This is a genomic window from Amycolatopsis sp. cmx-4-61, assembly GCF_046548775.1.
In the GTDB taxonomy this organism is placed as follows: domain Bacteria; phylum Actinomycetota; class Actinomycetes; order Mycobacteriales; family Pseudonocardiaceae; genus Amycolatopsis.
In genome coordinates this window covers 56,451-112,928 of sequence record NZ_JAEBEI010000023.1, presented here as the reverse complement: position 1 = coordinate 112,928, position 56,478 = coordinate 56,451, and the positions used below count along the sequence as shown (strand labels likewise).

At 71.5% G+C, this 56,478-nt stretch carries 54 protein-coding genes (2 of these 54 running past the window's edge); 28 read left to right on the top strand and 26 right to left on the bottom strand.

What is annotated here, in order from left to right:
• From pheT to infC, 7 genes are all read right to left on the bottom strand, one after another.
• Positions 1–1,837, bottom strand: the 5' portion of a protein-coding gene (gene pheT / locus ACLJOU_RS40510; protein ID WP_410574574.1) for a phenylalanine--tRNA ligase subunit beta. The gene continues 734 nt to the left of window position 1, outside the view; 1,837 of the gene's 2,571 nt are visible here — the first part of the coding sequence; it begins with the start codon at positions 1,835–1,837; the stop codon falls past the left edge of the window.
• Complete coding sequence (gene pheS, locus ACLJOU_RS40505) at positions 1,837–2,898, bottom strand: phenylalanine--tRNA ligase subunit alpha (protein ID WP_410574573.1); 1,062 nt, start codon at positions 2,896–2,898, stop codon at positions 1,837–1,839. Before pheS ends, pheT begins: the two co-directional genes overlap by 1 nt.
• Before the next feature lie 133 nt (positions 2,899–3,031).
• Positions 3,032–3,865 (bottom strand): DUF6159 family protein, encoded by an 834-nt coding sequence (locus tag ACLJOU_RS40500; RefSeq protein WP_410574572.1) that lies wholly within the window; start codon positions 3,863–3,865, stop codon positions 3,032–3,034.
• Positions 3,866–3,926: 61 nt separating this feature from the next.
• Positions 3,927–4,742 (bottom strand): TrmH family RNA methyltransferase, encoded by an 816-nt coding sequence (locus ACLJOU_RS40495; protein ID WP_410574595.1) that lies wholly within the window; start codon positions 4,740–4,742, stop codon positions 3,927–3,929.
• A complete protein-coding gene (rplT, locus tag ACLJOU_RS40490) occupies positions 4,739–5,116 on the bottom strand; it encodes a 50S ribosomal protein L20 (RefSeq protein ID WP_285993302.1) in 378 nt (125 codons plus the stop codon). Before rplT ends, ACLJOU_RS40495 begins: the two co-directional genes overlap by 4 nt.
• 67 nt (positions 5,117–5,183) lie before the next feature.
• Positions 5,184–5,378, bottom strand: coding sequence for a 50S ribosomal protein L35 (gene rpmI / locus ACLJOU_RS40485; RefSeq protein ID WP_013227847.1), 195 nt, complete (start codon positions 5,376–5,378; stop codon positions 5,184–5,186).
• Positions 5,379–5,447: 69 nt separating this feature from the next.
• A complete protein-coding gene (infC, locus tag ACLJOU_RS40480) occupies positions 5,448–6,065 on the bottom strand; it encodes a translation initiation factor IF-3 (RefSeq protein ID WP_410574571.1) in 618 nt (205 codons plus the stop codon).
• Between the two features lie 198 nt (positions 6,066–6,263).
• Between infC and ACLJOU_RS40475 the strand changes: the two genes are divergently transcribed.
• From ACLJOU_RS40475 to ACLJOU_RS40465, 3 genes are all read left to right on the top strand, one after another.
• A complete protein-coding gene (locus ACLJOU_RS40475) occupies positions 6,264–6,623 on the top strand; it encodes a DUF1844 domain-containing protein (RefSeq protein ID WP_410574570.1) in 360 nt (119 codons plus the stop codon).
• Between the two features lie 194 nt (positions 6,624–6,817).
• The gene (locus ACLJOU_RS40470) at positions 6,818–7,453 is read left to right on the top strand and encodes a GntR family transcriptional regulator (protein WP_410574569.1); all 636 of its coding nucleotides are present in this window, start codon (positions 6,818–6,820) and stop codon (positions 7,451–7,453) included.
• The gene (locus ACLJOU_RS40465) at positions 7,450–8,445 is read left to right on the top strand and encodes a 1-aminocyclopropane-1-carboxylate deaminase (protein ID WP_410574568.1); all 996 of its coding nucleotides are present in this window, start codon (positions 7,450–7,452) and stop codon (positions 8,443–8,445) included. Before ACLJOU_RS40470 ends, ACLJOU_RS40465 begins: the two co-directional genes overlap by 4 nt.
• Positions 8,446–8,478: 33 nt before the next feature.
• Here ACLJOU_RS40465 and ACLJOU_RS40460 read toward each other — a convergent pair whose 3' ends face one another.
• The 3 genes from ACLJOU_RS40460 to ACLJOU_RS40450 are packed head-to-tail and all read right to left on the bottom strand — an operon-like array spanning position 8,479 to position 10,552.
• Positions 8,479–8,862, bottom strand: coding sequence for a RidA family protein (locus tag ACLJOU_RS40460; protein ID WP_410574567.1), 384 nt, complete (start codon positions 8,860–8,862; stop codon positions 8,479–8,481).
• On the bottom strand, positions 8,862–9,620 hold the full coding sequence (locus ACLJOU_RS40455) for an IclR family transcriptional regulator (protein ID WP_410574566.1): 759 nt from the start codon (positions 9,618–9,620) through the stop codon (positions 8,862–8,864). The genes ACLJOU_RS40460 and ACLJOU_RS40455 overlap by 1 nt, the downstream gene beginning before the upstream one ends.
• Positions 9,617–10,552: a sugar kinase gene (locus ACLJOU_RS40450; protein WP_410574594.1), complete on the bottom strand. Its 936-nt coding sequence runs from the start codon at positions 10,550–10,552 to the stop codon at positions 9,617–9,619. Before ACLJOU_RS40450 ends, ACLJOU_RS40455 begins: the two co-directional genes overlap by 4 nt.
• A gap of 168 nt (positions 10,553–10,720) precedes the next feature.
• Here ACLJOU_RS40450 and ACLJOU_RS40445 point away from each other — a divergent pair, with 168 nt between their 5' ends.
• The 9 genes from ACLJOU_RS40445 to ACLJOU_RS40405 all read left to right on the top strand — a co-directional run bounded on the left by ACLJOU_RS40445 (position 10,721) and on the right by ACLJOU_RS40405 (position 21,080).
• Entirely contained in the window at positions 10,721–12,019 is a 1,299-nt protein-coding gene (locus ACLJOU_RS40445) for an amino acid deaminase (RefSeq protein ID WP_410574565.1), read from the top strand.
• A complete protein-coding gene (locus tag ACLJOU_RS40440; RefSeq protein WP_410574564.1) occupies positions 12,019–13,614 on the top strand; it encodes an N-acyl-D-amino-acid deacylase family protein in 1,596 nt (531 codons plus the stop codon). The genes ACLJOU_RS40445 and ACLJOU_RS40440 overlap by 1 nt, the downstream gene beginning before the upstream one ends.
• Complete coding sequence (locus tag ACLJOU_RS40435; RefSeq protein ID WP_410574563.1) at positions 13,611–14,999, top strand: GntP family permease; 1,389 nt, start codon at positions 13,611–13,613, stop codon at positions 14,997–14,999. The genes ACLJOU_RS40440 and ACLJOU_RS40435 overlap by 4 nt, the downstream gene beginning before the upstream one ends.
• A gap of 48 nt (positions 15,000–15,047) precedes the next feature.
• Entirely contained in the window at positions 15,048–16,178 is a 1,131-nt protein-coding gene (locus ACLJOU_RS40430) for a lactonase family protein (RefSeq protein WP_410574562.1), read from the top strand.
• An 8-nt stretch (positions 16,179–16,186) separates the two neighbouring features.
• Positions 16,187–17,470: an extracellular solute-binding protein gene (locus tag ACLJOU_RS40425; RefSeq protein WP_410574561.1), complete on the top strand. Its 1,284-nt coding sequence runs from the start codon at positions 16,187–16,189 to the stop codon at positions 17,468–17,470.
• Entirely contained in the window at positions 17,470–18,417 is a 948-nt protein-coding gene (locus tag ACLJOU_RS40420) for a carbohydrate ABC transporter permease (RefSeq protein WP_410574560.1), read from the top strand. The genes ACLJOU_RS40425 and ACLJOU_RS40420 overlap by 1 nt, the downstream gene beginning before the upstream one ends.
• On the top strand, positions 18,408–19,256 hold the full coding sequence (locus ACLJOU_RS40415) for a carbohydrate ABC transporter permease (RefSeq protein WP_410574559.1): 849 nt from the start codon (positions 18,408–18,410) through the stop codon (positions 19,254–19,256). Before ACLJOU_RS40420 ends, ACLJOU_RS40415 begins: the two co-directional genes overlap by 10 nt.
• Before the next feature lies 1 nt (position 19,257).
• Entirely contained in the window at positions 19,258–20,625 is a 1,368-nt protein-coding gene (locus ACLJOU_RS40410; protein WP_410574558.1) for a beta-N-acetylhexosaminidase, read from the top strand.
• Between the two features lie 158 nt (positions 20,626–20,783).
• On the top strand, positions 20,784–21,080 hold the full coding sequence (locus ACLJOU_RS40405; protein ID WP_410574557.1) for a hypothetical protein: 297 nt from the start codon (positions 20,784–20,786) through the stop codon (positions 21,078–21,080).
• A gap of 67 nt (positions 21,081–21,147) precedes the next feature.
• On the opposite strand, the gene ACLJOU_RS40400 is transcribed toward ACLJOU_RS40405, so the two are convergent.
• The 3 genes from ACLJOU_RS40400 to ACLJOU_RS40390 all read right to left on the bottom strand — a co-directional run bounded on the left by ACLJOU_RS40400 (position 21,148) and on the right by ACLJOU_RS40390 (position 25,226).
• Positions 21,148–22,896 (bottom strand): M64 family metallopeptidase, encoded by a 1,749-nt coding sequence (locus ACLJOU_RS40400; RefSeq protein WP_410574556.1) that lies wholly within the window; start codon positions 22,894–22,896, stop codon positions 21,148–21,150.
• 90 nt (positions 22,897–22,986) lie between these two features.
• On the bottom strand, positions 22,987–23,655 hold the full coding sequence (locus tag ACLJOU_RS40395; RefSeq protein WP_410574555.1) for a response regulator: 669 nt from the start codon (positions 23,653–23,655) through the stop codon (positions 22,987–22,989).
• Positions 23,652–25,226 (bottom strand): ATP-binding protein, encoded by a 1,575-nt coding sequence (locus ACLJOU_RS40390; RefSeq protein ID WP_410574593.1) that lies wholly within the window; start codon positions 25,224–25,226, stop codon positions 23,652–23,654. The genes ACLJOU_RS40395 and ACLJOU_RS40390 overlap by 4 nt, the downstream gene beginning before the upstream one ends.
• A gap of 154 nt (positions 25,227–25,380) precedes the next feature.
• On the opposite strand from ACLJOU_RS40390, the gene ACLJOU_RS40385 reads away from it, so the two are divergent.
• Positions 25,381–26,718: a cation:dicarboxylate symporter family transporter gene (locus tag ACLJOU_RS40385; RefSeq protein WP_410574554.1), complete on the top strand. Its 1,338-nt coding sequence runs from the start codon at positions 25,381–25,383 to the stop codon at positions 26,716–26,718.
• Between the two features lie 101 nt (positions 26,719–26,819).
• Here the strand turns inward: ACLJOU_RS40385 and ACLJOU_RS40380 are convergent, their stop codons facing one another.
• Positions 26,820–27,221, bottom strand: a complete 402-nt coding sequence (locus tag ACLJOU_RS40380) for a winged helix-turn-helix transcriptional regulator (RefSeq protein ID WP_410574553.1) — start codon at positions 27,219–27,221, stop codon at positions 26,820–26,822.
• 103 nt (positions 27,222–27,324) lie between these two features.
• On the opposite strand from ACLJOU_RS40380, the gene ACLJOU_RS40375 reads away from it, so the two are divergent.
• A complete protein-coding gene (locus ACLJOU_RS40375; protein WP_410574552.1) occupies positions 27,325–28,740 on the top strand; it encodes an MFS transporter in 1,416 nt (471 codons plus the stop codon).
• 100 nt (positions 28,741–28,840) lie between these two features.
• On the opposite strand, the gene ACLJOU_RS40370 is transcribed toward ACLJOU_RS40375, so the two are convergent.
• From ACLJOU_RS40370 to ACLJOU_RS40355, 4 genes are all read right to left on the bottom strand, one after another.
• Positions 28,841–29,284 (bottom strand): SRPBCC family protein, encoded by a 444-nt coding sequence (locus ACLJOU_RS40370; protein WP_410574551.1) that lies wholly within the window; start codon positions 29,282–29,284, stop codon positions 28,841–28,843.
• A gap of 1 nt (position 29,285) precedes the next feature.
• The gene (locus ACLJOU_RS40365) at positions 29,286–30,002 is read right to left on the bottom strand and encodes an anti-sigma factor family protein (RefSeq protein ID WP_410574550.1); all 717 of its coding nucleotides are present in this window, start codon (positions 30,000–30,002) and stop codon (positions 29,286–29,288) included.
• A complete protein-coding gene (locus ACLJOU_RS40360) occupies positions 29,999–30,550 on the bottom strand; it encodes a sigma-70 family RNA polymerase sigma factor (protein ID WP_026469270.1) in 552 nt (183 codons plus the stop codon). The genes ACLJOU_RS40365 and ACLJOU_RS40360 overlap by 4 nt, the downstream gene beginning before the upstream one ends.
• A 145-nt stretch (positions 30,551–30,695) precedes the next feature.
• Positions 30,696–31,199 (bottom strand): hypothetical protein, encoded by a 504-nt coding sequence (locus ACLJOU_RS40355; protein ID WP_410574549.1) that lies wholly within the window; start codon positions 31,197–31,199, stop codon positions 30,696–30,698.
• Positions 31,200–31,422: 223 nt separating this feature from the next.
• Here ACLJOU_RS40355 and ACLJOU_RS40350 point away from each other — a divergent pair, with 223 nt between their 5' ends.
• The gene (locus tag ACLJOU_RS40350) at positions 31,423–31,962 is read left to right on the top strand and encodes a fibronectin type III domain-containing protein (RefSeq protein WP_410574548.1); all 540 of its coding nucleotides are present in this window, start codon (positions 31,423–31,425) and stop codon (positions 31,960–31,962) included.
• 3 nt (positions 31,963–31,965) lie between these two features.
• On the opposite strand, the gene uvrA is transcribed toward ACLJOU_RS40350, so the two are convergent.
• Positions 31,966–34,827, bottom strand: a complete 2,862-nt coding sequence (gene uvrA, locus ACLJOU_RS40345; RefSeq protein ID WP_410574547.1) for an excinuclease ABC subunit UvrA — start codon at positions 34,825–34,827, stop codon at positions 31,966–31,968.
• A gap of 89 nt (positions 34,828–34,916) precedes the next feature.
• Positions 34,917–36,122, bottom strand: coding sequence for an acyltransferase family protein (locus ACLJOU_RS40340; RefSeq protein ID WP_410574546.1), 1,206 nt, complete (start codon positions 36,120–36,122; stop codon positions 34,917–34,919).
• Positions 36,123–36,233: 111 nt separating this feature from the next.
• Between ACLJOU_RS40340 and ACLJOU_RS40335 the strand changes: the two genes are divergently transcribed.
• The 3 genes from ACLJOU_RS40335 to ACLJOU_RS40325 all read left to right on the top strand — a co-directional run bounded on the left by ACLJOU_RS40335 (position 36,234) and on the right by ACLJOU_RS40325 (position 39,498).
• Complete coding sequence (locus ACLJOU_RS40335; protein ID WP_410574545.1) at positions 36,234–36,911, top strand: MBL fold metallo-hydrolase; 678 nt, start codon at positions 36,234–36,236, stop codon at positions 36,909–36,911.
• Between the two features lie 25 nt (positions 36,912–36,936).
• The gene (locus tag ACLJOU_RS40330; protein ID WP_410574544.1) at positions 36,937–38,910 is read left to right on the top strand and encodes a UvrD-helicase domain-containing protein; all 1,974 of its coding nucleotides are present in this window, start codon (positions 36,937–36,939) and stop codon (positions 38,908–38,910) included.
• A gap of 99 nt (positions 38,911–39,009) precedes the next feature.
• Positions 39,010–39,498: a hypothetical protein gene (locus tag ACLJOU_RS40325; RefSeq protein ID WP_410574543.1), complete on the top strand. Its 489-nt coding sequence runs from the start codon at positions 39,010–39,012 to the stop codon at positions 39,496–39,498.
• Between the two features lie 105 nt (positions 39,499–39,603).
• On the opposite strand, the gene ACLJOU_RS40320 is transcribed toward ACLJOU_RS40325, so the two are convergent.
• From ACLJOU_RS40320 to ACLJOU_RS40310, 3 genes are all read right to left on the bottom strand, one after another.
• A complete protein-coding gene (locus ACLJOU_RS40320; protein ID WP_410574542.1) occupies positions 39,604–40,386 on the bottom strand; it encodes a DUF1684 domain-containing protein in 783 nt (260 codons plus the stop codon).
• Positions 40,387–40,465: 79 nt separating this feature from the next.
• Positions 40,466–41,452 (bottom strand): hypothetical protein, encoded by a 987-nt coding sequence (locus ACLJOU_RS40315; protein WP_410574541.1) that lies wholly within the window; start codon positions 41,450–41,452, stop codon positions 40,466–40,468.
• 261 nt (positions 41,453–41,713) lie between these two features.
• Entirely contained in the window at positions 41,714–42,409 is a 696-nt protein-coding gene (locus ACLJOU_RS40310; RefSeq protein ID WP_410574540.1) for a Crp/Fnr family transcriptional regulator, read from the bottom strand.
• Positions 42,410–42,483: 74 nt separating this feature from the next.
• Here ACLJOU_RS40310 and rnhA point away from each other — a divergent pair, with 74 nt between their 5' ends.
• From rnhA to ACLJOU_RS40290, 4 genes are all read left to right on the top strand, one after another.
• A complete protein-coding gene (gene rnhA / locus ACLJOU_RS40305; protein WP_410574539.1) occupies positions 42,484–42,945 on the top strand; it encodes a ribonuclease HI in 462 nt (153 codons plus the stop codon).
• An 83-nt stretch (positions 42,946–43,028) separates the two neighbouring features.
• Entirely contained in the window at positions 43,029–43,409 is a 381-nt protein-coding gene (locus ACLJOU_RS40300; protein ID WP_410574538.1) for a YchJ family protein, read from the top strand.
• A 31-nt stretch (positions 43,410–43,440) separates the two neighbouring features.
• Positions 43,441–44,673: a hypothetical protein gene (locus ACLJOU_RS40295; protein WP_410574537.1), complete on the top strand. Its 1,233-nt coding sequence runs from the start codon at positions 43,441–43,443 to the stop codon at positions 44,671–44,673.
• 116 nt (positions 44,674–44,789) lie between these two features.
• Positions 44,790–47,861 carry a glycosyl hydrolase 2 galactose-binding domain-containing protein gene (locus ACLJOU_RS40290; protein ID WP_410574536.1) on the top strand — a complete coding sequence of 1,024 codons (3,072 nt, stop codon included), beginning with the start codon at positions 44,790–44,792 and terminating at the stop codon, positions 47,859–47,861.
• A 44-nt stretch (positions 47,862–47,905) separates the two neighbouring features.
• Here the strand turns inward: ACLJOU_RS40290 and ACLJOU_RS40285 are convergent, their stop codons facing one another.
• A complete protein-coding gene (locus ACLJOU_RS40285; protein WP_410574535.1) occupies positions 47,906–49,291 on the bottom strand; it encodes a carboxylesterase/lipase family protein in 1,386 nt (461 codons plus the stop codon).
• A gap of 72 nt (positions 49,292–49,363) precedes the next feature.
• Here ACLJOU_RS40285 and ACLJOU_RS40280 point away from each other — a divergent pair, with 72 nt between their 5' ends.
• The 3 genes from ACLJOU_RS40280 to ACLJOU_RS40270 are packed head-to-tail and all read left to right on the top strand — an operon-like array spanning position 49,364 to position 52,385.
• Positions 49,364–49,771 carry a nuclear transport factor 2 family protein gene (locus tag ACLJOU_RS40280; protein ID WP_410574534.1) on the top strand — a complete coding sequence of 136 codons (408 nt, stop codon included), beginning with the start codon at positions 49,364–49,366 and terminating at the stop codon, positions 49,769–49,771.
• Between the two features lie 33 nt (positions 49,772–49,804).
• Complete coding sequence (locus tag ACLJOU_RS40275; RefSeq protein ID WP_410574533.1) at positions 49,805–51,688, top strand: Na+/H+ antiporter; 1,884 nt, start codon at positions 49,805–49,807, stop codon at positions 51,686–51,688.
• Positions 51,689–51,698: 10 nt separating this feature from the next.
• The gene (locus ACLJOU_RS40270; RefSeq protein WP_410574532.1) at positions 51,699–52,385 is read left to right on the top strand and encodes a histidine phosphatase family protein; all 687 of its coding nucleotides are present in this window, start codon (positions 51,699–51,701) and stop codon (positions 52,383–52,385) included.
• On the opposite strand, the gene ACLJOU_RS40265 is transcribed toward ACLJOU_RS40270, so the two are convergent.
• Together ACLJOU_RS40265 and ACLJOU_RS40260 are read right to left on the bottom strand one after the other, a co-directional pair.
• Positions 52,348–53,112, bottom strand: a complete 765-nt coding sequence (locus ACLJOU_RS40265; protein WP_410574531.1) for an ABC transporter permease — start codon at positions 53,110–53,112, stop codon at positions 52,348–52,350. The two genes, ACLJOU_RS40270 and ACLJOU_RS40265, sit on opposite strands and share 38 nt — an antisense overlap.
• 17 nt (positions 53,113–53,129) lie before the next feature.
• Entirely contained in the window at positions 53,130–53,603 is a 474-nt protein-coding gene (locus ACLJOU_RS40260; RefSeq protein WP_410574530.1) for an MmpS family transport accessory protein, read from the bottom strand.
• Between the two features lie 158 nt (positions 53,604–53,761).
• Between ACLJOU_RS40260 and ACLJOU_RS40255 the strand changes: the two genes are divergently transcribed.
• The 3 genes from ACLJOU_RS40255 to ACLJOU_RS40245 all read left to right on the top strand — a co-directional run.
• Positions 53,762–54,595: a helix-turn-helix domain-containing protein gene (locus ACLJOU_RS40255; protein ID WP_410574529.1), complete on the top strand. Its 834-nt coding sequence runs from the start codon at positions 53,762–53,764 to the stop codon at positions 54,593–54,595.
• A 106-nt stretch (positions 54,596–54,701) separates the two neighbouring features.
• A complete protein-coding gene (locus ACLJOU_RS40250) occupies positions 54,702–55,679 on the top strand; it encodes a LacI family DNA-binding transcriptional regulator (protein ID WP_410574528.1) in 978 nt (325 codons plus the stop codon).
• A 424-nt stretch (positions 55,680–56,103) separates the two neighbouring features.
• Positions 56,104–56,478: the 5' portion of a DNA-binding protein gene (locus ACLJOU_RS40245; protein ID WP_410574527.1), read on the top strand. Its footprint extends 207 nt past the window's final position; the window shows 375 of its 582 coding nt (coding positions 1–375); its start codon is at positions 56,104–56,106; its stop codon lies beyond the right edge, outside the window.

The following is a 56,478-nucleotide window of genomic DNA, read 5'->3' as shown; positions in this document are numbered from 1 at the left end:
GGTACAGCGAGACGTCCTTCATCCCGCGGGACACGTTGCGCTGCAGGGTGTCGAGCAGGCCCGGCAGCAGCGTCGTCGCCAGGCGGTTGCGGTCCGCCTCCAGCGGGTTGCGGACGACCACCGTGTTGCGGCGGACGTCGCCGGCCGGGAGGCCGAAGGCGTCCCACACCGCTTCGCTGACGAACGGGAACGGGCGCACCTCGACGTAGCCCGCCTCGGCCAGCGCCCGGGACACGCCCCGGACGCGCCGCTGGCTGTCGGTCAGGCCGCGGCCGGCCGGCGCGGCGGGCAGCGTCGACGGGATGCTGTCGTAGCCCTCCAGCCGCAGGACCTCTTCGACGAGGTCGGCCGGCTGCCGCAGGTCGCCGCGCCAGCTCGGCGGGATCGCCGTGACCAGGCCGGTGCCGTCGTCGCCCGTGCTGACCGCGACCTTGCAGCCGATCTGGGTGAGGCGGCGGACCGTGACGCCGCGCTGGTAGCTGACGCCCGCGACCTTGTCGGGCAGGTTGATCGGCATGACGACCGGCGGGTTCGGCTCGACGCCGCCCTCGTCGGTGCGGCCGGGCTGGATGGCGGCGTCGCCGTACTGGCGCAGCAGCCGCGCGGCCAGCTCGACCGCCGCCCCGCACAGCTGCGGGTCGGTGAACCGCTCGAACCGCTTGGCGGCCTCGGAGAACAGCTTGTGCCGCCGGGCGGTGCGGCTGATCGCCGCCGGGTTCCAGTGCGCCGCCTCGAGCAGCACGTCGGTGCTCTCCGGCGTGATCTCGGTGCTCGCCCCGCCCATCGTGCCGGCGAGCGAAATGACGCCGCTGTCGTCGGCGATCACCACGTCGTCCGGGTCGAGCGTGCGCTCGACGTCGTCCAAAGTGGTCAGTTTCTCGCCCGGCTTCGCCCGGCGCACCACCAGGTCGCCCTGGATCGCCTTGGTGGCGAACGCGTGCAGCGGGTGCCCCAGCTCCAGCATCACGTAGTTCGTGACGTCGACGGCCAGGGAGATCGACCGGATGCCGGCCAGCATCAGCCGCCGCCGCATCCGCCACGGCGTCGGCGCGGTCGCGTCCAGGCCGGTGACCCGGCGCAGCACGAACCGCGGGCAGCCTTCGGGGTCCTCGATGCGGACCGGCCAGGCGTCGCCCTCGGCCGCCGGGACCTCGAGCAGCGCCGGGTCGCCGAAGGGCACGTCCAGCGCGTTCGACAGCTCGCGCGCGAGCCCGCGGATCGACAGCGCGTACCCGCGGTCCGGGGTCGGGGCGAGCTCGATCACCGAGTCGTTGAGGCCGAGCAGTTCCTGGGCGTCGTCGCCCGGGCTCGCGGTGCCCGGCGGGAGCACCAGGATGCCGGTGTGGTCGTCGCCGAGGCCGAGCTCGCGGGCCGAGCAGATCATGCCGTCGCTGATCCGGCCGTAGGTCTTGCGGGCGGCGATGGTGAAGTCGCCGGGCAGCACCGCACCCGGCAGCGCGACGACGACCAGGTCGCCCTCGGCGAAGTTGCGCGCGCCGCAGATGATGCCGCGGGTCTTGATGCCGTGCGGGCCCTCGTCGAGCTCGCCCGCTTCGTCGTCGTCCTCGTCTTCGTCGTCGAGGTCCTCGTCGAGCTCTTCGGCTTCGTCGGCGGGCTCGCCGACGTCGACGCGGCAGAACCGCACCGGCTTCTTGAACTCGGTGAGCTCCTCGATCTCGGCCACCCGGCCGACGACCAGCGGGCCGGTCACGGGTCCGAGCTCGTGCAGGTCGTCGACCTCGATGCCGATCCGGACGAACGCGTCGGCCAGGTCCTGCGGGGTGACCTCCTCAGCGAGCTCGAGGTGTTCGGTCAGCCAGCTGACTGGGACTCGCACTACGCCTCCGTTCCGAAGGGAAGGGTGAAGCGGACGTCGCCCTCCACCATGTCGCGCATGTCCGGGATCCCGTTGCGGAACTGCAGGGTGCGCTCGATGCCCATGCCGAAGGCGAAGCCCGAGTACACCTCGGGGTCGACGCCGCAGGCGCGCAGCACGTTCGGGTTGACCATGCCGCAGCCGCCCCACTCGACCCAGCCGGGGCCGCCCTTCTTCTCCTCGAACCAGACGTCCACCTCCGCGGACGGCTCGGTGAACGGGAAGAAGTGCGGGCGCAGGCGCGTCTTCGAGCGCTCGCCGAACATCGCGCGGGCGAAGGCGTCCAGCGTGCCCTTGAGGTGGGCCATCGTGATGCCCTTGTCCACCGCGAGGCCCTCGACCTGGGTGAACACCGGGGTGTGGGTCGAGTCGAGCTCGTCGGTGCGGTACGTCCGCCCCGGGCAGACGACGTACACCGGCAGGTCGCGGTGCAGCAGCGTGCGGGCCTGGACCGGCGAGGTGTGCGTGCGCAGCACCAGGCCGGAGTCCTCTTCGCCGACGTAGAACGTGTCCTGCAGCTGCCGGGCCGGGTGGTCCTTGCCGAAGTTCAGCGCGTCGAAGTTGAACCACTCGGCTTCGAGCTCGGGCCCCTCGGCGATCTCGTAGCCCATCGCGACGAAGGCGTCCGCGACGCGTTCGGAGATGGTGCTGATCGGGTGCCGGGCGCCGCGCGGGACGCGGTCCCACGGCAGGGTGACGTCGACGGCTTCTTCGCGGAGCACGCGCTCGTCGCGCTCCTTCTGGAGCTCGGCGCGCCGCGCGTCGAAGGCGGCCTGGACGGCCTGGCGGGCCTCGTTGACCCGCTTGCCCGCCTCGGCCTTCTCCTGCTTGGGCAGGGCGCCGATCTCGCGGCGGGCCAGCATCAGCGGCGCGTGGTCGCCGAGGTGGGCCGGTTTGACCTCGGCCAGCCCGTCGAGCCCGGTCGCGGCGGCGAACGCCGCTTCGGCGGCCTTGACCGCCTCCTGCAGCGTCTCGGGGGCGAGTACCGCGCCCTGTGCTTCCTTCTCCGTGGCTCCGGACATAACTCCTCGGCGTCCGCTGGGACTGGTCGTTCGCGCGCCGCCGCACACGGCGCGCGAGAGGTCAAAGGCGGGAAAAGTCTATGGGATCGGCTCCGCGCGCCCCCGGTCGGCCCGGAGGCGCGCGGACTCCCGGTCAGCGCTGGCGGAACGCCTCGCTGAAGTCGACCGACGCGAATTCGCCGGGCACGACGCCGTCGGCGGCGTAGCGGTACAGCGCCGTCTGGTAGATGCCCGTCAGCGTGGTGGTGAAGACCGCGATCAGCAGCGTCCAGACGATCGCCAGCCCGACGCAGACGAACAGCGTCGCCGTGCCGCCGAGCAGGAAGCCGGCTCCGAGGAGGACGACGTAACCGGCGAAGGTCAGCAGGAAGCCGACCAGGCCGATGCCCGCGGTCCCCACGACGTTCTCGCCCCAGGTGCCGCGGAACAGCTCGACCGAGCGCTTGACGCCGGCCTTCACCCCGGCGCCTTCGAGCATGACGATCGGCAGCACGAGGAACGTCGTGAGCCGCCAGGCCAGGCCGACCAGGCTGCTGACGATGCCGCCGAGGAAGCCGAGCCGCTCTTCGATCGTGCGCAGCACCACGCTGACCGTCGCGGTCACGCCGGCCCAGCCGAGCAGCACCGGCCAGCGACGCCCGGCCGCCGCGAAGCCCGCGCCGACGCCCGGCATGCCGCCGTCACCGCGCAGCGCGATGTCCGCCTGCGAGATCAGGGCGGCGTTGAAGAAGATCGTGACGAACGCCGAAACGAGGTAGAACGCCGCGAGCAGCACGTACGTGCCGGCGGTGGGCCGCACGTTCTCGGTGTCGAGGTGGACGGTGAAGAATGCGGGTGTCAGGAACACGCCGGCGACCAGCAGCCCGGTGATCCCGGCGAGCACCGGGAACCACGCCAGCCCCTTGTGGGCGCGCAGCACTTTGAACGAAGCGGAGAACAGCGCGAACGAACGAGCCAGCCTGCCCATGGAATCCCCCCGGAACGGCCACTGTGGATGATCTGGATGATCGGGGCAGCTTACCGCCGGTTCAGCGCCGCGCCGCCATCGCGCTCGTGTAGACGCAGACGGCCGCGGCGGTGGCCAGGTTGAGGCTCTCGGCCTTGCCGTAGAGCGGAATCCGGACCGCGAGGTCGGCCCGGTCCAGGACGTCGGCGGGCAGGCCGTGGGCCTCGTTGCCGAACACCCACGCCGTCGGCGCGGCGAGGTCCACCCGATCGAGTTCGGCGTCGGCGTAGCCGTGGGCCGCGAACGTCCGCAGGCCCGCGGCCGAGCAGGCGGCCAGCGCGGCAGGGACGTCGCGGACGCGCGCGATCGGCAGGTGGAAGAGGCTGCCGGCGGCCGCGCGGACGCACTTGCCGTTGTGGGGGTCGACCGTGTCGCCCGCCAGCACCACCGCGTCGGCGCCGGCGGCGTCGGCGACGCGGATCACCGTGCCCGCGTTGCCGGGGTCGGCGACGTCCACCAGCACGACCACGAGCCGGGCGGCCGGCGTCACGGCCTCCTCGAGGGGCCGGTCCAGCAGCGCGCAGACGGCCACGATGCCTTGCGGTGTCACGGTTTCCGACAGCCCGTCGGCGGCGCGGTCGGTGATCGGCGAGACCCCGACGCCGGCCTCGCGGGCCGCGTCGACCAGGTCCGCGTGCTGCTCGGCCGCGCGTGCGGTGACGAACAGTTCGTGCACCGTGCCGTTCGCCAGGGCGGCCTCGACGGCGTTGGCGCCTTCGGCCAGGAACCGGCCGGTCCTGTCGCGTTCCGCGCGCCGCGTCAGCTTGCGCGCAGCAACGACCCGGGGGGTCCGTTCGGTGAACGGTTCCGCCCCGGGTCGGGGAAAGCTGCCGGTCAGGCCGACTTCGCTTCGCCGGTGTTCACGTTGGCCTTGGCGAGCTCGGCCAGCGCGGCGAAGGCGGCGGCGTCGTTGACGGCGAGGTCCGCGAGGATCTTGCGGTCGACCTCGACACCCGCGGCCTTGATGCCCTGGATGAACCGGTTGTAGGTCACGCCGTTCGCGCGAGCCGCCGCGTTGATGCGGGTGATCCACAGCTGGCGGAAGTCACCCTTGCGGGCACGGCGGTCCCGGTAGGCGTAGTTGAGCGAGTGAAGCGTCTGCTCCTTGGCCTTGCGGTACAGCCGCGAACGCTGGCCGCGGTAGCCGCTGGCCAGTTCGAGAGTTGCGCGACGCTTCTTCTGGGCGTTGACCGCCCGCTTGACGCGTGCCACGGGTCCATCCTGTCGATCTCAGGGGGCGAGGGGGACGCCCCGGGTGGTTACAGCAAGTTCTGCGGGATCAGATGCCGAGCAGGCGCTTGAGACGGCCAGCCTCGGTCTTCGACACCTCGGTGGTGCCTTCGAGACGGCGGGTCACGCGGCTGGACTTCTTCTCCATGCGGTGGCGCCGGCCGGTCATCTGGCGGCGCAGCTTGCCCGTCCCCGTCTTGCGGATGCGCTTGGACGTCCCGCTGTGGGTCTTCATCTTCGGCATTTGGTGTCCTCTTTCGTGCGGCGGCTCACCGGGAGAACCGGTGAGCCGCTGACATGTGCTGGTCGGCGCTTACGCCTCAGGGGCCGCGTCGGGCGCCTGCTCGGCCTTCGCCTTCGGCTTCACGTTCTTGTGCGGGGCCAGCACCATGATCATGTTGCGACCGTCCTGCTTGGCCGACGACTCGACGAAGCCCAGCTCGGTGACGTCCTCGGCGAGCTTCTGCAGCAGCCGGTAGCCGAGCTCCGGCCGCGACTGCTCGCGGCCGCGGAACATGATCGTGACCTTGACCTTGTTGCCCGCCGCCAGGAACCGCGACACGTGACCCTTCTTGGTCTCGTAGTCGTGCTGGTCGATCTTGGGGCGCAGCTTCTGTTCCTTGATGACGGTCAGCTGCTGGTTGCGCCGCGACTCACGGGCCTTCTGCGCGCTCTCGTACTTGAACTTGCCGAAGTCCATGAGCTTGCACACCGGCGGGCGGGCCTGCGGTGCGACCTCGACGAGGTCGAGGTCGTTCTCCTGCGCCAGGCGCAGCGCATCCTCGATCCGGACGATGCCGACCTGTTCGCCGGCGGGTCCGACGAGACGGACTTCCGGCACCCGGATACGGTCGTTGATGCGTGTCTCGGAGCTGATGGGGCCTCCTTGGTCCGAGGAATGTTTCCTGTTCTCGTTCGACCTGGTGCCCACATAGCGAAGGCCCCGACACCGTTCGGTGCGCGGGGCCCACTCTGTTCCCGATCGTGCCCCGGAGGACACTGCTTCACCCTGGACTGCGTCCGGGTGAGACCGGACCCGGCCACCTGTCCGGTGACGCGGGTGGGAGCGGGGCTCCACTTGCCGCCCCCGATCGCTCGGGGGCTGGTCGCTCGTGGAAGGGTACCAGACGTGTCAGAACAACCCTCCGAACAGCCCCCGTATTCCCCGGACGACCGCCACCTGGCGGAGATCCCCAGCGTGGAGGTGATCAGCCGCGCGGCGGTGATGCTGCTGTCGGCCGGCGCCGAGCGGCTCGGCCTGGCCGACGCCGACCCCGCGACGTCCCCGCACCGCGACCTCGACGAAGCCCGCCGCCTCATCACGGCACTGGCGGGCCTGGTGACGGCCTCCGCGGAGTACCTGGGCCTGCACGCCGGGCCCTTGCGGGACGGCCTGCAGTCGCTGCAGAAGGCCTTCCGGGAGGCTTCGGCCGTGCCGGATGCGCCCGGTCAGGGTCCCGGCGAGAACTACACCGGCCCGGTTTACTGACGGATTCCCGAGCCGCCGCCCACCCGAGCGGCCCCCACCCTCTCCGGGGGGCGTCCCCAGTCCAGTCTATCGGGGGCGCCCGACAAAACCCGGAAAAGGCGGTGACCGGGAGTCGGTTGTCCACATCACGGGCAGCGTGTGGACAACCGCGGCGTGCTTGCGCAATGACCCCACTGCTATCTAACATGTTAGATGTGAGTCTCTCGAAGGTCACTCGCCCGTTGCTCCGCGACGAGGCCTACGACCGCATCCGCCGGGCCATCGTCGACGGCACGCTGCCGCCCGGCTCCCCACTGCGCGACGGTGACCTGGCCGATCAACTCGGCCTCTCGAAGGCGCCCGTCCGGGAGGCTCTCCGGCGGCTGACCGACGACGGCCTGGTCGACTCCAAGCCGCAGAGCTACACGCGCGTCTCCGAGGTGATGTCGCCCGACGTGCTCGACGCCCGCGAGATCGTGCGGGTGCTGCACGAGTTCGCCGTCCGCCAGGCCGCCGCCCGGTGCCGTCCGGCCGACATCGCCGCCATGCGCGCGGCCAACGACCGGTTCGCGGACGCCATCGAGGCCCGGGACATCGCGGCCGCCGTGAAGGCGGACGACGAACTGCACGACATCCCCGTCCGCCTGGCCGGCAACGCCGCCGTCGCCGCGACCCTCGACCGCTACACCCCGCTCCTGCGCCGCCTCGAACACGCCCGGTTCAGCTCCGCGCTCGCCTGGAACTCCGTCGAACGCCACACGAAGCTCATCGACGCGCTCGAAAAGCACGACAGCGAAACCGCCGCCGAAGTGGTTTCGACCATCTGGACCGAACTGCTGGAGGACCGATGACCCTGGCCGACTTCCCGCGCTATCCCCTGCTCTTCGGTCCGTCGCCGGTGCACCCGCTGGAGCGCCTGACCGCACACCTCGGCGGCGCGAAGATCTGGGCCAAACGCGAAGACGTCAACTCCGGCCTCGCGTTCGGCGGGAACAAGACCCGCAAGCTGGAGTACCTCGTCGCCGACGCACTCGCCCAAGGGGCCGACACGCTGGTCTCCATCGGTGGCGTCCAGTCCAACCACACCCGACAGGTCGCCGCGGCCGCGGCGCGCGCCGGGCTCAAGGCCGTGCTCGTGCAGGAAAGCTGGGTCGACTGGCACGACCCGCTCTACGACAAGGTCGGCAACATCCAGCTGTCGCGGATCCTCGGTGCCGACGTCCGGCTCGTCGAAGCCGGTTTCGGGATCGGATTCAAGCAGGCCTGGGAAGACGCCGTCGCCGAGATCGAAGCCGGCGGCGGGAAGCCGTACGCGATCCCCGCCGGCGCCTCGGACCACCGGCTCGGCGGGCTCGGGTTCGCGAACTGGATCGGCGAACTCGAGCAGCAGGAAGAAGAACTCGGTGTCTTCTTCGACACCGTCGTCGTCTGCTCGGTCACCGGCAGCACCCAGGGCGGCATGGTCGCGGGAGTGGCCCGCGGCAAAAAGCGGCGCATTCTCGGCATCGACGCCTCCGCCAAGCCCGCCGAGACCCGCGAGCAGATCACGCGCATCGCGCGGAACACCGCCGAGCTGATCGGCGCCGGGGCGATCCCCGAGGTCGAGCTGGACGACCGCTACCACGCCGGGATCTACGGCATCCCCGACCAGTCCACAGTGGACGCCATCGAGACCTGCGCCCGGCTGGAGGGCATGATCACCGACCCGGTGTACGAGGGCAAGTCGATGGCCGGGCTCATCGACCTGGTCCAGACCGGCGAAATCGACCGCGGCTCGAACGTCCTCTACGCCCACCTCGGCGGGCAGCCCGCGCTCAACGGCTACACGAGCGTCCTCGGCTGAACGCCCCGGGGCGCGAGCCCCGGGGCGCGAGCCTCAGTCCAGCACGCAGAGCACGTCGATCTCGACGAGCAGCTCGCCCGGCAGGCCCACGTACACCGTCGTGCGCGCCGCGTGCGGGGCGTCGCCGATCAGCTCGTCGTAGACCTCGTTGAAGGCGGCGAAGTGGTCCGTGTCGGTCAGGTACACCCGGACCATGATCGCGTCGGCCAGGCTCGCGCCCGCCTCCGCCAGCACGGCCTCGATGTTCTTGAACGTCTGCCGGGTCTGGCCCACGACGTCGTCGCCGACGATCGCGCCGGTCGCCGGGTCGAAGCCGACCTGGCCGGCGACCTGCAGCAGGTTCCCCTTGCGGACGGCCTGCGAGAACTTCGCCGGCGGCTTCGGCGCGTTCTCGGTGGAAACTGCCGTCTTGCTCATCAGTGCCCCTTTCCGTTCTCCGTCCATCCACTGTGGACGGAAGCTTCCCTGGTGGCGGCGGTCAGCTCGGGCACCAGCCCGAGCAGGCCTTCGTAGTCGAGCAGCACCTTCGGCACCGACATCGACGCGGCGGCCAGCACCTCGCCGTCCGCGCCGCGCACGGGCGCCGCGATGCAGTGGATGAAGTCCTCGTGTTCGGCGTTGTCGACGGCGTACCCGCGCTGGGCAACGCGTTCCAGCTCCGCCAGGTATTCCGCGGGCGTGGTGATCGTGTTCGGCGTCCGCACCGGGTACTCGATGGACCGGGCGATCTCCTCGCGGCGGGCCACGGGCATCGCCGCGACCAGCACCTTCCCGACCGCCGTGCAGTGCAGCGGCGCGCGCTTGCCGATGCGCGAGTACATCCGCACCGAGTGCCGGCCCTCGAACTTGTCGATGTAGACGACTTCGCCGTCCTCGTAGCTGGCCAGGTGCACGGTGTGCCCCGTTCGCGTGTTGAGGGCGGCGAGCGCGGGGTGGGCGCTGCGGCGGACGTCGAAGGAGTCCAGGGCCTGGTTGGCGAGGTCGAACATGGCGCTGCCCAGCCGGTAGTGGCGGGCACCTTCCCGGCGGACGAAGTGGTGCTGTTCCAGGGTGCGCAGCAGCCGCAGCACCGTCGACTTGTGCACGCCGATCTCGTCGGCGAGGTCGTCGAGGGTCCGCGCGTCCTTCGCGATGGAGTTCAGCAGCGTCAGCGCCCGGTCCAGACTTTGACTCACGTCAGCACCACGCCCTCTCCGGTCAGCCTCGCCGAACGCCACTCGTCCGGGTCCGCGTGCAGCAGGGTATCCACGACCGCACGCGGCAGCGGCACCCCGACGTCGTCGTGGGTGAGCAGGGTGACCGCGGCCTGCAGGTGCCCCTGCCGCAGCCGCTCCAGGGGTGTGGCGCCGCGCAGGGTGGCGGCGATGAACCCGGCGGCGAACGCGTCGCCGGCGCCGACCGGCTCGACGACGTCGACCTGCAGCGCGGGCGCGAACAGCGGTTCGCCCTCGACCAGCGTCGCACCGCGTTCGCCGTGCTTGACCACGAGCGTGCGCGGCCCCGGCAGCAGCGCCCGGAGTTCGGCCGGATCCCCGGTCCCCCACACCCGCTGGGCTTCGTCGTCGCCGGTCAGCACGATGTCCGCCCGGCCGGCCAGTTCGGCGAGCAGCCCGGGGTCACGGCCCGCCCAGAGCGCGGGCCGCAGGTTGACGTCGAACGAGATCAGCCGGTCGGCGCGGGGCATGTCCAGCAGCGCGCGCACCAGCGCGAGGCAGCTGTCCGACAGCGCGGGCGTGATCCCCGACAGGTGGAGCACGCGGACACCGTCGAGGTCGAGCCGATCGAGCAGCGCCGGGCCCATCCCCGACGCGGCCGAGCCCGTCCGGTAGTAGCGCACGGGACTGCCGCCGGCGCCGCTTTCCTTGACGTAGAGCCCGGTCGGGCGCAGCGGGTCCACGTAGCACGCGCTGACGTCGACCCCGTGCGACGCGACCTCGCGCAGCATCGCCCGGCCGAACGGGTCGTCACCGACCGCGCTCACCCAGCCGCTCGACACCCCCAGCGTGGGCAGGTTGCAGGCCACATTGGACTCGGCGCCCCCGATGGTGCGCACCCAGCGCTTCACCTCGTCCGGCGGGCCGGGTTCGGCGGGCACGAACAACGCCATGGACTCGCCCACGCACAGCACCTCGGGCCCGCTCGTCACTTTCCGTCTCCCTGCCCTTCACCCCGTTGACCTGTGACGACCCGGATGCTACACCTATGGCACTCAAAATGCGCAACACTCGTTGCAACATACGCAACAGTACCACTCCTACTGCCGGGGTCGCCGCCGATGAACGCATGCACCATGAACACCGCCGCGCTCGACACGCTCCGCCACGAGCGGATCGACTGGCGCTTCCGCTCGGCCGCCCCGGCCCTGGCCGGGCTCACCCTGGACGAAGCCGCGGACCGCCGGCTGAACCTGTTCACCGACGGGTTCTTCGGCCCCTTCATCGTCCTCGACGAAGAAGCGCTCGAACACAACCTGCGGACGATGGCCGCGTGGTGCGCCGCCCGCGGTGTCGTGCTCGCGCCGCACGGCAAGACGACCATGGCCCCGCAGCTGTTCGCGCGCCAGATCGAGCACGGCGCGTGGGGCGTGACCTGCGCCAATGCCGGTCACCTGCGCATCTACCGCGCCTTCGGGGTGTCCCGGATCCTGCTGGCCAACCAGTTCCTCGACCCGGCCGGCCTGCGCTGGCTGGCCGGCGAACTGGCGGCCGACCCGGCCTTCGAGTTCGTCTGCTGGGTCGACTCGGTCCGCGGCGTCGAGCTGATGACCGCGGCCCTCGACGGCGCCGAGCGCCCGGTCGACGTCCTGGTCGAACTGGGCGCCGACGGCGGCCGCACCGGCGTCCGGGACACGGAAACCGCGCTGGCGATCGCCGAAGCCGTCCAGGCGAGCCCGGTGCTGCGGCTGCGGGGCACCGGCGGGTACGAAGGCGCACTGTCCCACGGCACCGACGAAGCCGCCCTGCACAAGATCAGCTCCTACGTGGACGGCCTGCGCGACCTCGCGATCTCGTTCGCCGACAGGGGGCTGCTCGAAGGGCAGATCATCGTCACCGCCGGTGGCAGCGCCTACTTCGACCAGGTCGCGAACGAGCTGACCAAGCCGTGGCCGGCCGGCCTCGACGTGCTGCCGGTGCTGCGCAGCGGCGCCTACCTCACCCACGACGACGGCTTCTACCGCGAGATCTCCCCGCTCGGCGACCACCCGCGCATCGACGGCGTCGACTCCTTCCGGCCGGCGCTGCGGGCCTGGGCGCAGGTGACGTCGAAGCCGTCGGACGAGCTCGCGCTGCTCACCATCGGCAAGCGGGACGCCTCCTTCGACGAGGGCATGCCGGAACCGCAGTTGCGCCGGACGCCCGGCGGACCCGCCGAACCGCTCGAAGGCCACGTCGTCACGAAGCTGAACGACCAGCACGCCTTCCTCGCCCTGCCGGCGGGGTCCCCGGTCGAGGTGGGCGACTGGATCGGGCTCGGCCTCTCCCACCCGTGCACGGTGTTCGACAAGTGGCCCCTGCTGCCGCTGACCGCGGCCGACGGCGAAACCGTCGTCGGCTACGTCCGGACGTGGTTCTGATGGACGTCGTCGTCCAGGGCGCGCTGGTCGCCGACGGCACCGGCGCGCCGCTCGCCCGGCACGACGTCGGCCTGACCGGCGGGAAAATCGCGGAAGTCGCCGAGGCGGGCTCGCTCACCGGCGGCCGGACGATCGACGCCGACGGGCTGGTGCTGGCCCCCGGGTTCATCGACATGCATTCCCACTCCGACCTGCAGCTGCTGGCCAACCCGGACCACCCGGCCAAGATCACCCAGGGGGTCACGACCGAGGTGCTCGGGCAGGACGGGCTGTCGTACGCGCCCGTCGACGACGTCGTGCTCGAAGCACTGCGGCAGCAGCTCGCGGGCTGGAACGACGACCCGCCGGGGTTCGACTGGAACTGGCGCTCGGTCGGCGAGTACCTCGACCGCCTCGACCGGGGCATCGCCGTCAACGCCGCCTACCTCGTGCCGCAGGGCACGATCCGGATGCTCGCCGTCGGCTGGGACGACCGGCCCGCCACCGACGCCGAACTGACCCGGATGAAGGACCTCGTCGCGACCGGTCTCGCCGAGGGCGCGATGGGGATGTCGTCCGGCCTGACCTACACGCCCGGGATGTACGCCGACACCGGCGAGCTGGTCGAGCTGTGCCGGGTGGTCGGCGAGCTGGGCGGGTTCTACAGCCCGCACCACCGCAGCTACGGCCGAGGCGCGCTGGAAGCCTTTGCCGAGATGATCGAGGTGAGCAGGCAGTCCGGCTGCCCGCTGCACCTCGCGCACGCGACGATGAACTTCTCGGTCAACAAGGGCAAGGCACCCGATCTGCTGACGTTGCTGGACGACGCCCTCGAGGACGGCTGCGACATTTCGCTCGACACCTATCCGTACCTGCCGGGCGCGACCTACCTTTCGGCGCTGTTGCCGAGCTGGGCTACCGAAGGCGGTCTGGACGCCACCCTGGCTCGCTTGTCCGATGTGGACGAACGCGAGCGGATCCGCGCGGAGATCGAGGAGTCCGGTTCGGACGGTGCGCACGGCGTCCCGATCGACTGGGATGCCATCGAAATCAACGGCGTCCGCCACGACCGCAACGCCCACCTCGTCGGGCACAGCGTCGCCGCGTCGGCGCGCGCGACCGGAACCGAACCGGCGAAACTGTACTTCGACACCCTGCTCGACGAACGGCTCGGGACGTCGTGCCTGATGCACGTCGGGCACGAGGAGAACGTCCAGGCGATCATGCGGCACGCCACGCACACCGGCGGCAGCGACGGGCTGCTCGTCGGCGCCCGGCCGCACCCGCGCGCGTGGGGCACGTTCCCGCGCTACCTCGCCCGGTACGTCCGCGAGCTCGGCGTGCTCGACCTGGCCGAGTGCGTCGCCCACCTGACCGGGCGGCCCGCGCGGCGGCTGCGGCTGGCCGATCGCGGGCTGGTCCGCGCCGGGTACGCCGCCGACCTGGTGCTGTTCGACCCCGAAACGATCACCGACACCGCCACCTTCGAGAACCCGCGGCAACCGGCCACGGGGCTCACCCACGTCTTCGTCAACGGCGTCGCCGCCCTCGACGACGGCCGTCCCACCGGCGCCCTCGCCGGACACTCCCTGCGCAACCCCCGGAGAACCCGATGATCCACTGGCTGCAACACACCACCGGCGGGCTGCTCACGCTCGCCGCCGTCTCGATCGCCGTCCTGCTGGTGCTGATCATCAAGCTCAAGCTGGAACCCTTCATCGCGCTGATCGTCGTCGGCCTGCTCACGGCCTTGGCCGCGGGCCTGCCCGTCGGGACGATCGTCGGCTCGGCCCAGAAGGCGTCGGACTCCCTGCTGGAGAAGGGCTTCGGCAGCATCCTCGGGCACATCACGGCGATCATCGGCCTGGGCACGATCCTCGGGTCGATCCTGGAACGCTCGGGCGGCGCCAAGGTACTCACCAGCGCGCTGCTGCGGTCGTTCGGCGAGAAGCGGGCGCCGCTGGCCATGGGCGTCGCCGGGTTCGTCTTCGGCATCCCGGTGTTCTTCGACATCGGCATCTTCGTGCTGGCGCCGCTGGTCTACGTGGCCGCGCGGCAGGGTGGCCGCTCGCTGGTGCTGTACGCGATGCCGCTGCTGGCCGGCCTGTCGATCACGCACGCCTTCCTCCCGCCGCACCCGGGTCCGGTGGCCGCGGCCGGCCTGCTGCACGTCGAGCTCGGCTGGATCATCCTGATGGGCCTCGCCTGCGGCATCCCCGCGTTCCTCATCGGCGGCGTGCTCTACTCGACGTGGATCGGCAAGCGGATCGTCGTCGACGTGCCCGAGGACATGGTCTTCGCCGAAGAAGACGGCGAACGCGAGGACAACCCGCCGTCGCTGGGCCTGGTCGCCGCGATCATCGCGGTGCCACTGGTGCTGATCCTGGCCGGCACGTTCGGCAGCATCTGGCTGCCGAAGGGCTCGGCGCTCGCCGGCGTCGCGGCGTTCATCGGCACGCCCGCGGTCGCGCTGACCGTCGCCGTCCTGCTCGCGTCCTGGCTGCTCGGCCTGCGGCGCGGGTTCACCGGCCGGGACCTCAACGAACTGGCCGCGAAGTCGCTGCGGCCGGTGGCGATGATCCTGCTGGTCGTCGGCGCGGGTGCGTTCTTCGGCGCGGTGCTCTCGGCGACCGGGATCGGCAAGGCCGTGGCCGACTCGCTGCACGACGCCGGGCTGCCGGTGCTGCTCGCGGCGTACGTGATCAGCTGCGGCATGCGGATCGCGCAGGGCTCGGCGACCGTCGCGATCGTGACCACCAGCGGGATCATCGCCCCGACCGTGGCCCAGCTCGGCTATTCGCAGATCCAGCTGGCGCTGCTGGTGATGGCGATTTCCGCCGGGTCGATCATCGCTTCGCACGTCAACGACGGCGGGTTCTGGATCGTTTCGCGGTACTTCAACCTCACGGTTCCGCAGACGCTGAAGTCCTGGACGGCCCTGGAAACCGTGCTTTCGGTGTCCGGTTTCGGAGTTTCGGCATTGCTCATGGCCGTGGTCTAGACCATACTGGAGCCTGTCACCGCCGAAACCCGTTGGGAGACAAAGACGATGACCGGACTTTCCCGTCGCACGTTCCTCGGCGCCGCGGCCGGCGCGGGCGCCGCCACCGTCCTCGGCACGCAGGTGGCCGGTGCGGCCACCACCCCGAAAGGCTGCTTCGCCGGAGGAACCGTGTACATCGGCAGTTACACCAGCGGGGCGACCGGGCACGGGCTCGACGTCACGACCCGCACCGGCGCCGCGCTGAACCCCGTCCGCACGGTGCCGGGCATCACCGACACGTCGTGGTTCGACCGCAGCGCCGACGGCAGGACGCTGTACGTCACCAACGAAGGCGACCCGAACGGGTACGTCTCGGCGTTGAACATCGCTGATCCCGCGAAACCCAGGCTGCTCAACAAGGTTTCGTCAAAAGGCGGCGCGCCGACGCACCTGAGCGTGCACTTGAGCCAGAAGTACGTGCTGGCCGCGAACTACAGCTCGGGCAGCGTCGTCGTGCTGCCGATCCTGGCCGGCGGCAAGCTCGGCGCGGCCACCGACCTGGTGACCCACCACGCCGACGCCGGGCAGGCGCACGCCCACCAGGTGGTCAACGACCCGACCGGCCGCTGGGTGCTGTCGGTCGACCTCGGCGCGGACTCGGTGTACGTGTACGCGCTCGACGTCACCACCGGGAAGCTCGCGTTGCACCAGCAGCTGAAGCTGCCCGCCGGGGCCGGCCCGCGGCACCTCGCGTTCGACCGCACCGGGCAGTTCGCCTACATCCTGCAGGAACTGCGGCCGGAGGTGACGGTGGCGAGCTGGGACGCGGCGACCGGGACGCTGAAAGCGCTCTCCGTCGTCCCGGCCGTGCCCGCCGGGAGCACCGGCGAGCTGTACCCGGGCGAGATCATCCTGTCGCGGGACGGGAGGTTCGCCTACGCCACCGTCCGCGGGCCCAACACGCTGGCCACCTTCTCCGTTTCCGGTGCCACGCTGAAGCTGGTGTCGACCGTGCCCACCGGCGGGAACTGGCCGCGGCACGTGGCGCTCGACCCGGCCGAAAACTGGTTCTACGTCTCGAACCAGCGCTCCGGCACCGTCACCTGGCTGCCGCGGGACCCGGCCACCGGCCTGCCCGGCGCGGTCGCCGGACAGCTCGGCGTCGGCAGCGTCAACTCCGTCTACTTCGCTTCGTGAGGTTCCCCATGAGATTGCGCCGCACCCTGCCCGTCGTCGCCGGGCTGGCCCTGCTGGCCGGCTGCGCCCCCACCCAGTCCGCCCCCGCGGGCGGCGGCGGGGACGACAAGACCGGCACCGTCCGCGTCTGGCTGTTCGACGAGGCCAACCGCGCGCCGAAGGAGGCCGCGGTCAGGGACGCGATCGCCGAGTTCAAGGCGGCTCACGCCGGCGTCGAGGTCGACGTCCAGTGGGTGCCGGTCGAAGGGCGCGCCGACAAGTTCTCCGGCGCCTTCAACGACCCGGCCAACGCGCCCGACGTGGCCGAGTTCGGCAACACCGACGTCTCCAGCTACGCCGCCACCGGCGCGCTCGCCGACGTGACCGGCGACCTGGCGGCGTGGCCGGAGGGCAAGGACCTCATCCCCACGGTGCTGGACACCGCGAAGTCCGGCGGCAAGACCTACGGCCTGCCCTGGTACACCGGCATCCGCGCGTTGTACTACCGCACCGACGTCTTCACCGAGCTGGGCCTGAAGCCGCCGGCGACGCTGACCGAGCTGACCGACACCGCCCGCCGGATCCGCGCCGCCAAGCCGGACCTCTACGGCATCGCCGTCGGCGGCAAGTACACCTACGCCATGCTGCCCTTCCTCTGGGCCAACGGCGGCGAGCTGGCGAAGGACGACGGCGGCAAGTGGACGTCGACCGTCACCAGCGAGCAGGCGAAGGCCGGCGTCACGCAGTACGCGAGCCTGCTCAAGGACGACGTCTGCCCGCCCGCGCAGTGCGCGAACCTGACCGGCACGCAGAGCGTCACGGCGTTCGCCGGTGGCAAGGCCGGGATGACGGTCGGCGGCGACTTCAACCGCAAGGCCGTCGAGCAGGGCGCGGCGAAGGGCAAGTACGCCGTCGTCCCGATCCCGGGCCTGATGGTGGGGAGCACCGCGCCCGCGTTCGCCGGCGGCAACCTGCTGGGCGTGTTCCAGGCGAGCAAGCACCGCAGCCTCGCGCTGCAGTTCGCCGAGCTGCTCGGCGGCGCGAAGTACCAGGAGAAGATGTACACCGCGATGGGCAACCTGCCGACGCTGGGCAGCGTGCAGCAGAAGCTGGCGGCGAACGACCCGTTCCTCAAGCCGTTCGTCGACACCCTGAAGGCGGGCACCAAGTTCGTCCCGGCGACACCGGCGTGGTCGAAGATCGACAGCCAGAACGTGCTGCCGACGGCCGTGCAGCAGATCGCGACCGGCGGCAAGGACCCGGCGGCGGCCCTGGCCGACGCGGCCGCCGCGATGAACAAGGCCTTCGGCTAGTGGTGACGCTCCAAGAGACCCCTTCCGTCACGGCCCCCGCGCGGCGGCCGCGGCGGAAGGGGGACGGCCGGGCCGCCGCGCTCTACCTCGCCCCGGCGGGCATCCTGCTCGCCGCGCTGCTGGCCTACCCGATCTACCAGCTGGTCCTGATTTCGTTCTACGACTACGGCCAGCCGCAGGCCGCGGGCAACGCGCCGCTGGTCTTCCTCGGCTTCGCGAACTACGCCGACCTGCTGTCCCAGGCGCAGTTCTGGACCGTGCTGGGCAAGACCGTCGGGTTCGCCGCGGCCTGCGTGCTCGGCTCGCTGATCGTCGGCACCGGGCTCGCGGTGCTGGCCAGCCGGGTGCGTTCGCTTCCGCGGATGCTGCTGTTCCTGGCCGCGCTGGGCGCCTGGTCGACGCCGGCGATCGCGGGCTCCTACGTCTGGCTCTTCCTCTTCGACACCGACTTCGGGCTGGTCAACGAGGTGCTGACCGGCCTCGGGCTGCCGTTCGAGCACCACTCCTGGACCTTCGGCACGCTCGGCGCCTTCGGGCTGGTCGCGGCCGAGGTGATCTGGTGTTCGTTCCCCTTCGTGCTGGTCACGATGTACGCCGGGATCAAGGGCGTGCCGGACGAGGTCCTGGAGGCCGCGTCGCTGGATGGCGCGTCGGCCTGGCGCACGACGTGGACGATCGTGCTGCCGATGGTGCGGCCGCTGCTGATGATCGCCACCGTGCAGTCGATCATCTGGGACTTCAAGGTGTTCACCCAGATCTACGTGATGACCAACGGCGGCGGCGTGGCCGGACGCAACCTCGTGCTCAACGTCTACGCCTACCAGCAGGCCTTCGCCGGGCAGGAGTACGGCCTCGGCTCGGCGATCGGAGTCGTGATGACGCTGTTGCTGCTGTCGGTGACCGGGCTCTACGTCCGGTCCCAGCGCCGGAGCGCGGCATGGCTGTGAAGCGTCCCGGGCGCCTGATCGCCGAAGTCGTCACGGTCGTGATCGCCGGGATCGTCGCGTTCCCGCTCTACTGGATGCTGCTCTCGGCGGTGAAGCCGGCGGGCGAGATCCAGACGGCGAACCCGAAGCCGTGGACGTTCAGCCCGTCGTTCGACAGCTTCTCGCGGGTGCTCACGGTGTCGGGCTTCGGGCGGTACTTCGTCAACAGCCTGCTCGTGGCCCTGGTCGTCGTGGCGCTGTCGCTGCTGCTGTCCTTCCTCTCGGCGGTGGCGTTGACGCGGTTCTCCTTCAAAGGCCGGACCGTGCTGCTGGTGATGACGCTCGTCGCCCAGATGGTGCCGGTGGAGGCGCTGACCATCCCGCTGTTCTTCCTGATGCGGTCCCTGGGCGGCGCAGTCCCGGCACTGGGTCTCAACGAACTGGGCTCCCTGGTGCTGGTGCACCTGGCGTTCAGCCTGCCGTTCGCGATCTGGATGCTGCGCGGGTTCGTCGCGGCGGTGCCGGTGGAACTCGAAGAAGCGGCGAAGCTCGACGGCGCGTCGCGGGCGCGGTTCACCTGGCAGATCCTGTTCCCGCTGGTGGCGCCCGGGCTCGTCGCGGTGAGCGTGCTCGCGTTCATCCACGCCTGGAACGACTTCCTCTTCGCCAAGACGTTCATCGTCTCCAAGACCGAGAACCAGACGCTGCCGCAGGCGATCCTGGTGTTCTTCAAGCCGGAGGACACCGACTGGGGCGCGGTGATGGCGTCCTCGACGCTGATGACGATCCCGGTGCTGGTGTTCTTCGTCCTGGTCCAACGACGGCTGGTGTCCGGCATGGCCGGCGCCGTGAAGGGCTGACATGGCTTTCGACACGCTGCTTCCCCGCCCGGTTTCGGTGACGCCCGCTTCCGGCGCGTGTCCCTGGCCATCCACAGTGGACGTCCGGACGGCGTCCTTGCCGCCGGAGGGCTACCGGCTCTCGATCTCCCCTTCCGGTGTGGTCCTGGAGGTGGCTGATCCCGCCGGGGAGGTCTACGGGCGGGAAACGTTGCGGCAGCTCGCGGGACCGGCCGCGTTCCGGGTGGCCGGGTTCCCGCCGTCGTCGTTGCCGTGCGGGGTCGTCGAGGACCACCCGCGGTTCGGCTGGCGCGGCTGCCTGCTGGACGTCGCCCGGCACTTCCGGACCAAGGCCGAGGTGCTGCGGTTCGTCGACCTGTTGGCCGCGCACAAGCTGAACGTGCTCAACCTGCACCTCACCGACGACCAGGGCTGGCGCTTCGAGGTCCCGGCATTTCCCCGGTTGACGTCCGTGGGCGGCTGGCGGCCGTCGTCGATGGTGGGCAGCGGGGGCGCGCAGGACGGCCGGCCGCACGGCGGGTTCTACACCGGCGACGACCTGCGGGAGATCGTCGCCTACGCCGCTTCCCGGGCCGTCACGGTGGTACCGGAGATCGACATCCCGGGGCACGCACGAGCCGCCCTGGCCGCTTACCCGTCGCTGGGGACGTCGTCGTCCTACGAGGTCTGGGATTCCTGGGGCATCAGCACTTCACTGCTTTCGCCGATTCCGTCTACTTTGGACTTCTTCCGGCAGGTGTTCGACCACCTGCTGGAAATCTTCCCGTCCCCGGTGATCGCCCTGGGCGGCGACGAGACGCCCGGCGCGACCGACGAGCACCGCGCGTTCGTCCGGCAGCTGGCCGAGCACCTGGTGGCCCGCGGCCGGACCCCGATGGGCTGGGACGAGGTCCTCGACGTCGACGGCCTCCCCCCGATGGTCGTCGCCGCCTGGCAGAACGAGGAAGCGGGCCAGCGCGCGGCGTCGGTCGGCCACGACGTGGTGATGTGCCCGGAGCAGCACGTGTACCTGGACCACCGGCAGGCCGACCACCCGGACGAGCCGATTCCGGTCGGCTGGATCCACACACTGGAGGACGTGTACGCGTACGAGCCGGCGCTGACCGGCCCGCGGCTGCGGGGCGTGCAGGCGCAGGTGTGGAGCGAGCACCTGGACAGCGTCCGCCGGGTGGACTACATGGCGTTCCCGCGGCTGTCGGCGTTCGCGGAGGTCGCGTGGAGCTCCGGGGCGCGGGATTACGCAGAGTTCCTGCCCCGCTTGCGGGACCACCACCTGCCCCGGCTGGACGCGCTCGGGGTGGAGTACCGGCCACTGGACGGACCGCACCCGTGGCAGCGGCGGCCGGGGGTGCCGGGCCGGCCGCGGTGATTACGCGGAAGACAATTTCAATCCGTACACCCCAGCCGATCGAACAGCACTGAATCCGATTTCCGTAACACCCCGCCAAAGCAACGCGACTGGAGGTGGTGTGATTCGGGAGACCACCCAGGGCCGCCCGGACGGATTTACGGAAAGGAAGCGCAGCCGTGCTCAAAGCGTATCCGAAATGGCTCCCGGTCGTCCTGGTCTCTGCCATCGTCGGCGTCGTCATCGGCCTGGTCATGCACGCGAAGAACGCCGCGCAGGCGCAGAGCTGTTCCACCACGTTCGGCGACCTCCACCAGCGCCTGTCGCCGACTTTCCGGGCGACCTGCACCACGGCGAAGTCGATGACCGGGATCAGCACCGGAATCATGGCCGCGTGCGGGGTGGTGGCCGCGATCATGATCGTCATGGCGGTCGTTTACACCATGCAGGCGAACCAGTCGAATCCGGCAACTTAGTCATTACGGTCTCGCCGGACGCGATTCCCGGCGATTCCCGTCGACACGTAAACGCGGCTCCGCTCGGTCACGGCAACAGTGTTACCGTGACCGAGCTCGTCGGCCCGACGTTGCCCGCCGCGTCGATGGAGCGGTACTCGATCCGGTGCTTCCCATACCCGGGATTCCGCTCCGAGAACGGCGAAACCGTCAACCCGCCCGAGCCCAGATTCCCGTACGCCAGACCGTCGATCTCCGTGCCCCGCGGGGTGAACAAGTACGGTGCGTTCGGGTCCGTCGGCCAGCCGTAGTACTTGTGCCAGCCGTCGCCGTCCACGCGGAACTCCGGCATTCCGTCCGGCGACTTCAGGCTCATCGTGAACGACCCGTGGTACACCGGGCCCGGCGGCAGCTCCGCCGTCGTCGCCGGGCCGGTGGCGTCCACCGTCCACCTCAGCGTCGTGCCGCCCGTCGTCGCCGTCAGGGTGTGCGTGCCGCGGGCAACGTCGAGCGGGAAGTCCGTGCCGGTTCCGGCGAACCGGCCGTCGAGTGACCACACCACCGCGGGGATCGAGCCCGTCGGCTCGCCGGTCTCGACGTAGACGACGTCGTGGCCGCCAACCGGGTTCGACACCGGGGTTGAGGCCACCACCGCCGGTCCGGCCGCGGGCGGGGTCACCACCGTCGTATCGACTGTCCAGGTGCGCGTGGCCGACGGACGGACGGCCGGGTCGCGGACGAACGGCGTCGGGTCCGTCACCGTCGCCGTCAGCGTGTGGCGACCGGGCCGGACGTGCGCGCGCCGCAGGTCGAGCGCGTCACGGCCCGGCACCGCGTTGCCGTCGAGCGTCCAGCGGACGTCGAGCCGGTGGTCGACCGGGTGCGTCACGCGCAGCCACACGACCCGGTCCGCGCCGATCGTCCCGGCCGGCGTGCCGCCGGTGATCAGCGGGACCTTCGCCGAGATCCGCTGCGTCATCCGCTCGCGGCCGACCTGGTCGAACGCGTAGCCGAGCGTCTTCATCATCGAGTGCTCGCTCGGCCGCCAGACCCCCGTCTGCGTGTAGAGCCCGCCTTCGAAGCGGCCGATCCGGCCACCGGATTCGCTGGGTTCGCCGAGCCAGCGCCACCATTTGGCGTGCTGTGCACGCAGCTGCGGCTCGGTCAGCAGGGTGTGGTGGATCGAGTCGGGTTCGCCGCCTTCGTACGCCCCGCCCGGGACGCCCCGCGCGTAGTAGTCGTACTCGTCGTCGAGGCCGCCGAGCGAGTGACCGAGTTCGTGCGGCGAGATCAGGGCGGAGAGGGCGTTGCCGCCGGACGCCGTCGCGTAGGTGCCGCCCGCGCCGCCGTACGTCGAACTGTTGCCGAGCGCGAGGATCTGGCGGTTCGCCCGGGTCGTGCCGGGCACGAGGTCGGCGTACCGCTGCGCGGCCGCGTCGTCGACGGTCAGCAGCCGCTGCACGCTCTGCGGGTTGCAGCCACCCCAGAAACCCATGTCCAGCGGAGTGTCCCGGCGGGGCGAGCCGAGCGCCGGGTCACAGTCCACACCGGACTCCGGGGAGGCGATGGACACGGCGTAGACGTTGAAGTAGCTGCGGTAGGACTTGAACGGTTCGAGCGACCACAGCGTGCTGACGTGCCGCTCGACGTCGGCGAAGAACTTCGGCTGCTCGGCGGCGGTGTAGCCGTCCCCGAGGACGACGAGGTTGAACCGTTGCGAGACCGGCCCGGTCACCTGCACCTCGGTGACGCTCGCGGCCGGCTCCGCGGCCGCGGCCGGGGTGGCGACCCCCGAAGCGATCACGAGCGCTGCGACGAACCCGGCCCACTTCCGCATGGCGGCCTCCCCTGGTCGGTGCTCTTCCCGGTCTACCGCAGCGGCCGGAGCGCCGGAACCCGCCGGAAGTCGGGGCCGCCGTATAGGGCGTTATACGCGAGTCAGGCGGTACCAGACCTCGGGCCGGCCGACCTGGCCGTAGCGCGGCTCGCGGTGGGCCATGCCGTTGTCGGCCAGGTACTCCAGGTACCGCCGGGCCGTGACGCGGGACGCGCCGATCGCACTCGCCGCCGCGCCCGCCGAAAGTCCTTCCACCGCACCGGAAAGGGCGTCGGTGATCGCCTCGAGGGTCTGGACGCTCATGCCCTTCGGCAGCGGGGGCTGCTCGGTGGCGCGCAGGGCGCCGAGGGCCCGGTCGATCTCCGCCTGGCCGGTGACCTCGCCGGAGGCGTCGCGGAATTCCGCGTAGCGCTCCAGCTTTTCCCGGAGCGTGGCGAACGTGAACGGCTTGAGCAGGTACTGCACCACGCCGACCGACACCGCCGCCTTCACCAGGCCGAGGTCGCGGGCCGACGTCACGGCGATGACGTCGATCGGCAGCCCGGCCGCGCGCAGCGAGCGGCACACCGCCAGCCCGTGCGTGTCCGGCAGGTAGAAGTCCAGCAGCACCAGGTCGACCGGCTCGCGTTCGCAGAACCGCAGTGCCTCGCCGCCGGAGTGGACCACGCCGGCCACCGCGAAGCCGGGGAGCCGCTCGACGTAGACGCGGTGGGCTTCCGCGGCCACCGGCTCGTCCTCGACCACCAGCACCCGGATCACCGGGCCGCCCCCTGCCGGGGCAGCCGCACGGTGAACACCGCACCGCCGTCCCGGCCGATCTCGACGGTGCCGCCGTAGCGGCGCACCGCCTGCCCGACGAGCGCCAGGCCGAGCCCGTGGCCGTCCTCGGCCTTCGTCGACCAGCCGCGGCGGAAGACGTCGGCGTCTTCGGGCACGCCCGGTCCGGTGTCGGCGACGCGCAGCAGCAGCCCGCCGTCGTCGGAGCGGGCGGTGACGACCACCTTCGGGTGACCGGTGCCGCGCACGGCCGCGTCGAGGCCGTTGTCGATGAGATTGCCGAGGATGGTCACCAGGTCGCGGGCCTCGATACCGAGCGAGACGTCGTCGATGACGGTGTCCGGGGTGACCGTCAGCTCGACTCCGCGTTCGCTGGCTTCGGCGGCCTTGCCCAGCAGCAGCGCGGCGAGCACCGGCTCGGCGACGGCACCGACGACCCGGTCGGTCAGTTCCTGGGCGAGCGCGAGTTCCGCGGTGGCGAACTCGACGGCCTGCTCGGGTTTGCCGATCTCGACGAGGGAAACGACCGTGTGCAGCCGGTTCGCCGCCTCGTGCGCCTGCGACCGCAGTGCTTCGGCGAGACCGCGGGCGGAGGTCAGCTCGCCGGTCAGCGACTGCAGTTCCGTGTGGTCGCGCAGGACGACGACGGTGCCCTGCGCGCGTCCGCTCGAGCGGACGGCGGTGGTGCTCACCAGCAACACGCGCGAGTCCGTCAGGTGCAGTTCCTCCGCCCGGTTCTCCGCCGACGTGAACGCCTCGGCCAGCCCGTCCGGCAGCCCCAGCGTCGCCAGGTCGCGGCCGACCGGGTCGTCGTCGAGGCCGAGGAGCGCGCGGGCGCCGTCGTTGCAGAGGCCGATCCGTCCGTCCCGGCCGACGAGCAGGACACCTTCGCGGACCGAGTGCAGCACGGCCTCGTGGTACTCGAAGAGGTTGCTCAGCTCGTCCGGCGCGACCCCCCGGGTCTGACGCCGCAGCCGGGCGCTGATCAGCCAGCCGCCCAGCGCCCCGACCAGCAGGACCGCGCCCGCCACCCCCAGCAGCGGCCACAGCCGTTCGCGCAGCTCGGCCGAGATCGCCGCGACGGTGATCCCGACCGCGACCAGCGCGGTGACCCGGTGGGCGGCGTCGAACACCGGGACGACCGTGCGCACCGACGGGCCGAGCGAGCCGGTGTAGGTCTCGGTGAGCTCGCGGCCCTGCTGCGCCCGGTCGATCGTCCCGATGTAGTGCTGCCCGATCAGGGCCGGGTTCGGGTGCGTGTAGCGGATCCCGGCCGGGCTCATGATCGTGATGAAGTCGACGCCGGTGTCGGCCTGCACGCGCACGGCGAACGGCTGCAGCGTCCCGCTCGGGTCCGGCGTGGCCACCGCGGCGGCCACGGTCGGGGCGTCGGCGACGGTCGCGGCGACCGCGCGGACCTGGTCCTCGGCGTTCTGCTCGACCGCGCGCCGCGCGTCGAGCCAGGCGAGCGTGACACCGACGCCGGCCAGCACGCAGAGCACCACCAGCTGCAGCACCAGCAGCTGGCGCGCCAGGCTCCAATGGGACCGCAACGTCGGGGGCACCTCCTCATACCAGCACACGCGCCCGGCCGGTGTCCGAACGGGACGGTCGATCATCACACGAACTCAATGAACACAAGTGAGCGGATCACCGGACTCGGCCTACAGTGTGCCGCAACCCGAACACCCCTAGCTGGAGGCAACGGTGCCGACACCGACCCCCGACGCGGCGCCGCGCCGCCGCGACAAGACCCACTACCTGTACCTGGCCGTGATCGTCGCGGTCCTGCTCGGGATCCTGGTGGGTTTTCTCTTCCCCGGCTTCGCCAAGGGCCTGAAGCCGCTGGGCGACGGCTTCGTCAACCTGATCAAGATGATGATCTCCCCCATCATCTTCTGCACCATCGTCATCGGCGTCGGCTCGGTCGCCAAGGCGGCGAAGGTCGGCATCATGGCGCTGGTCTACTTCATCGTCATGTCGACCTTCGCCCTCGCGATCGGCCTGGTCGTCGGCAACATCCTCCACCCCGGCACCGGGCTGCACCTCAACCCGGCCGACGTGAAGAGCGTCCAGAAGTCCGCCACCGGCTCCGAAGGCCCGGTCGACTTCCTGCTCCACATCATCCCGAAGACGTTCGTGTCCGCCTTCACCGAAGGCCAGGTCCTGCAGACGCTGCTCGTCGCACTGCTCGTCGGCTTCGCGCTGCAGAAGCTGGGCCCGAAGGGCGCCCCGATCCTGCGCGGCGTCGAACACCTGCAGCGCCTGGTCTTCCGGGTCCTGGCGATGATCATGTGGGCCGCGCCGATCGGCGCGTTCGGCGCGATCGCCGCGGTGGTCGGCGCGACCGGCTGGGCGGCGCTGAAGAGCCTCGCGGTGATCATGATCGGCTTCTACGTGACCTGCCTGGTGTTCGTGTTCGTCGTGCTCGGCCTGGTGCTGTGGCTGGGCGCCCGGGTGAACATCTGGCACCTGCTGCGCTACCTCGGCCGCGAGTTCCTGCTGATCCTGTCGACGTCGTCGTCGGAGTCGGCGCTGCCGCGGCTGATCGCGAAGATGGAGCACCTCGGCGTCGGCAAGTCGGTCGTCGGCATCACCGTGCCCACCGGGTACTCGTTCAACCTGGACGGCACCGCGATCTACCTGACCATGGCCACGCTGTTCATCGCCGCCGCGCAGGACGAGCCGCTGTCGATCGGCGCGCAGATCGGCCTGCTGGTGTTCATGATCATCGCGTCGAAGGGTGCGGCCGGGGTCAGCGGTTCCGGCATCGCCACCTTGGCCAGCGGCCTGCAGTCGCACCGGCCGGAACTGGTCAACGGCGTCGGGTTCATCCTCGGCATCGACCGGTTCATGTCGGAGGCCCGCGCGCTGACGAACTTCGCCGGCAACGCCGTCGCGACCGTCCTCATCGGAAACTGGACGAAGGAGTTCGACCGCGAACAGGCGGACCGCGTGTTCGCCGGGCACGCCCCGTTCGACGAGGCCACCCTGCTCGACGAAGAACGGTCGGCGCCGGACGAAGACGGTCCGGCCAAACCCTGACCACACAGGACGTTCGTGCTCACTGCCCCCGCTGAGCACGAACCACCGCGGGCCGCGGTGCGAGGTCTCCCGACCTCGCACCGCGGCCCGTTCCACGTCCGTCAGCCGGCGGCCCGGCTGTCGTAGGCGACGCGCGCGGCGGCGATCTCGTCGCGGTGCTGCTCCGCCCAGCCGAGCAGACCGTTCAACGACTGGTACAGCTCCTTCGCCATCGACGTGGCCTCGTACTCCACGCGCGGCGGGACGGTCGGGTAGATCGTGCGGACCAGCAGGCCGTCCCGCTCCAGGTTGCGCAGGGTCAGCGTCAGCATCCGGCGGCTGATCCCCTCGACCGAGCGCTCCAGCTCGGTGAACCGCACCGGGCTGCGGATGGCCTCCAGGAGGATGCCGATCGCCCACTTGCCGCTGATCCGGTTGATGACCTCCAGCACGGTGCAGACGTCGAGTTTCTCCGGGTCGATCTCGGTGACCTGGACAGGTACACCGATGTTCCCCTGGGACATGGAAGTGCCTCCTTCCCGGCGCACCCATGGTCACACATGATGGGCACTGTTACAAGAAGTGCCCTGGCAACGACCAGGGGAATCTCGACTGGAGGGGCCTGCCATGGCCGAGAACCACCCCACCCGCTCGCGCGGCCTCGCGTTGGCGGTGCTGTGCGCCGCGTCGCTGATGGTCGTGCTCGACAGCAGCATCGTCGCGGTGGCGCTGCCCGCGATCCAGGGCGACCTCGGCTTCACGCCCGCCGGGCTCTCCTGGGTCTTCACCGCCTACCTGGTCGCGTTCGGTGGGCTGCTGCTGCTCTCCGGACGGCTCGGCGACCTGCTCGGCCGCCGCCGCGTCTTCCTCAGCGGCCTGGGCCTGTTCACCTTCGCGTCCCTGGTGGCCGGGCTGTCGGAAACCGCGGGCGTGCTCGTCGTGGCGCGGTTCGCCCAGGGCGTCGGCGGCGCGCTGGCGTCGGCGGTGGTGCTGGGCATGATCGTCACGATGTACCCGGAGCCGCGGGCCCGGGCGAAGGCCATCGGCGTCTACAGCTTCACGCAAGCGGCGGGCGCGTCGATCGGCCTCATCGCGGGCGGCGCGCTGACGCAGGCGCTGAACTGGCACTGGACGTTCTACGTCAACCTGCCGATCGGCGTGGCCGCGCTGCTGCTGGCCGTCCGGGTGGTCGCGCCGGACCGCGGGACGGGGCTGCGGGCGGGCTTGGACGTGTTCGGCGCGGTCCTCGTCACCGCCGCGGTGATGCTCGGCGTGTACGGCATTTCGGCGTCGTCGTGGAGCGCGCCGGCCGCGGCCGGCGTCCTGCTCGCGGCGTTCGCGGTGCGGCAGGCGAAGGCGCGCACGCCGTTGCTGCCGCTGCGGCTGTTCCGCACCCGCGCGGTGGCCGGCGCGAACGTGGTCATGGTGCTGATGGTCGCCGGGATGCTCGGGTTCCAGTTCGTCACGGCGTTGTACCTGCAGCAGGTGCTGGGATTGGACGCGCTGCGCACCGGTGTCGCGTTCCTGCCGGTGCCGCTGGTGATCGCGGTGGCGTCCCTCGGCTTCGCGGACAAGCTCGCGGCCCGGTTCGGCCCGCGCGCGGTGCTGCTGTCGGGGCTCGGCCTGGTGATCGCCGGACTGCTGTTGCTCACCCGGGTCTCGGACGCCTACTTCACCGGCGTCCTGCCGCCGCTGCTGCTGATGGGCCTCGGGGCCGGCGCGGCCATCCCGGCGCTGATGGGCCTGGCGATGGCGGACGTCCCGGCCGCCGACGCCGGGGTGGCGTCCGGCCTGATCAACACGACCCAGCAGGTCGGCGCGGCGATCGGCACGGCGGTGCTGGCCGCGGTGGCCGCCTCCCGGACGGCGAGCCTGGGCACGCTGGACCACCGCGAAGCCCTCGCGTCCGGGTACCGGCTGGCCTACGGCGTGAGCGCGGGCTTCCTGATCGCGGCGGTCGCACTGGGCGGCTGGGTTCTGGGCCGCACCCGCCCCGCCCCCGCCGCACCCGAACCGGTGGTCTGCGCGGCCGGTCAGGCCTGACCCCAAGCGCCCCAATGTGGCCTTGGTTGCGTCTGACGCACCGAAGGCCGCCTTCGGTGCGTCTCACGCACCGAAGGCCACATTGGGGCGCTCGGGGCGGTCAGGAGAGGTAGGCCAAAAGCCCACGGTGGCCCCGCCGCATCATCAGCGCGTGGTTCGCGCGGAAGAGCGGCCGGGCCACCGTGTCGAAGCGCCGCAGCAACTCCTTCCGGGCCTGGACGTCCTGGGTGATTTCCAGCAGCGTGCCCGCGCCCGCCGCGCGGACCGCTCCCGTCAGGGTCCCGTCGAGGTCGCCGCTAAGCCTGACCCGCATCAGGCCCGTGCGCTCGTCCTGGTGGTCCCGGTGCATCCGGACGACGATCCGGAACGGCAGCCGGGACCGGCAAACCAGCTCGGCGGTGTCGTCGTCCACGCGGCGCACCGCCCGGACGTCCGACCACCACCGCGGGTAGCCGGCGAGGTCGGTGACCACGTCGAACACCCGCTCGGGCGCGCTGGCGGGCAGCAGCCACGTGCTGCGGAACCGGTAGTGCGCGCCCGTCACGTCACACCGGGGCCGAGACCAGCTTCCGGCCGTCCACCGTGACGATGTCGACCGACTTCACGTCGTCCGGCGCCACCAAAGCGGACCCGTCGAGCGAGAAGCCCGAACTCTCCCACTTCTCGGACACCTTCCAGCTGCCCGCGGTGACCGCCTGGCCTTCCTTCGTGACGACCTGCAGCAGGCACTGTTCCCCGGCCCGGACGCCCTTCACGGCGACGTTGACCCGGACCCAGCCCTGGAACGGGCTCACCGACGCGGCCAGCTGCACGCCGGTGGTGGGATCGCGCCCTTCGACGCTCTTCGTACCCGGAACGTCGGTCGGCGGCGCGGGGATCGCGAGGGGCTCGCTGCCCCCGCCGGTCTGGCGTCCGACGAGGATGCCGCCGCCGAGCGCGGCCACCACGAGCACCGCGGCCGCGACCAGGGCCAGGCCCCGGCGGCCAGCCGAGCGGGCCGGCGCCACGCGCTCTTCTTCCTCGCGCACCCGGCGCAGGGTCTTCTGCAGCAGCAGATCCCCGCCCTCGGGCGGCCCGTCGAGGAACGCTTCGGGCGGTACCTCGTCGAGCGAGTCGCGCAGGGCCACGAGCTCGTTGAGGTCGAACCGGCACTGGGCGCAGCCCTGCAGGTGCCGCCGTTCGAAGTCGGCCGCCTCGCCCGCATCGAGCGCGCCGAGGGCGTACGCGCCGAGCTGCGTGTGACTCTCGTCCACCGAGTTCATCGCGCCACCTCCGTTCCGCTCGAAATCATCGCTGCTCTGAGGGCTCTCAGTGCGTAGTAAGACCTTGATTTCACGGTACCCGGTGCGACGCCCAGTGTTCTCGCCGCTTCGGCCACCGTCCGTCCCCGGTAGTAGATCTCCACCAGGACCTCTCGATGCTCGTTGGACAGTCCGTCCATCGCCCCGAGCACGGTCATCGAGTCCACCACGCCCTGGGCGTGGTCCCGCTCGACGGCCGGGGTCGGCACGCCTTCGGCCGGTTCGGCCACCTCTTGCGGCCGGGCCGCCCGGGCCCGGGCCCGGTCGGTGACCAGGTTGCGCGCGACGGTCAGCAACCAGCCGCGCACCGAGCCTTTCCCGTCGTTCTGCAAGTCGTCCGCGTGTTTCCACGCCCGGACGAGCGTCTCCTGGACCACGTCCTCGGCTGCCGCCCGATCCCCGGTCAGCCTCGTCGCGTAGGCCAGCAGGCTTCGCCCGTGTTCGGCGTACAGCTGCCGAATCAGGTCTTCGCCTTTGGCCTTCTTAGGCCGCCTGCCTCCTATGGCCACCCTCGTCCTCCCGACGGTGTTCTGAGTCGTCGAGGACAGTAGTGCAACCCTCAGCTCCACCGGCGGTGCGTGCGCCGAGCGCAGCGCGACCATGGTGTTCATCGGCTGCCCGTCCTTCCTCGTTTGCCCGGAAAACCGTCGTCCGTCAGGATCCGGCGCCGCCGGCGTTGCCCTTCGCGGTGATCTTGCTGCCGTCGGGGGCGACGGCGAACCACGTGCCGTTGGCGCCCTGGCCGTTCATGTCGCCCGCGGCCTTGTCGCCCGCGTACTCGTACAGCGGCCAGCCGTTGAGCGTGATCTGCTTGCTGCCGTCCTTGCGGGTCGCCGTGCCGACCTGGGTGTCCTGGACGCCCTTGAGCATCGGCGTGGCCACCCCGGCCAGCATCGGCGGCCACGACGTCGCGCACTCGCCGTCGCAATTGGACGTCGGCGGCTGGGAGAGGTCCTTGTCGAACCGGTAGAGCGTCTTGCCGTCGGCGTCGGTGACCACCGCGCCGACCCCGTTGACCGTGGCAACCTGGAGCATCTTGTGCCCCGGCTCGCCGTGGGCCGGTCCCTGGGCGCCGCCGGCCATGTCACCGCAGGCGGACAGGGCAGCGACGGCGGCGAGCGCCACGGCACTGGCGACGACCGGCCGGATACGGTTCATGACGTTCTCTCCTCGGTGAGGGCGGCACCGCCGTCCGGCGGACCTCGACACCTGGGAACACGGACGGTCGCGGGAAACGGTTCAGCCGGTTTCGCGCGATTCGACGCCGGTGCGCGAGCGGATTGGTGTGTCCCGGTGATCGGCACGATCTTGTCGCCGTGCGGGCGGCGTTCCCAAGCTCGGACCGTCCGCACCGCCGCCCCCGCTCCTCCGGGAGGCCGCCGTGCCCGGGAAACCCCTCGCCGTGGCGGTGCTGCTGGCCGCCGGCTGTGCCGCCGCGCCGCCGCCGTCCTTCGCCGCGGTGCTGACCTCGCCGACGGACGTGGTGCTCAGCTGGCCGGACGACGGCGCCGGCCACCGGCTCGAGTACGCGAACGACCCGGCCGAGCCGTGGACGACGCTGCGGTTCCTGCCCGCCCACACGACGACCTACCGCCACCCGGACCTGATCCCGGAGACGCCGTTCCACTACCGCGAGCAGCCGTTCACCGGCCCGGTGTCGGCGGACCCGCCCGCGGTGACGTCCGGCGACACGGTGACGGTCACCTGGACCGACCGCACGCCGGACGAAGCCGGGTTCCTGCTGGAGGTCCGCCGTCCGGGCGCGCCGGACTTCGACCCGGTCGAGGTGACCGATCCGGATGTGACGACCTGCGCGCTCTCGCTGCTGCCCGGGGAGGAGCGGTCGGCCTTCCGGATCCGGACGCTGTACTACGGCCCGCTCTCCCCGGTGGTCCACCGGACCACCGGGAAGGAGCGGTAGCCGTCACTCGCCCGCGAGCACCGTCCGCAGGAACTGGCCCGTGTAGCTCTCCTCGACCTCGGCGAGGTACTCCGGCGTGCCCTCGGCGACCACCATGCCACCGCCCGAGCCGCCCTCGGGGCCCATGTCGATGATCCAGTCGGAGGTCTTGATCACGTCGAGGTTGTGCTCGATCACGATCACCGAGTTGCCCTTGTCGACCAGCCCGTTGATCACGCCGATCAGCTTGTTGATGTCCTCGAAGTGCAGGCCGGTCGTCGGCTCGTCCAGGATGTACACCGTCTTGCCGGTCGAGCGCTTCTGCAGCTCGCTGGCCAGCTTGACGCGCTGCGCCTCACCGCCGGACAGCGTCGGCGCGGGCTGGCCGAGCCGGACGTAGCCGAGGCCGACGTCCACCAGCGTCTGCAGGTGGCGATGGATGGCCTTGATCGGCTCGAAGAACTCGGCCGCTTCTTCAATCGGCATGTCGAGCACGTCCGAGACGGTCTTGCCCTTGTAGTGCACCTCGAGGGTCTCCCGGTTGTACCGGGCGCCCTTGCAGACCTCGCACGGGACGTAGACGTCCGGCAGGAAGTTCATCTCGATCTTGATCGTGCCGTCGCCGGCGCACGCCTCGCAGCGGCCGCCCTTGACGTTGAACGAGAACCGGCCCTGCTGGTAGCCGCGCACCTTCGCTTCGGTGGTCGCGGCGAACAGCTTGCGGACGTGGTCCCAGACACCGGTGTAGGTGGCCGGGTTGGACCGCGGGGTCCGCCCGATCGGCGACTGGTCCACGCGCACGAGCTTGTCGACGTTGTTCAGGCCGTTCACGCGGGTGTGGCGGCCCGGCACCTGGCGGGCGCCGTTGAGCTTGTTCGCCAGCACGGTCGCGAGGATGTCGTTGACCAGCGTCGACTTGCCCGAGCCGGAGACGCCGGTGACCGACACGAGGCAGCCGAGCGGGAACGACACGTCCAGCCCGCGCAGGTTGTGCTCGCGCGCGCCGACGACGGTCAGCTGCCGCTTCTTGTCGATCGGCCGCCGGATCGCCGGGACCTCGATCTTCCGCCGCCCGGACAGGTACTGCCCGGTCAGCGACTCCTTGCTCTTCAGCAGCTTCTTGTACGGTCCGCTGTGGACGATGTGGCCGCCGTGCTCGCCCGCGCCCGGGCCGATGTCGACCACCCAGTCGCTGGAGCGGATCGTGTCCTCGTCGTGCTCGACGACGATCAGCGTGTTGCCGAGGTTCCGCAGCCGGGTCAGCGTTTCGATCAGCCGGTGGTTGTCGCGCTGGTGCAGGCCGATCGACGGCTCGTCCAGCACGTACAGCACGCCCACCAGACCGGAACCGATCTGCGTGGCCAGCCGGATGCGCTGCGCTTCACCACCCGAAAGAGTGGCGGACGCGCGGTCGAGCGACAGGTACGTCAGGCCGACGTCGAGCAGGAAGCGCAGGCGGGCCTGGATCTCCTTGAGCACCGCGCCGGCGATCATCGCCTCGCGCTGGCCCAGCTCCAGCTCGTCGAGGAACTGCGAAGCCTCCGCGATGGAGAGCGCGCAGACCTCGGCGATGGACATGTCGCCGCGGGTCCGGTGCTGCAGCGTGACGGCGAGGATCTCGGGCTTGAGCCGGGTGCCCTGGCAGGCCGGGCACGGCACCTCGCGCATGTAGCCCTCGTACCGCTCGCGCATGTACTCGGACTCGGTCTGCTCCTGGCGGCGCTCGAGGAACGGGATGACGCCCTCGAAGTTCGCGTAGTACGAGCGCTGGCGGCCGTAGCGGTTCTTGTAGCGGACGTGGACCTGCTCGTCGACGCCGTGCAGCACCGCCTTCTGGGCCCGCGCGGGCAGCCGCCGCCACGGCGTGTCCATCCGGAAGCCGATGGTCTCCGACAGCGACTCCAGCAGCCGGATGAAGTAGTCCGCGCTCTGCCCGCCCGACCACGGCGCGATCGCGCCTTCGGCCAGCGACAGCTCGTCGTCCGGGACCACCAGCTCCGGGTCGACCTCCTTGCGGATGCCGATGCCGGTGCACTCGGGGCAGGCGCCGTACGGCGAGTTGAAGGAGAACGAGCGCGGCTCGAGGTCCTCGATGGCCAGCGGGTGGCCGTTGGGGCAGGCCAGGTTCTCGGAGAAGCCGCGGATGCGGTGCGGGTCGCCTTCGGGCAGGTCGACGAACTCGAGCTCGATCAGCCCGTCGGCCAGGCGCAGCGCCGTCTCGACCGAGTCGGTGAGCCGCTGCCGCGACGCCGCCTTCACGGTCAGCCGGTCGATGACCACGCCGATCGCGTGCTTTTCCTGCTTCTTCAGCTTCGGCGGGTCGGTGAGCGCGTGCATGGTGCCGTCGACGACCACGCGCGCGTAGCCCTGCTGCTGCAGGTTCTCGAACAGGTCGACGTACTCGCCCTTGCGCCCGCGCACCACCGGGGCGAGCACCTGGAACCGGGTGCCCTCCGCCATGGCGAGCACCTGGTCGACGATCTGCTGCGGGGTCTGCTTGCTGATGGCCTCGCCGCACTTGGGGCAGTGCGCCTTGCCGGCGCGGGCGTAGAGCAGGCGCAGGTAGTCGTAGACCTCGGTGATCGTGCCCACGGTCGAGCGCGGGTTGCGCGAGGTGGACTTCTGGTCGATCGACACCGCGGGCGAGAGGCCCTCGATGAAGTCGACGTCCGGCTTGTCCATCTGCCCCAGGAACTGGCGGGCGTACGCCGAGAGCGACTCGACGTAGCGGCGCTGCCCTTCGGCGAAGATGGTGTCGAAGGCGAGGCTCGACTTCCCGGACCCGGACAGACCGGTGAACACGATCAGGCTGTCGCGGGGCAGGTCGAGATCCACACCGCGAAGGTTGTGCTCGCGGGCACCGCGAACAACGAGGCGATCAGCCACGCCAGGGTCCTCTCAATATCTTCTTCAGCTGCGGTCGCCGACCCGGTCTCGGTGCTTCGGTCAAGCTGCACGGGTGGCCTCGAACCATGCTACGAGCCACCACCGACAAAAACGGGTTCCGCGTCCTTGACCTGCGGTTCTTCGGGCTTCCGGCGGTTGGTGAGCCACCGGTGGGCCGGGCGTTCGACCCCCGCGGTGACCGCCCAGCCGGCCAGCACGGCGGCGCCGATGACTGCGAGGAGCCGCAGCCAGCCGGGGAGGCCGAGGTCGAGCAGGGCACGGGCCAGGATGTAACCCAGTTCCTGGTGCACCAGATAAAGACCATACGAGATGCCCGCGAGCCAGGTGACGGCCGGGGCGATCCGCGCCAGTCCCGGGAACCGCCAGTCCGGGCCGCGGGCGGCCACGCAGACCAGCAGGAGCAGCACGGCGAAGCCGATCGTGGACGGCCAGCGCAGCGCGTCCTGCGGCAGGGCGACGTGGAACGGGAAGACCTGCAGGTCCTGCGCGGCGACCGCGGCGGCCACGAAGAGCGCGGCGTGCCAGGTCGCGAGCCGGCGCTGCGCCCACAGCCAGATCGCGACGCCGATGGCGAAGACGTGCAGCCGGTGCAGCCCCAGGCCGTAGTAGAAGGTCTCGACGACCGGACCGGTCGTTCCCGGCGGGAAGACGACGAAGCGCAGCGCGAGCGGCACGAGGATCAGCGCCCAGAGCAGGCCGACGGTCAGCCGGTGGGTGCGCCACGACCGCGGCCACAGCAGGGCGGCGCCGGTGAAGGCCATCAGCTGCACCGGCAGCGTCCAGTAGGAGCCGTCGAGGTAGTAGAACGCGTCCCAGCGGATGCCCCACTCCTGGACCATGCCGAGGTTGGTGACCAGGTCCAGCCAGGTCGGGATGTACCACGGCGCCGGGTTCGTCGGCGGGCCCTGCGGCACGCCGAAGAGGAAGCCGGTGACACCGGGCGGGTAGGGCAGGCCGCTGAAGGAGATGGCGGCCCACCGCGTCACGACGTAGGTCACCAGGACGGCGACCAGGTAGGCGGGCACCAGCCTCGCCACGCGGTTCCACAGCCACCGGCCGGGATCGCCCTTCCGGAGGCTGGCGCACACGAAGAAGGCGGAGATCACCAGCAGGATCGCGGCCCCGAACTGCGCGGTCACCCGGATGGGGTACCCCGTGAGCTCGGGGTGCAGCAGCGCACCCTGGTGGGTGACGTGCCCGAGGACGACCGCCAGTACGGCGACGACCCGGAGGAGGTCCCAGCTGATCCGGCGCGGCGTCGGGGAGGTGGGCACGGTCGTCCTGAGGTCGGGGCTGGCGGGGGTTCTCGCCGAGCCTACGTGGCGCAGCGGCCGCGCGCTTGTGCGGGTGGAACCGCTTGGAGCGAAACGACTACCGTGTGCAGGGTGAACATCGTGGACACCTACACGGGGCACGTCGACCCGGGCGGCGACGCCACCCGGCGCACCCTGGACGCGCTCACCATCACCAAGCTGTCCGTCGGCCCGATGGACAACAACGCGTACCTCCTGGTGTGCCGGGCGTCGAACGAGGCGCTGCTGATCGACGCGGCCAACGACCCCGACCGCATCTCGGACCTGATCGGCCACGGCCCGGACCGGCCGTCGTTGAAGACGGTCGTGACGACCCACCAGCACCAGGACCACTGGCAGGCCCTGGGCGCGGTGGCGGGCGCGAACGGCGCGAACACGGCGGCCCACCCGCTGGACGCGGAGCCGTTGCCGGTGCCACCGGACTTCCTGCTCGAGCACGGCGACACGGTGACGGTGGGCGAGGTCACGTTGTCGGTGATCCACCTGCGCGGGCACACCCCGGGGTCGATCGCGCTGCTGTACCGGGACCCGGCGGGGCACCCACACCTGTTCACCGGGGATTCGCTGTTCCCGGGCGGGATCGGGAAGACCTCGTCACCGGAGAACTTCGCGTCGCTGCTGGACGACGTCGAGACGCGGATCTTCGGGGAACTGCCGGACGAGACGTGGTTCTACCCGGGGCACGGGGACGATTCGACGCTGGGTGCGGAGCGCCCGAAGCTGACGGAGTGGCGCGAACGCGGCTGGTGAGCCGAAGTCACGACGGGGAGGGCCGGTGGGGCTCGGCAGGCACGCCAGGCGGGTGCTCCAGCAGCAGGCTTCGGCACTGCTGGCGGAGCACGTCCCGGCGCCGGCCGCCGACCGGCGCCGGATCCTCACCGCCCTGCTCGTCGAGACCGCCGGGAACTGGCGCCTGTTCGTGCGGGCCGGGGCCCCGGACGCGCGGGCGGACGCCTTCCTCCTCGGCCCCGAAGGCCTCTTCGCCGTCACCATCGCCGCCGGCCCGCCGGAACCGCCCGCGCTCCACGCGCTCGTGCGGCACGCCGAAGAAAGCTGGGCCGGCGTAAGGGACGGCCGGGGGCGCGAACTCACCGGCAGTGCCGTCCACTTCGTGCTCCTCACCCCCGGCCTCGGGAGCACGATCCGGGACGCCGGGCCGTTCCGGGTCCTCGCGGAACCCGAACTGCCGAAACTGTTCAAGCGCACCGCACCGCACCTCGACCGCCGTCAGATCGACGCCATCGGCGGGCAGGCCGGGAAGATCGTCGACGGCTACGTCCCGTTGCGCGTCGAAGCGGCCGGGCGCGACGAGACGGCCGAGGGGTTCCTGGACGCCGGCGACCTCGTCTCGGCCGAGGTCGCCGCCGCGCAGTCGCGGCCCTTCGACTCGTGGCTGACCTTCCTGCACCCGCACCAGCGGGCGATCGTCACGCGCGACTACCGGGGGCCGGCGCGGATCAGCGGGCCGGCCGGGACCGGGAAGACCGTCGTCGCGCTGCACCGGCTGCGGCACGTCGGCCGGCGGACCGCCGGTCCCCTGCTGTTCACCACCTTCGTGCGCACCCTCCCGCCCGTCCACGAGGCCGCTTTCCGCCGCCTGGCCCCGGAATTCGGCGACCGGGCCGAGTTCGTCCACCTCCACGCCTGGGTGCGCCGGTTCCTGACCGCGCGGGGACGGCCCGTCGAGGTCGACCCGCGCGGGGTGCGGACCGCGTTCGGCCGCGCCTGGTCGCGCCACCGCGCCGTGCTGGAGCCGATCGAGCGGCACGACGAGTACTGGCGCACCGAGCTCGACCGCGTCATCAAGGGACGCGGTTTCACCACGCTCGAGGAGTACCGCCGTCCCGCGGTGCGGCGGGGGCGCGAACTGCGGCTGGGCCACGACCAGAAGGCCGCGGTGTGGCAGTTCTACGAGACGTACCAGGACATGCTCGCCGAGCGCGGCCTGCACGACTACAACGACGTAATCGACCTGGCACTGGCCGAGCTTCGCCGTCAGCCCCTCGAAACCCGCTACGCCGCGGTGGTCGTGGACGAGGTCCAGGACATCACCCTCAACGGCCTCCGGCTGATCAAGGAACTGGCCGGCACCGGCCCGAACCAGCTCCTCCTGGTCGGCGACGGCCAGCAGCAGGTCTACCCGGGCGGCTGGCGGCTCTCCGACGCGGGCATCCCGGTCCTCGGCCGGGGCGAGGTGCTGCGGGTCAACTACCGCAACCGCACGGAGGTCCTGGCCTTCGCCCAGCGGTTCGACGCGCGCAACGAAGTCGACGACCTCGACGGCGCGCCCGCGGTCGCGCTGAAGAACGCGGAAGCGGGCAACACGGGCGGGACGGCGGTGTCCTGGCGCGGCACCGAAGCGGAGCTCGCGGCCGAACTGCTCCGGCGGATCGCCGGGCTGACGGCCCCGCTCGGCCAGACCGCGCTGATCCTCTTCCAGCGCCAGGACCTCGTGCGGTGCCGCCGGATCCTGCGGGAGGCCGGCATCCCCGTCCTGTCACTGGACGACTATTCCGGTGCGCCCGACGACCACCTCAAGGTCGGCACCGTGCACCGGGCGAAGGGCCTCGACTTCCAGGCCGTCCTGGTCGTCGAATTCCCCGCCCGGCCGGAGGAAAGCGGCGCGGCGGCCGACGAGGCCGCGGAACTCCGCGACCGGCAGCGCCTGGTCGCGGCGACGCGAGCCCGTGACTTCCTCTGGTGGGGTGTCGTCGAGGCGGCCGCGGACACGTTCGGACCAGCCGGGTAACGATAAGGGACACCACGGCAACTTCCCGGACGAACCGGGCGTGTCCCCCGCGCACCCAGCGCTGGAACGCCCACCGGTTCGCTCCACCAGGAGGCCACCATGTCCAGAACGAAGTGGCGCGCGCTCGCCGCCGTCACCCTGCTGATCGCCGGGAGCGGGATCCTCGCCGCCGCGGGGCCCGCCCAGGCCGATCCCACGATGCCCACCTTGACCGCCATCCGGACCGGGAACAACGCCGGGTTCGACCGGGTCGTGCTCGATCTCGGCAGCGGGGCCGCGCCCGCCGTCTCCTACCAGCTCGTCGACGAGCTGACCGCCGACGCCAGCGGGGAAATCGTCTGGCTCACCGGGGAATTCTTCATCAACGTCGCCGTCACGCCCGCGACCGCGCACGACGAAAGCGGGAATCCGACCTATCCCGGTCCGCAGAAGTTCCGGACGCGGAACCTGACCAACGTCATGGCCGTCGCCCTCACCGGGGACTGGGAGGGGCAGCTGTCGGTCGGGCTCGGCGTGCGGTCGCGGACCACGGTGAACGTCTTCACGCTCACCGCGCCCACCCGCGTCGTCATCGACATCGCCCACTGAGACACCGCCCACTGAGACGTCGCCCGCTGGGACACCGCCCACTGAGACACCGCCGGCTGAGACACCGCCCGCTGGGACGTCGCCGCTGAGCGGCGGGCGGGGGAGTCACCCGCGCTCGTACGGGATCTTCTCCCCCGCCTCGACCGCGAACGGCAGGTGGTTGCCCGCCGGCGGCAGCGGGCACGTCGCGAAGTCGGTGAACGCGCACGGCAGGTTCACCGCGCGGTTGAAGTCCAGCGTCACCGAGCCGTCCGCGGCCGGGGCGCCGACCGGCAGCGACCGGTTGGCCGCGTAGGTCGTCACGCCGCTGGTCTCGTCGGTGAAGAGGATGCTGAGCCCGCCGTCCTTGCCGTTGAACGCCGTCAGCGTGTGCGTCGCTCCCTCGTGGGCGAAGTGGACCAGGCCCGGTGCCGTGTAGACGTGGCTCAGCCCTTCCACGACCGCGCCCACCGTGGTCGGCTTGGGCTCGGCGAAGGGTTCGAACCGCCCGGACAGCACCCAGGACGGCGACGGTTCGTACGCCGGCACCCCGCGGAACTCGCGCAGCACCTCGGCCTTCGGGTCGTGGACGCGGATCAGGTACCCCGACCGGCGGGCCACCTCGATCTCGACGTCACCGGACAGCACCCGCGTGCCGGCGCCGCTGTTGACCAGCTCGAACCGCCGGACACCGGTGATCGGTTCCCCGTCGTGCACCAGCGAGGCGCCGGCCGGGTCGACGTACGCCGCTTCGGCGTCCTGCCACCAGCGGCCCGGGATGCCGGGGTATTCCCGCGGCGAGTCCGTCAGCCAGTCCAGGGAAACCAGGGCGAGCCAGCCGTGCGGCTCGGCCAGGTCGGTCTCGCGCCGGGCCTTCCAGTCCTGCCACTCCTGCGTGAACGTGCTCATCGCGGGCCCCTTTCCGTCGGCTACGACGATGCCAACCCGGCGTCCGCGCCGCTATTCCGCGTCCCAGCATCCGGACGGCTCAGTCCCCGAAGGACCACTGCAGCCCGTAGCTCAGCCCCTGGTGCAGGTCGTGGAACTCCAGCCCGACTTCGCCGACCCGGTCGACGGTCAGCGCCTCGCCCGAATCGGCGCCGTCGTCGATCACCCGGCTGGGAACGCCGTTGAGGCGCCACACCCGCGCCGGCGGTGCCGCCCGGTCGAACCGGACCCGCACCGAGAACGCCTCGCAGCGGCGCAACGGCGTCATCACGTAGTACGGCCGCAGTTCCGCGCGCCGGGGCGTGAACCGGATGCCGTACTCGTGGCGCTGGCCGAGCCGCAGCGGGCTCGGCAGCCGCAGGACGAACTGCGCGTGGCTCACCGAAACCGGGCGCACTTCGACGATTTCGCCGCCGAACAGCGCGTCGGCGGTGATACCCGGCAGCGGGTCGGTGCCCGGCGCTGCCGGCACGCTGAACGGCAGGACCAGCTCGTCGAGCTCGTCGGCTTCGGCGACGATCCGGCGTTCCTCCCGCAGTTCCGGCGGGTCGTGGTCGAGGTGGAGCATCGCCTTCATCGACTCGACGTACCAGCCGGCCAGCGGGTGCTCCTCGCCGCGGCGTGCGGGCGCGCCGAGGAGCTCGTCGAGCCGGCGGAACGCCAGGTCGATCCGGCGGCGGGCGGTGCGCGGGTCGCGGTCGAGAACGCTGGCCAGCCACGAGATCCGCCGGTCGAGGAACTCCCCCGCGGCCTCCTCGTGCAGGCCGAGCGCCGTCAGCGCGGCCAGCTTCAGGTCCGCCGGCAGCCGCCCGCACAGCTCGGTCAGCCGCAGCACGAGCTTCCGGCGCGCGGCGGCGGGCTGGTCGGTTTCGGTGATCGCGCACGCCGCCCGCAGGCACGGGCCGATGCGCTGGTGCAGGTCGGCCGCGTCGAGCCCGCGGCCGCGGCGCAGTTCGTTCAGCTCGCGCACGAACGGCAGGTTGTGGTCGTCCGTCGTTCCCACCCCTTCGTTTCCGGCGGAAGGCATCCCGCGAGTTCGCGGACCGCCCGGCCGGCCGGCCCCCCACGAGCCGGCCGGCCGGGCTCCTCCGCAGGTCAGCAGGCCCCGGAGATCAGGGCCCAGATCGAGTGGCTCTCCATCAGACACACCTCCTCATCGCGGTCCCGGGCGGCGGCGGGAAGCCGTTCGGCGCCTCGCTCGAAAAAGGAAAAGCCGGCCGGAAGGCATCGCTTCTTCCCCGGCCGTCCCCAGCATCGCGGGGTGGCGCTGGCGGTCAGAGGTCCTGTGTCACGCGCCTTGTGTGCCGTTTGGCTCAGAACGCGCGAAGGCGCGCAGGACGCGGAGCTCCCGGACGAGGAACCGGCGACGGCCGGTCTCGACGATTCCGCGCTCGCGCAGCACGCGCAGCGCCCGGGCGACGGTACGGCGGGCCGCGCCGATCTGCGCGGCGATGTCCTCCTGCGACAGCGCGTCGATGACCACGCCGTCGGGCTCCACCCGGCCGCGCTCTTCGGCCAGCCGGACCAGCACCACGGCGACGCGGCGGCTGACGTCGAAGGCGGCGACGTCGACCCGGGCGGACTCGGCGTTGCGGAGGCGGGCCGCGACCGTCTTGATCGTCGCGACGGCGATCGCGGGCCGGGTGTGCAGGACGTCGACGAAGTCGGCGCCGGTGAGCTGGAAGACGGTGCAGGGCTCGATCGCGCGCACCGACGCCGACCGCGGCCGCCCGGTGACCGCGGCGAGGTCGCCCAGCACTTCGCCGGGGCCGCGGAGCCCGAAGAGCACCTCGCGGCCGTCGTCGACGACGGTGGAAACCCGCACCCAGCCGGCGACGAGCACGTGGACGTGGTCGGAGGGATCGCCCTCCATGAGCACGAGCGAGTTCGCCCGGAACCGGCGGCGGGTGCCGCGGCCGAGCAGGTAGTCGCGATCGGCATCGGCGAGGTAGGCCAGGAGCGCCCCGTCCGCACTGTCGTCCATGGTTCCCCTCCGGAGGTTCACCGTAACCCGGCGTGGCGGCCTTCGGCGAGCCTGGCGACCGGTAGGGTCCCCGCGTGGACGTGGAGATCTACACCGACGGCGCGTGCAGCGGGAACCCCGGACCGGGCGGCTGGGGCGCGGTGCTGCGCTACGGCAAGCACGAACGTGAGCTGTACGGCGGCGAAGCCACGCCGACGACGAACAACCGCATGGAGCTGACGGCGCCGATCCGCGCCCTGGAGAGCCTGACCCGCCCGTCGCAGGTCCGCGTGTACACGGACAGCACGTACGTGCGCAACGGCATCACGCAGTGGCTCCCCCGCTGGAAGAACAACGGCTGGCAGACGGCGGCCCGCGAACCGGTGAAGAACGCGGACCTCTGGCAGCGCCTCGACGCGGCGATCGGCGATCACCGCGTCGAATGGCTGTGGGTGAAGGGCCACGCGGGGCACCCGGAGAACGAGCGGGCCGACCGGCTCGCGGTGCGCGGGACGGAGGAGGCCAGGGAGAGCGGGAAGCCGGTCAACGCGGGCTAGTCCGGAGTGGACGGTCGCGGGAAGCACCCGCCGACCGCCGCGGCGCCCGGGCGGCGGTGGCTCGCCCGTGGCACAATTTCCCGATGCCTCCCGCCGTCTGCCCGTGTGGTCTCGCCGAGTCCTACGCCGCCTGTTGCGGCCGGTTCCACGACGGGGGGCTCGCCGCTCCCACCGCCGAACTGCTCATGCGGTCGCGGTTCAGCGCCTTCGCCGTGGGCGACACCGCCTATCTCCTGCGCACCTGGCACCCCGGCACCCGGCCGCGGCGGCTGCGGCTCGAGCCCGGGCAGGAGTGGACGCGGCTGGAGATCCTCGGCCGCACCGGTGGGGGCCTGCTGCACAACGAAGGCACCGTCGAGTTCCGGGCGCACTACCGCCACCGGGGCCGGGACGGCTTCCTCGAGGAGAACAGCCGCTTCCGGCGGGACGACGGCCACTGGGTCTACCTCGACGCCCGGGCCTGAACCCGCCCCGTTCGTGCTAAACAGTGCGGCAATGGGGAAACTGACGCGTCGCGCCCGCGCCAAGGCGGACTACCTCGGCTTCGTCGGGGCCCGGGAGTGGCCGCTCGCCGCGTCCGGGCTCGGGGTCGTGCTCGGGGCCGTCACCATCCTGCCCAGCGCCGTCGGCGTCGTCCTGTCCGTCGTCGCGCTCGCGTTGGGTGTCGCCACCTTCACGCGGGACGTCCGGCTGCTGCGCCGCCGGTGGGCCGGGTTCGAGTTCACCACCATCGCCGCGCCCTTCCCGACCGCGGAACTGCCGCCGCCCGCCGCCTACCCGGAGGCGGCCTACCTGGCCGTCCCCGCTCGCGGGACCGCGCTCGTCAGCGCCGCGATCGACCGGCACCTGTGGGAAGAGCGGCACACGATCGACGTCGCCGAGGAGCCCTACCGGCTGCCGCCGTCCCTCAAGGCCACCGCGCCGCACGTCCTGCCGCTGCGGGCGCGCGGCCGGCTGCTGTTCAACGGCCCGATCGTCGGCATGCGCGGCGACCCGCTGCCCGCCGCCGGCGCCCGGCCCGCGCCGATCCGGCTGCACCGGGCGCGGTTCTTCGACGCCGTCTGCTCGAACGAGCTGGCCGCGCTGCGCATCACGCGCGTGGACACCGGTGAAGAGTACGACCTGCGCAAGGCCGAGCTCACCGACACCGCCGGCGCGCTGCGGGAGCTGAGCGGCAGCGCGCTGGCCGACCTCGTCGGCGTCTCCACTGTCGCCTTCACCACCGACGGCAAGCTGGTCACCGTCCGCCAGTCGCCGCTCAACTCCGTCAGCGGGCTGCTGCTCGCCCCCTCGGGCAGCGGTTCGCTCGAGCCGCGCGACCTGCGCACGCCCGAGGGCGGCCCGCGCCGGTTCCTCCACACCGCGGTCCGCGCCGGGATGGAACGCGAGCTGTGCGAGGAGAGCGGCCTGACCCCCGCCGACGTCCGGGTCACGAAGGTGGTCGGCTTCGCGCGCTGGATGGAACGCGGCGCCAAGCCGGAGTTCTTCGGGCTGACCGAACTGGCGGTCGACAGCGCCGAAGTCGCCCGGCGCCGGCCCGTCAGCGGCGAACGGCTCTACAGCGCCGGCTTGACGCTCTTCGACGTCGACCTCCGCGCCGTCGGTGCCGCGCTGACCGGCGGTGTCCCGCTCAGCGAGGCACTGCCGCCGCGGCTTTGGGAGGACGGTTCCCTGCCGCTCCTGCTGGCCCTGCGCGCCGCCGCGGCGTGGCAGGCCACCCGCGGCTGAGGAAACACCCCTGTTCCCGGCGTGACCGGGCCGCTACGATCGTCGCAATTGTTAGGAAAGTTCCCTAACGATGGTCCGCTGTCCCCCGCCGCCGTGGGTGCCTAGGAGGCGCGCTAGTGAGCTATCGGCAGAGAAGAACCCGGACACTACTCGTGGCGGCCGCGCTGGCCGTCGCGGTGAGCGGGGCCACCGTCGCGTCGGCCACCGGCCAGGAACCCGCGAGAGCCGTCGTCGCGGCCGCGGCTCCGGCGACCGCCGTCCCCGGCTTCCTGATCCAGACGTCCGCCCAGGTCAGCGACGACTCCGCGGTCTCCAAGCCCGGCTTCGACACCTCGGGCTGGTACCCCGTCGGGCCGCGCTCGACCGTGTACGCCGGCCTGCTGGCCAACGGCAAGTACGCCGACCCGTTCTACTCGACGAACATGAAGAACGTGCCGACCGCGGACTTCCAGGTCCCGTGGTGGTACCGCACCGACCTCACGGTCGCCGACACGACCCAGCGCACGTACCTCGACTTCAGCGGCGTCCTGTCGAAGGCCGACGTCTGGGTCAACGGGACGCGGATCGCCGACAAGACCCAGGTCACCGGCGCCTACACCCGCCACGACCTGGACATCACCGCGCAGGTCAAGGCGGGCACGAACAGCATCGCGTTCAAGGTCTACCCGAACGACCCGAACAAGGACCTGTCGATGGGCTGGATCGACTGGGCGCAGACCCCGCCGGACCAGAACATGGGCATCGTGCGGGACGTCCTGGTCCGGCGCAGCGGCCCGGTGGCGCTGCGCGGCGGCCACGTCGTCACGAAACTGACCGGGCTGACCCACGCCGACCTGACGGTGAAGGCCGACGTCCGCAACGACTCTGCGGCCGCCGTCTCCGCCACGGTCTCCGGCACGGTCGCCGGCCGCGCGATCAACCAGACCGTGAGCCTGGCGGCGAAGGAGAAGAAGACCGTCACCTTCGGCGTGGTCGGGATCGACAACCCGCAGATCTGGTGGCCGGCCGGGATGGGCGGCCAGCCGCTCTACGACCTCGACCTGACCGCGAGCGTCGGCGGCACGGCGTCGGACTCCGCGCACTCGAGCTTCGGCGTCCGCCAGGTGACGGCGAACAAGAACTCCAGCGGCGGCCGGGCGTACACGATCAACGGGCGCCCGCTGCTGATCAAGGGCGGCGGCTACTCGCCGGACCTGTTCCTGCGCTGGAACGCCCAGGCCGCCGCGGACAAGCTCGCCTACGTCAAGGACCTCGGGCTCAACACCGTGCGCCTGGAAGGCCACATCGAGCCGGACGAGTTCTTCGACCTCGCCGACCGGATGGGCGTGCTGACCCTGCCCGGCTGGGAGTGCTGCGACAAGTGGGAAGGCCAGGTCAACGGGGACGAGAAGGGCGACCCCTGGACCGCGGCCGACTACCCGGTCGCGAAGGCGTCGATGACCGCGGAGGCCGAGCGCCTGCGCGACCACCCGAGCGTCATCTCGTTCCTCATCGGCAGCGACTTCGCGCCCGACGCGACGATCGAGAAGAACTACCTCGACGCGCTGTCCGCCGCGGACTGGCCCACGCCGGTGGTCCCGGCCGCGTCGGCGAAGTCGTCGCCGCAGCTCGGGTCGTCCGGGATGAAGATGAACGGGCCGTACGACTACGTCCCGCCGAACTACTGGTACGACAAGGCGCACAGCGACCTCGGCGGTGCGTGGGGCTTCAACTCCGAGACCAGCGCCGGGCCGGACATCCCGACGATGGACACGCTCAGGCGGATGATGTCCGCGAGCGAGCTCGACACGATGTGGAAGAGCCCGTCGACCGCGCAGTACCACCGGTCCTCGTCCTCGACGTTCGCCGACCTGAAGCTTTTCGGCGACGCGCTCGCCGGCCGCTACGGCAAGCCGGCGAGCTTGGACGACTTCGTCCGGAAGGCGCAGCTGGCGCAGTACGAGAACGTCCGCGCCGAGTTCGAGTCGCACTCGCGGAACTTCAGCGACAGCTCGAACCCGGCCACCGGGATCATCTACTGGATGCTCAACAGCGGCTGGACGTCGCTGCACTGGCAGCTGTTCGACGCCTACCTCGACCAGAACGGCTCGTACTTCGGGGCCAAGAAGGCGAACGAGCCGCTGCACATCCAGTACTCGTACGACACGAAGTCGGTCGTGGTGGTCAACCACAACCACGACGCGGCGGCGGGCCTGACCGCCCGCGTCCAGCTGTTCAACCTGGACGGCACCGCGAAGTTCGACCAGGCCAAGACCGTGTCGGTGGGCGGTGACGGCGCGAAGACCACCGCGCTGACCATCGGCTCGGTGAGCGGGCTGTCGACGACGTACCTGGCGAAGCTGGTCCTGACCGACTCCTCGGGCAAGGAGGTCAGCCGGAACGTCTACTGGCTGTCCACCAAGGCCGACACCCTCGACTGGGCCAACAGCGACTGGTACTACACGCCGACGACGTCGTACGCGGACCTCTCGGGGCTGAACTCGCTGGCTTCGGTCACGGTCGGCGCGAGCGCGTCCTCGACGGCGAACGCCGACGGCACCACGACGACCAAGGTGACGCTGAAGAACGACTCGGCAGGCAAGGTGCCGGCGTTCTTCGTCGACGCGCACGTCCTCGGCGCGGCGGGCGCACCGGTGCTGCCGGTGCGGTGGACCGACAACCAGGTCAGCCTCTGGCCCGGTGAGTCGGCGACGCTGACGGCGACGTACCGGACCGCGGACCTCAAGGGCGCCAAGCCGTCCGTGCGGGTCGCGGGCTGGAACACCGGGACGAAGACGATCCCGGCGGACGGCTCGGTGAACCCGGGAACCCCGGCGGATTACCAGGCCGAGGACGCGACGATCACCAGCGGCGTCGCGGAGTCGAACCACCTGGGCTACACCGGAACCGGGTTCGTCAACTACGACAACGCGACCGGCAGCGCGGTGGAGTTCGCCGTGCCCGCGGCCGCGGCGGGACCGGCGAACGTCGTCCTGCGGTTCGCCAACGGCACCACGGCGAACCGCCCGATGGACATCACGGTCAACGGCACGAAAGTGGCGTCGGGCGTGGCGTTCGGCGGCACGGGCAACTGGGACACCTGGCAGACGGTCACGATCCCGGTGACCCTGACCGCCGGGACGAACAAGATCAAGGCGACCGCGACGACCGCCAACGGCGGCCCGAACGTCGACAAGATCACCGTCTAGCACCCGCCGGGGGCGGCACTTCCACGTGGCAGTGCCGCCCCCGGTCATGCCCAGAGGAGGCGCTGCTCGCGGTCCGGGTCGGAGACGGTGGCCGAGACGTCGTCGAAGATCCGCGTGACGCGGTCTCCGGCCGTGTAGCGCGGCCAACCCGGGTCGCCGGTGGTGACGAAGCGGACCCAGGCGCCGAACACCTCCGTCGCCAGCGCCTGCATCCGCTCGGCCGGGAAGGTCCGGCCGGCGAAGAGGAACCGCCAGTTCCTGTTGCGGATGTCGTCGAAGACCAGCGGCAGGTCGAGGCCGTGCACCGCGCCGATGCCCTTGCCGCGCGGGGCGATCCGCCAGTCCAGGCGGTACATCCACGCGGCCGGCTGCTTCTCGGCGAAGCGGATCGCGGGGATCCACCAGTCCCCCGCCGTCAGCGCACGGTTGCGAATCTGGTCCGCCGGCCAATCGAGTAAGTCGTTATACGCTTCGACGGCCTGCTCGATCTCGGCGGCGGTCAGCATCGTCGAGCCGACGCCGAGCAGCTTGGCGCCGCCCGACTGCAGCCAGCTGAACAGGTCCTCCTCGTCGGCGGTCGTCCCGATGAGCAGCGGGACTTCGCGGACGCCGTCCAGCGGCCGCTGGGGAAGCAGCTCGTCGCCGACGACCACGCGGTAGGTGACTTTGGTGCCCGAGCGGGCGGAAACCCGTTGCTGGGCCTCGAGAATCCGGGTCACGGGAAGGGTCGCGAGGTCGGCCGGCGAAACGCCGAGTTCGGCGAGCACCGCTTCGGCCAAGGCCGCGCCTTCGGCCGGGGTGTGGACCACCGAGCCGACCCCGGTTCCGCTCTGCACGATCGCCTGGTGGACGAGTCCCCGCGTGGCGGGCACGGCCAGCAGTGTCCCGACCGTGCGGCCGCCGTTGGACTGCCCAGCCAGCGTGACGCGGCCCGGGTCACCTCCGAACGCGGCGATGTGGTCGCGCACCCACTCGAGCGCGGCGACCTGGTCACGCAGCGAGAGGTTCACGTCGGCGACATCCGGCAGGTACAGCATGCCGAGCACGCCGAGCCGGTAGGCGACGGTCACCACGACCACGCCCCGCCGCGCGTACGCGGACGCGTCGAACTGGTGGGGCGCCCCCTGCACACCGCCCCCGCCGTGGATCCAGACGAGCACGGGGTACGCCCCGGGCGCGGCGGGCGCGTAGACGTTGAGGTAGAGGCAGTCTTCGTCACCGGTGAAGCCGCGCCCGGTCAGCTCGGGCTGCGGTGCCCGGGGCGCCCACTGCGTGGCGTCGCGCTCGCCGGACCACCGCTTCGGCGGCTGGGGCGCGCGGAAGCGCAGCTCCCCGACCGGCGGTTGCGCGTAGGGCACGCCGAGGAAGGTCCGGACCCCGTCCCATTCGGACCCGCGCAGCGCACCGGTCGCGATCTCCACCGTCGTCACGGTCTCAGCGTAGGGACTTGCCCTGGAGTGCGCTCCAGCGTGTTGACTGAGGCACACACCCTGGAGGGGAACTTGACCGCAGCCGAGAACAAGCAGCTCCTGAAGACGGCTTTCGACGCCTGGGCGACCGGCGACATCCGGCCGCTGATCGGCGCGCTGGCCGACGACGTCGTCTGGACGGTCAGCGGGCACAACAGCTGGTCGGGCCGCTTCCGCGGCAAGGACTCGGTCCGCCGCGACCTGCTCGGGCCCCTGGGTGAACAGTTCGAAGGCACCTACACCAGTACCGCGAGCCGCTTCGTCGCCGAGGACGACGTCGTCGTGGTCGAGACGCAGGGCAGCGTCGCCACCAAGGCCGGGGCGCGCTACGACAACGAGTACTGCTTCGTCTTCCGGCTCGAGGGCGGCCGGATCCGCGAGATCACCGAGTACATGGACACCCAGCTGGTCGCCGAAGTGCTCCCCGAGCTGGCCAGGTGACACCCGCGGCCGCGGGCGGGTAATGATTACCCCGTGCACATAGCGGCAGAGATAGTGGCGCTGGTCGTGGCCGTCCTCGTCGTCAGCGCGGTGGCGCGGCGGCTGGACTGGTCCGCTCCGCTGTGCCTGATCGTCGTCGGCGTCGCCGCCTCCTACGTCCCCGGCGTGCCCGAGGTCCACCTCGACCCCGAGGTCGTGCTGCTCGGCCTGCTGCCGCCGCTGCTGTACTCGGCGGCCATCCAGACGTCGCTGGTCGACTTCCGGAAGAACCGCGGGGCGATCGGGCTGATGTCGGTCGGGCTCGTCGTGTTCACCGCGCTCGGTGTCGGCGTGGTCGCCTGGGCGGTGATCCCGGGCCTCCCGCTGGCCGGCGGTATCGCGCTCGGCGCCGTCGTCGCGCCGCCGGACGCGGTCGCCGCCAGCGTCGTCGCCCGGCGGGTGGGGATGCCGCGCAAGCTGATCCGGCTGCTGGAGGGCGAGAGCCTCTTCAACGACGCCGCCGCGCTGGTCGCCCTCCGCACGGCGATCGCCGCGCTGGCCGGCTCGGTCAGCCTCTGGCAGGTCGGCGCGGACTTCTTCCGCGCGGCCATCGGCGGGGCCGTCGTCGGCCTGGTCGTCGGCTTCGTGGCCGCGTTCATCCGCGCCCGGATGGACGAGCCGGTGCTCGACACGGCGCTGTCGTTCGCGGTGCCGTTCATCGCCTACATCCCGGCCGAGGCGATCCACGGCTCCGGCGTGCTCGCGGTCGTCATCGCCGGGCTGATCCTCGGCCACAAGGCACCGCAGATCCTGTCCGGCTCCACCCGGCTGGCGTCCCGGCTGAACTGGCAGACCATCCAGTTCCTGCTGGAGAACATGGTCTTCCTGCTGATCGGCCTGCAGCTGCGGCGGATCCTCGCCGAGGTCGGCGACAGCGGGCTGTCCCTGGTCACGCTCACCTGGATCTGCGTCGCCGTGCTCGGCGCGACCATCCTCACCCGCGTGCTGTACCTGATCGGCATCGGCACGGTGAAGCGCGCGAAACGGCGCCTCCTGCCCGGGAAGGTCAAGGCCAAGATCTGGCCGTGGCGCTACTCCGCCGTCATCGCGTGGGCGGGCATGCGCGGAGTGGTGACGCTGGCGGCCGCGTTCGTGTTGCCCGCGGACACCCCGCAGCGGGCCGTGCTGGTGCTCGCGGCGTTCGTCGTGGTGGCCGGCACCCTGGCCGTGCAGGGCATGACGCTGCCGCCGCTGATCCGGAAGCTGCGCCTGCCGCGGCCGGATCCCGCGGAGGACGCGCTGCAGGAGGCGGCCGTGCTGCACGACATGACGCGGGCGGCGCTGACCAAGCTGGAGGAGATCCGGACCGACGACGACCCGCCGGAGATCATCCAGCGCCTGCGCGACCGCCTGCAGCACCGCGCCGACTCGGCGTGGGAGCAGCTCGGCCGGCAGAGCGCGCTGGTCGAAACGCCCAGCGACGCCTACCGCCGGCTGCGGCTGGCGCTGCTGGAGGTCGAGCGCGACCAGTTCCTCAAGGCCCGCGCCAGCGGCAGCGCCGACGACGACGTCCTGCGCCGGGTCCTGGAGCGGCTCGACATCGAGGAGTCGATGCTCGACCGCGACGAGGAAGAACCCGAGGTGGAGGGCCGCGAGCTGCGCACCCCGGCCGCGACGGCGGGCTCGTGCAAGCACCTGGCCCACGAGTGGGTCGACAAGGAGCCCAGCTCGGCCGACAGCTGCGCGGCCTGCCTCGAAGAGGGCACGACGTGGGTGCACCTGCGGATGTGCCTGAAGTGCGGCAACGTCGCCTGCTGCGACTCCTCGCCCCGGCGGCACGCGACCCGGCACTTCCACGAATCCCGTCATCCGGTCATGCGCAGCTTCGAGCCGGGCGAGACGTGGCGCTGGTGTTTCGTGGACAAGCAGCTGGGTTAGGGTCGGGGCCATGAGCACGCCCGAGCAGGAGATCGAATACCGCCAGCACCGCTTCAGCCCGCCTCCGGGCTCGACGGAGATCTTCCTGGTCCGGCACGGCGAATCCGCGCCGGCCCGCGGCGACGACCCGTTCGAGCTCGTCGACGGCCAGGCCGACCCCGACCTCGCCCCGGACGGCCGCGACCACGCCCGGCGCGTCGGGGAGCGGCTCGCCGGGGAGCGGATCGACGCGATCTACGTGACGACGTTGCGCCGCACGGTGCAGACCGCCGCACCGCTGGCGGAGAAGCTGGGGCTGACCCCGGTCGTCGAGCCGGACCTGCGCGAGATCCACCTCGGCGACTGGGAAAACGGCCTGTTCCGGAAGTACACGGCCGACGGCCACCCGATCGTCGACCGGCTGTGGGCCGAGCAGCGCTGGGACGTGATCCCGGGCGCGGAGTCCGACGAGGCGTTCGGGGCGCGGCTGCGCGGCGCGCTCACCCGCATCGCGGCCGCGCACCCCGGCCAGCGGATCGCGGTGTTCACCCACGGCGGCGTCGTCGGCGAGGTGTTCGCGCAGGCCAGCCGCTCGGTCGAGCGGTTCGCGTTCCTCGGCGCCGACAACGGGTCGATCTCGCACCTGGTGGTGCACGGCGACAACTGGATCGTGCGGCGCTTCAACGACACCGCCCACCTGGCTGCGCCGCTCGGCTGAGCTTCCCGGCCGCGACGAGCTGCACGGTCACCAGGATCGAGACGGCCTCCGCGGCCAGCAGCCCGATCAGCACGAGCACCTGCGTCACCCCGGCCTGGACCGGACCCGCACCACCCAGCAGGACGCCGACGTAGGCACCCGGGAGCGTCACCAGGCCGACCGTGCGGGTCTGGTCGAGCGCGGGGATCAGCGCGTGCCCGGCGGACGGGCGGCAGATCTCGAGCGCGGCCGGGCGCGGCAGGAACCCGAGCGCCAGCGCGGCTTCGTACTCGCCGTGGCGGGCTTCGAGTTCGTCGAGCGCACGCCGGCCGGCCTGCGAAGTGGCGGTCATGGCGCCGCCGATGACGATGCCCGCGATCGGCACCACGGCGATCGGCTTGAGCGGGACCACACCGGCGCCGAGGACGAGTCCCAGCACGGGCGCGACGCCGGCGCCGATGGCCAGGGCCGTCCACGGGAGGTTCTTGCCGGTGCCGACGCGCCGCGCCGACGTCACCGCGGCGATGCCGAACATCAGCAGCACGAAGAGGCCGGTGAGCGGGGCCGAGCGCAGCACGGCGGTGATCACCAGCGACACGAGGGCCAGCTGGGCGACCGCCCGGACCGCCGCGACGAGGACGGCGCGTCCCGGGCCGAGGCCGCCGGCCTGGACGACGGCGGCCCCGGCGACGGCGAGCAGGACGAGGACCGCCACCAGGGCGGGTCCGAAGGTGATCGCGGCGTTCACGCCGCCGATCCTGCCGCTCAGACGGCGCAGCTGAAGAGGCGGTCCGGTTCGGTCTCGGTCTTCTCGGCGACGACGACGCCGTCGACGACGATCCGGCACCGCAGCGCGCCGGGTCCGGGGTTGCGGGCGGCGATGCTGTAGAACCCCGTGCGGCCGGCCGGGCCGACCCGGGTGAACCGCGCGGACCACGGCGTCGCGACCTCGGCCTGCTGGGCCAGCGCCGAGCCCGCGGCGGCGTAGGTGACGTTGCGGGCGCCGTGCTCGCCGAGCAGTTCGTAGACGACGCTGTGGTCGATGCCGTGGTCGACGCTGCGGACCGCGGCCGGTGCGACGGGGTGCCCTTCCTTGGCGGCGGGGCCGCGCGCGGACCGGGGCACGACGTAGGCGGTCACCGCGAAGGCGGCGGCGAGCACCCCGAGGACGACGACGAAGCTGCCGGCCGACCGAGCCCGCCCGGCGCAGTCACGCCGGTTCGCGGTGGAAACGCCCATGGAGAGGTCTTCTCTCGTCGCGCGCACTTCCGTCGAGTGCGTCGACCTATATCTCGCCGTGACCTCACGGCGTGTTAGCAGCTCTTCGCCGGAAGTTCGATGTTCACCCGGACGGGTGGCTGCCCCGTTTTGTCGGACCCCCGGGGCATGATCGGGGGGTGTACGAGGAGGCGGCCGCACCGCCGGCGGTGCGGGGCGTGGTGAAGTGCGTGTGGCGGTCGGCGTCGGAAGGCCCGAAGCGGATCGTCCCGGACGGCTGCGTGGACCTGGTGGCGGGCGACGACGCGGTGTTCGTGGCCGGCCCGGACACGGCGGCGTGGTCGTCGGTGACCAGGCCCGGAGCGGTGCTGCGCGGAGTGCGGTTCCGCCCGGGTTCGGCCGCGGCGGTGTTGGGAGTCGCGGCGGACGAACTGCGGGACCGGCGGGTGCCGCTGGGCGAGTTGTGGGAGCGGCCGGTGGTGGAGCGGCTGCTGGAGGGCGACCTGTCGCCGGTCCGCGCGGTGGCGGAGCGGCTGGCGGGTTCGTCGCCGCCGGATGCCGCGGTGACGGCGTTGGTCGCCCGGTTGGACGCAGGAGCGGCGCGGGTGGCCGCTGCGGCGGCCGATGTTCTTGCCCGCAGCGGCGTGGGTCAGCCGCATGCGGCGGCCGATGTCCTCGCCCGCAGCGGCGTGGGTCAGCCGCATGCGGCGGCGATGCGGGTCGAAGATCCGGTTCCGTCCGCCGCGGTGGGCGAGCGGCGGCTGCGGCGGCGGTTCGTGCGAGCCGTCGGGTACGGGCCGGCCACCTACCTCCGGGTCAGCCGGTTCCAACGGGCCGTCGCGCTGGCTCCCCGCGTCGCCACCCTCGCCGCGCTGGCCGCCGCCGCGGGCTATGCCGACCAAGCTCACCTCAGCCGGGACTGCCGGGCGCTGACCGGCCTCACGCCGCGGGCCTACTTCCGCTTGTCCTCCACTGTGGACGTTGCCGTGCGTGATCGACTCCGTTCGGCGTAACCCCTGCGGTCAACCGGAAGTGGGCGTTCACCCAAAAAGGTAAGCGGACGGTAAACGACTACCAAGAGCGCTATCCTCCCCCTCGACGAGTGATCAGGGAGGGCGTGTGGCCACCATCAGCGACGTCGCCGCCAGGGCCGGCGTCTCCACGGCGACCGTGTCGCGCGCGCTCAACGGGAAGTCCACTGTGGACCCCACATTGGCCGCGCGGGTGCAGGAGGCCGCCGCCGAGCTCGGGTACCACCCCAACGGGCTGGCCCGGAACCTCCGCCGCCAGGAGACCGCGGTGCTCGCTCTCATCATCTCGGACGTCGAGAACCCGTTCTTCACGGCCATCGCGCGGGGCGTCGAGGACCTTGCGCAGCGGTCCGGGTACTCGGTGGTGCTCTGCAACTCCGATGAAAACGAAGACAAGGAGCGGCGCTACATCGAGGTCGCGCTGCAGGAGCGGGTCGCCGGCGTGGTGCTGTCGCCGACCGGCCGCTCGACGAACGTCGAGGGCCTGCGCCGCCAGGGCACGCCGCTGGTGGCCGTCGACCGCCCGCTGCCGGCGGTGGAGGGCGATCAGGTGCTGGTCGACACCCGCCACGCGGCCGCCGAAGCGACGCGCCACCTGCTCGCCGGGGGCTACCGGCGCGTCGGCTGCCTGACCGGCCCTCCGGGCGTCCGCACGGCCGAAGACCGCCTGGCCGGGTACACCGAAGTCGTCGGCGAAGACAACGTCCTGTTCCGGCGCGGGGAGTACCGCGCCGAGGGCGCCCGGCTGGCGGCCCTGGACCTGCTCGACGAGCCGTCGCCGCCGGACGCGCTGCTGGTCGCGAACAGCACGATGGCGATCGGAGTGCTGGAAGCCCTGTCGTCCCGCGGCCTCCGCCCGGGTCGCGACGTGGGCATCGTTTCGTTCGACGACGCCCCGTGGACGACGTTGATCGACCCACCCCTGACGGTGGTCGCCCAGCCGGCGTACGAAGTCGGCCGGGTGGCGGCGCAGCTGCTGCTGGCGCGCATTTCGGACAGCAGCCGCGACACCACGACGACGACGCTCGAGGCCCGGCTGATCGTCCGGAAGAGCTCCCACCGCTGACACTTACCCGGACGACTGACACCCGAAGGGCCGACCGGCGTATCCGGAGGGTGGGCACGCGAGCGACGTGCCCGGGGGGCCGGCTCGTGCCAGGCCCCCAGGCACGCCCCACCCCCTGTGTCCCCCACCACCGGCGCCGGAACGCCGGGGCTCGTGAGCACGGAGCGGCAATCGTTTACTCCTCCGGAACGTAAGTGCCGCCCCCGACCCTGTCAACCCGAGGGCAAGCCGCGGACAGGCCCGGGACGAGCCCGGGGAGCCTCTGGACAAGCTTCCCCGATCCAGGGAAACTGACCGGAAGTTGCCTACTCAACGTGTTGGATGATGTGCCGTAAGTGTCGATCTCTGGTGAATTCACCCACAGACAGGGCAAGAAACCGCACGAACCCGCACACGCGCGCTGTTTCGGGTTAACCTGAGCTACATGTCTGTAGCGCTGGAGAACATCCTCGCCAAGGCGGGCCTGAAGGTCGACGCGAACGAGTTCCTCACTCTCGTCGAAGACGCGGCGCGCAGACTGTCGCCACCGAATCCGGATCCGTCGCACTACTTTTCGGCCGATCAGCGCGCCGCGCTCGCCGACGTCGGCCTGGACCTGTCACCGAGGCGTGAGGACGAACCGGACTTCAGAGCGCGCACCGTCGCCGCCCATGCCGTGCTCGCCGAGGGAGCGCTCAGCGTCAACGAGGCGGCCAGGGCCCTCGGCGTCGACGACAGCCGCATCCGGCACCGCCTCAAGGAAGGGCGGCTGACCGGCTGGAAGGACGGCGGCTGGCGGCTCCCCGCCTGGCAGTTCGCC

What these genes read in the sequence shown, in the direction of transcription:
- ACLJOU_RS40315 (WP_410574541.1), bottom strand. Translation starts at nt 41,452, where the DNA reads ATGCCTTCCGCCGGAAACGAAGGGGTGGGAACGACGGACGACCACAAC.
- ACLJOU_RS40460 (WP_410574567.1), bottom strand. Translation starts at nt 8,862, where the DNA reads ATGAGCAAGACGGCAGTTTCCACCGAGAACGCGCCGAAGCCGCCGGCG.
- ACLJOU_RS40425 (WP_410574561.1), top strand. Translation starts at nt 16,187, where the DNA reads ATGAGATTGCGCCGCACCCTGCCCGTCGTCGCCGGGCTGGCCCTGCTG.
- ACLJOU_RS40430 (WP_410574562.1), top strand. Translation starts at nt 15,048, where the DNA reads ATGACCGGACTTTCCCGTCGCACGTTCCTCGGCGCCGCGGCCGGCGCG.
- ACLJOU_RS40500 (WP_410574572.1), bottom strand. Translation starts at nt 3,865, where the DNA reads ATGGGCAGGCTGGCTCGTTCGTTCGCGCTGTTCTCCGCTTCGTTCAAA.
- ACLJOU_RS40435 (WP_410574563.1), top strand. Translation starts at nt 13,611, where the DNA reads ATGATCCACTGGCTGCAACACACCACCGGCGGGCTGCTCACGCTCGCC.
- ACLJOU_RS40365 (WP_410574550.1), bottom strand. Translation starts at nt 30,002, where the DNA reads ATGAACTCGGTGGACGAGAGTCACACGCAGCTCGGCGCGTACGCCCTC.
- ACLJOU_RS40295 (WP_410574537.1), top strand. Translation starts at nt 43,441, where the DNA reads ATGGGGAAACTGACGCGTCGCGCCCGCGCCAAGGCGGACTACCTCGGC.
- ACLJOU_RS40300 (WP_410574538.1), top strand. Translation starts at nt 43,029, where the DNA reads ATGCCTCCCGCCGTCTGCCCGTGTGGTCTCGCCGAGTCCTACGCCGCC.
- rpmI (WP_013227847.1), bottom strand. Translation starts at nt 5,378, where the DNA reads ATGCCGAAGATGAAGACCCACAGCGGGACGTCCAAGCGCATCCGCAAG.
- ACLJOU_RS40260 (WP_410574530.1), bottom strand. Translation starts at nt 53,603, where the DNA reads ATGGGCGTTTCCACCGCGAACCGGCGTGACTGCGCCGGGCGGGCTCGG.
- ACLJOU_RS40375 (WP_410574552.1), top strand. Translation starts at nt 27,325, where the DNA reads ATGGCCGAGAACCACCCCACCCGCTCGCGCGGCCTCGCGTTGGCGGTG.
- ACLJOU_RS40400 (WP_410574556.1), bottom strand. Translation starts at nt 22,896, where the DNA reads ATGCGGAAGTGGGCCGGGTTCGTCGCAGCGCTCGTGATCGCTTCGGGG.
- ACLJOU_RS40445 (WP_410574565.1), top strand. Translation starts at nt 10,721, where the DNA reads ATGAACGCATGCACCATGAACACCGCCGCGCTCGACACGCTCCGCCAC.
- ACLJOU_RS40450 (WP_410574594.1), bottom strand. Translation starts at nt 10,552, where the DNA reads ATGGCGTTGTTCGTGCCCGCCGAACCCGGCCCGCCGGACGAGGTGAAG.
- ACLJOU_RS40410 (WP_410574558.1), top strand. Translation starts at nt 19,258, where the DNA reads ATGGCTTTCGACACGCTGCTTCCCCGCCCGGTTTCGGTGACGCCCGCT.
- pheS (WP_410574573.1), bottom strand. Translation starts at nt 2,898, where the DNA reads ATGTCCGGAGCCACGGAGAAGGAAGCACAGGGCGCGGTACTCGCCCCC.
- ACLJOU_RS40380 (WP_410574553.1), bottom strand. Translation starts at nt 27,221, where the DNA reads ATGTCCCAGGGGAACATCGGTGTACCTGTCCAGGTCACCGAGATCGAC.
- ACLJOU_RS40310 (WP_410574540.1), bottom strand. Translation starts at nt 42,409, where the DNA reads ATGGACGACAGTGCGGACGGGGCGCTCCTGGCCTACCTCGCCGATGCC.
- ACLJOU_RS40320 (WP_410574542.1), bottom strand. Translation starts at nt 40,386, where the DNA reads ATGAGCACGTTCACGCAGGAGTGGCAGGACTGGAAGGCCCGGCGCGAG.
- ACLJOU_RS40440 (WP_410574564.1), top strand. Translation starts at nt 12,019, where the DNA reads ATGGACGTCGTCGTCCAGGGCGCGCTGGTCGCCGACGGCACCGGCGCG.
- ACLJOU_RS40465 (WP_410574568.1), top strand. Translation starts at nt 7,450, where the DNA reads ATGACCCTGGCCGACTTCCCGCGCTATCCCCTGCTCTTCGGTCCGTCG.
- ACLJOU_RS40415 (WP_410574559.1), top strand. Translation starts at nt 18,408, where the DNA reads ATGGCTGTGAAGCGTCCCGGGCGCCTGATCGCCGAAGTCGTCACGGTC.
- ACLJOU_RS40270 (WP_410574532.1), top strand. Translation starts at nt 51,699, where the DNA reads ATGAGCACGCCCGAGCAGGAGATCGAATACCGCCAGCACCGCTTCAGC.
- ACLJOU_RS40355 (WP_410574549.1), bottom strand. Translation starts at nt 31,199, where the DNA reads ATGAACCGTATCCGGCCGGTCGTCGCCAGTGCCGTGGCGCTCGCCGCC.
- ACLJOU_RS40325 (WP_410574543.1), top strand. Translation starts at nt 39,010, where the DNA reads ATGTCCAGAACGAAGTGGCGCGCGCTCGCCGCCGTCACCCTGCTGATC.